Origin of the sequence: Streptomyces sp. NBC_00236 (genome assembly GCF_036195045.1) — a bacterium.
Classification (GTDB): Bacteria; Actinomycetota; Actinomycetes; order Streptomycetales; family Streptomycetaceae; genus Streptomyces.
Genome location: NZ_CP108100.1, coordinates 7,824,493 through 7,880,639, shown reverse-complemented (window position 1 = coordinate 7,880,639; position 56,147 = coordinate 7,824,493). Strand labels below are relative to the sequence as shown.

The 56,147-nt window shown below is 70.8% G+C and carries 53 protein-coding genes, 1 pseudogene and 1 riboswitch (2 of these 55 only partly in view); of the genes and pseudogenes, 27 read left to right on the top strand and 27 right to left on the bottom strand.

The annotated features are described in order from the left end of the window. Positions 1-717, bottom strand: partial view of a MocR-like pyridoxine biosynthesis transcription factor PdxR gene (gene pdxR / locus OG446_RS35135; protein ID WP_328897829.1) — the start only. It extends 792 nt beyond the left edge of the window; 717 of the gene's 1,509 nt are visible here — the first part of the coding sequence; its start codon is at positions 715-717; the stop codon falls past the left edge of the window. Positions 718-745: 28 nt separating this feature from the next. Here pdxR and OG446_RS35130 point away from each other — a divergent pair, with 28 nt between their 5' ends. Next, entirely contained in the window at positions 746-1,606 is an 861-nt protein-coding gene (locus tag OG446_RS35130) for a methyltransferase domain-containing protein (protein WP_328897828.1), read from the top strand. Positions 1,607-1,634: 28 nt separating this feature from the next. Here OG446_RS35130 and OG446_RS35125 read toward each other — a convergent pair whose 3' ends face one another. Further along, positions 1,635-2,501, bottom strand: coding sequence for an AraC family transcriptional regulator (locus OG446_RS35125; protein ID WP_328897827.1), 867 nt, complete (start codon positions 2,499-2,501; stop codon positions 1,635-1,637). A gap of 66 nt (positions 2,502-2,567) precedes the next feature. Continuing rightward, positions 2,568-3,953 carry a cellulase family glycosylhydrolase gene (locus OG446_RS35120; protein WP_328897826.1) on the bottom strand — a complete coding sequence of 462 codons (1,386 nt, stop codon included), beginning with the start codon at positions 3,951-3,953 and terminating at the stop codon, positions 2,568-2,570. A gap of 505 nt (positions 3,954-4,458) precedes the next feature. On the opposite strand from OG446_RS35120, the gene OG446_RS35115 reads away from it, so the two are divergent. After that, on the top strand, positions 4,459-5,481 hold the full coding sequence (locus tag OG446_RS35115; protein ID WP_328897825.1) for a LacI family DNA-binding transcriptional regulator: 1,023 nt from the start codon (positions 4,459-4,461) through the stop codon (positions 5,479-5,481). 337 nt (positions 5,482-5,818) lie between these two features. After that, positions 5,819-6,910: a lytic polysaccharide monooxygenase auxiliary activity family 9 protein gene (locus OG446_RS35110; protein ID WP_328897824.1), complete on the top strand. Its 1,092-nt coding sequence runs from the start codon at positions 5,819-5,821 to the stop codon at positions 6,908-6,910. Positions 6,911-7,015: 105 nt separating this feature from the next. On the opposite strand, the gene OG446_RS35105 is transcribed toward OG446_RS35110, so the two are convergent. Further along, the gene (locus tag OG446_RS35105) at positions 7,016-7,945 is read right to left on the bottom strand and encodes a LysR family transcriptional regulator (protein WP_328897823.1); all 930 of its coding nucleotides are present in this window, start codon (positions 7,943-7,945) and stop codon (positions 7,016-7,018) included. 133 nt (positions 7,946-8,078) lie between these two features. On the opposite strand from OG446_RS35105, the gene OG446_RS35100 reads away from it, so the two are divergent. Beyond that, a complete protein-coding gene (locus OG446_RS35100) occupies positions 8,079-8,936 on the top strand; it encodes an SDR family NAD(P)-dependent oxidoreductase (RefSeq protein WP_328897822.1) in 858 nt (285 codons plus the stop codon). Here OG446_RS35100 and OG446_RS35095 read toward each other — a convergent pair. Beyond that, positions 8,829-9,359, bottom strand: a complete 531-nt coding sequence (locus OG446_RS35095; RefSeq protein WP_328897821.1) for a helix-turn-helix domain-containing protein — start codon at positions 9,357-9,359, stop codon at positions 8,829-8,831. The genes OG446_RS35100 and OG446_RS35095 overlap by 108 nt on opposite strands. A gap of 455 nt (positions 9,360-9,814) precedes the next feature. Between OG446_RS35095 and OG446_RS35090 the strand changes: the two genes are divergently transcribed. Together OG446_RS35090 and OG446_RS35085 are read left to right on the top strand one after the other, a co-directional pair. After that, complete coding sequence (locus tag OG446_RS35090; RefSeq protein ID WP_328897820.1) at positions 9,815-10,177, top strand: peptidoglycan-binding domain-containing protein; 363 nt, start codon at positions 9,815-9,817, stop codon at positions 10,175-10,177. Positions 10,178-10,423: 246 nt separating this feature from the next. Then, positions 10,424-11,425 (top strand): MarR family transcriptional regulator, encoded by a 1,002-nt coding sequence (locus OG446_RS35085; RefSeq protein WP_328897819.1) that lies wholly within the window; start codon positions 10,424-10,426, stop codon positions 11,423-11,425. A gap of 178 nt (positions 11,426-11,603) precedes the next feature. Here the strand turns inward: OG446_RS35085 and OG446_RS35080 are convergent, their stop codons facing one another. Together OG446_RS35080 and OG446_RS35075 are read right to left on the bottom strand one after the other, a co-directional pair. Then, the gene (locus tag OG446_RS35080) at positions 11,604-12,755 is read right to left on the bottom strand and encodes an alpha/beta hydrolase (RefSeq protein WP_328897818.1); all 1,152 of its coding nucleotides are present in this window, start codon (positions 12,753-12,755) and stop codon (positions 11,604-11,606) included. A gap of 330 nt (positions 12,756-13,085) precedes the next feature. After that, complete coding sequence (locus OG446_RS35075; protein WP_328897817.1) at positions 13,086-13,988, bottom strand: SAM-dependent methyltransferase; 903 nt, start codon at positions 13,986-13,988, stop codon at positions 13,086-13,088. Between the two features lie 358 nt (positions 13,989-14,346). Between OG446_RS35075 and OG446_RS35070 the strand changes: the two genes are divergently transcribed. Beyond that, positions 14,347-15,243 (top strand): aminoglycoside phosphotransferase family protein, encoded by an 897-nt coding sequence (locus tag OG446_RS35070; RefSeq protein WP_328897816.1) that lies wholly within the window; start codon positions 14,347-14,349, stop codon positions 15,241-15,243. A 112-nt stretch (positions 15,244-15,355) separates the two neighbouring features. Continuing rightward, positions 15,356-15,925, top strand: coding sequence for a GNAT family N-acetyltransferase (locus tag OG446_RS35065; RefSeq protein WP_328897815.1), 570 nt, complete (start codon positions 15,356-15,358; stop codon positions 15,923-15,925). A 409-nt stretch (positions 15,926-16,334) separates the two neighbouring features. Here OG446_RS35065 and OG446_RS37265 read toward each other — a convergent pair whose 3' ends face one another. Continuing rightward, the gene (locus OG446_RS37265; protein WP_443050297.1) at positions 16,335-16,553 is read right to left on the bottom strand and encodes a fibronectin type III-like domain-contianing protein; all 219 of its coding nucleotides are present in this window, start codon (positions 16,551-16,553) and stop codon (positions 16,335-16,337) included. Positions 16,554-16,574: 21 nt separating this feature from the next. Here OG446_RS37265 and OG446_RS35060 point away from each other — a divergent pair, with 21 nt between their 5' ends. After that, complete coding sequence (locus tag OG446_RS35060) at positions 16,575-17,261, top strand: MFS transporter (protein ID WP_328897814.1); 687 nt, start codon at positions 16,575-16,577, stop codon at positions 17,259-17,261. Between the two features lie 274 nt (positions 17,262-17,535). Here the strand turns inward: OG446_RS35060 and OG446_RS35055 are convergent, their stop codons facing one another. The 4 genes from OG446_RS35055 to OG446_RS35040 form a co-directional block, all read right to left on the bottom strand. After that, entirely contained in the window at positions 17,536-18,561 is a 1,026-nt protein-coding gene (locus OG446_RS35055) for an NADP-dependent oxidoreductase (RefSeq protein ID WP_328897813.1), read from the bottom strand. Between the two features lie 156 nt (positions 18,562-18,717). Next, complete coding sequence (locus tag OG446_RS35050) at positions 18,718-18,981, bottom strand: hypothetical protein (RefSeq protein WP_328897812.1); 264 nt, start codon at positions 18,979-18,981, stop codon at positions 18,718-18,720. 119 nt (positions 18,982-19,100) lie between these two features. Next, the gene (locus OG446_RS35045) at positions 19,101-19,472 is read right to left on the bottom strand and encodes an aldo/keto reductase (RefSeq protein ID WP_328897811.1); all 372 of its coding nucleotides are present in this window, start codon (positions 19,470-19,472) and stop codon (positions 19,101-19,103) included. Between the two features lie 57 nt (positions 19,473-19,529). Further along, positions 19,530-20,222 carry an SDR family oxidoreductase gene (locus tag OG446_RS35040; RefSeq protein ID WP_328897810.1) on the bottom strand — a complete coding sequence of 231 codons (693 nt, stop codon included), beginning with the start codon at positions 20,220-20,222 and terminating at the stop codon, positions 19,530-19,532. 115 nt (positions 20,223-20,337) lie between these two features. On the opposite strand from OG446_RS35040, the gene OG446_RS35035 reads away from it, so the two are divergent. The 4 genes and pseudogenes from OG446_RS35035 to OG446_RS35015 all read left to right on the top strand — a co-directional run. Then, on the top strand, positions 20,338-20,898 hold the full coding sequence (locus OG446_RS35035; RefSeq protein ID WP_328897809.1) for a TetR/AcrR family transcriptional regulator: 561 nt from the start codon (positions 20,338-20,340) through the stop codon (positions 20,896-20,898). Between the two features lie 6 nt (positions 20,899-20,904). Continuing rightward, positions 20,905-21,120 carry an oxidoreductase gene (locus OG446_RS37260; RefSeq protein WP_443050250.1) on the top strand — a complete coding sequence of 72 codons (216 nt, stop codon included), beginning with the start codon at positions 20,905-20,907 and terminating at the stop codon, positions 21,118-21,120. A 133-nt stretch (positions 21,121-21,253) separates the two neighbouring features. Further along, positions 21,254-22,657 (top strand): dihydrolipoyl dehydrogenase, encoded by a 1,404-nt coding sequence (gene lpdA, locus OG446_RS35020; protein WP_328897808.1) that lies wholly within the window; start codon positions 21,254-21,256, stop codon positions 22,655-22,657. A gap of 178 nt (positions 22,658-22,835) precedes the next feature. Then, positions 22,836-23,018 (top strand): annotated as a pseudogene (locus tag OG446_RS35015) (alpha/beta hydrolase fold domain-containing protein); the annotation flags it as partial. A gap of 337 nt (positions 23,019-23,355) precedes the next feature. Here the strand turns inward: OG446_RS35015 and OG446_RS35010 are convergent. Then, positions 23,356-24,321: a pirin family protein gene (locus OG446_RS35010; RefSeq protein ID WP_328897807.1), complete on the bottom strand. Its 966-nt coding sequence runs from the start codon at positions 24,319-24,321 to the stop codon at positions 23,356-23,358. Positions 24,322-24,463: 142 nt separating this feature from the next. Between OG446_RS35010 and OG446_RS35005 the strand changes: the two genes are divergently transcribed. Both OG446_RS35005 and OG446_RS35000 read left to right on the top strand, forming a co-directional pair. Then, the gene (locus OG446_RS35005; RefSeq protein WP_328897806.1) at positions 24,464-24,820 is read left to right on the top strand and encodes a tetratricopeptide repeat protein; all 357 of its coding nucleotides are present in this window, start codon (positions 24,464-24,466) and stop codon (positions 24,818-24,820) included. 72 nt (positions 24,821-24,892) lie between these two features. Next, entirely contained in the window at positions 24,893-25,402 is a 510-nt protein-coding gene (locus tag OG446_RS35000; protein WP_328897805.1) for a GNAT family N-acetyltransferase, read from the top strand. Positions 25,403-25,469: 67 nt separating this feature from the next. Here OG446_RS35000 and OG446_RS34995 read toward each other — a convergent pair whose 3' ends face one another. Together OG446_RS34995 and OG446_RS34990 are read right to left on the bottom strand one after the other, a co-directional pair. Then, positions 25,470-26,255, bottom strand: a complete 786-nt coding sequence (locus tag OG446_RS34995) for a CbtA family protein (RefSeq protein WP_328897804.1) — start codon at positions 26,253-26,255, stop codon at positions 25,470-25,472. A 29-nt stretch (positions 26,256-26,284) separates the two neighbouring features. Next, a complete protein-coding gene (locus OG446_RS34990) occupies positions 26,285-26,500 on the bottom strand; it encodes a CbtB domain-containing protein (RefSeq protein WP_219570050.1) in 216 nt (71 codons plus the stop codon). A 45-nt stretch (positions 26,501-26,545) separates the two neighbouring features. Beyond that, positions 26,546-26,639: riboswitch (adenosylcobalamin (AdoCbl) riboswitch) on the bottom strand. Between the two features lie 124 nt (positions 26,640-26,763). On the opposite strand from OG446_RS34990, the gene OG446_RS34985 reads away from it, so the two are divergent. After that, positions 26,764-27,357: a histidine phosphatase family protein gene (locus OG446_RS34985; protein ID WP_328897803.1), complete on the top strand. Its 594-nt coding sequence runs from the start codon at positions 26,764-26,766 to the stop codon at positions 27,355-27,357. Positions 27,358-27,477: 120 nt separating this feature from the next. On the opposite strand, the gene OG446_RS34980 is transcribed toward OG446_RS34985, so the two are convergent. Beyond that, the gene (locus OG446_RS34980) at positions 27,478-29,331 is read right to left on the bottom strand and encodes a glycoside hydrolase family 15 protein (protein WP_328897802.1); all 1,854 of its coding nucleotides are present in this window, start codon (positions 29,329-29,331) and stop codon (positions 27,478-27,480) included. 738 nt (positions 29,332-30,069) lie between these two features. Here OG446_RS34980 and OG446_RS34975 point away from each other — a divergent pair. After that, positions 30,070-33,804: a S8 family peptidase gene (locus OG446_RS34975; RefSeq protein WP_328897801.1), complete on the top strand. Its 3,735-nt coding sequence runs from the start codon at positions 30,070-30,072 to the stop codon at positions 33,802-33,804. A 137-nt stretch (positions 33,805-33,941) separates the two neighbouring features. Continuing rightward, a complete protein-coding gene (locus OG446_RS34970) occupies positions 33,942-34,934 on the top strand; it encodes a winged helix-turn-helix transcriptional regulator (RefSeq protein ID WP_328897800.1) in 993 nt (330 codons plus the stop codon). Positions 34,935-34,980: 46 nt separating this feature from the next. Here the strand turns inward: OG446_RS34970 and OG446_RS34965 are convergent, their stop codons facing one another. The 3 genes from OG446_RS34965 to OG446_RS34955 all read right to left on the bottom strand — a co-directional run bounded on the left by OG446_RS34965 (position 34,981) and on the right by OG446_RS34955 (position 39,093). After that, positions 34,981-36,273: a DUF2254 domain-containing protein gene (locus OG446_RS34965; protein ID WP_328897799.1), complete on the bottom strand. Its 1,293-nt coding sequence runs from the start codon at positions 36,271-36,273 to the stop codon at positions 34,981-34,983. Between the two features lie 214 nt (positions 36,274-36,487). Then, positions 36,488-37,330, bottom strand: coding sequence for an SDR family oxidoreductase (locus OG446_RS34960; RefSeq protein WP_328897798.1), 843 nt, complete (start codon positions 37,328-37,330; stop codon positions 36,488-36,490). A 317-nt stretch (positions 37,331-37,647) separates the two neighbouring features. After that, complete coding sequence (locus tag OG446_RS34955; protein WP_328897797.1) at positions 37,648-39,093, bottom strand: dihydrolipoyl dehydrogenase family protein; 1,446 nt, start codon at positions 39,091-39,093, stop codon at positions 37,648-37,650. A gap of 115 nt (positions 39,094-39,208) precedes the next feature. Here OG446_RS34955 and trxA point away from each other — a divergent pair, with 115 nt between their 5' ends. Next, positions 39,209-39,580 (top strand): thioredoxin, encoded by a 372-nt coding sequence (gene trxA, locus OG446_RS34950; protein ID WP_148017196.1) that lies wholly within the window; start codon positions 39,209-39,211, stop codon positions 39,578-39,580. 85 nt (positions 39,581-39,665) lie between these two features. Here trxA and OG446_RS34945 read toward each other — a convergent pair whose 3' ends face one another. Beyond that, a complete protein-coding gene (locus tag OG446_RS34945) occupies positions 39,666-39,908 on the bottom strand; it encodes a hypothetical protein (protein WP_328898514.1) in 243 nt (80 codons plus the stop codon). Positions 39,909-40,208: 300 nt separating this feature from the next. Continuing rightward, positions 40,209-41,231 carry a LacI family DNA-binding transcriptional regulator gene (locus tag OG446_RS34940; protein ID WP_328897796.1) on the bottom strand — a complete coding sequence of 341 codons (1,023 nt, stop codon included), beginning with the start codon at positions 41,229-41,231 and terminating at the stop codon, positions 40,209-40,211. Positions 41,232-41,409: 178 nt separating this feature from the next. On the opposite strand from OG446_RS34940, the gene OG446_RS34935 reads away from it, so the two are divergent. Beyond that, a complete protein-coding gene (locus tag OG446_RS34935; RefSeq protein ID WP_328897795.1) occupies positions 41,410-41,877 on the top strand; it encodes a type II toxin-antitoxin system PemK/MazF family toxin in 468 nt (155 codons plus the stop codon). Between the two features lie 112 nt (positions 41,878-41,989). Here OG446_RS34935 and OG446_RS34930 read toward each other — a convergent pair whose 3' ends face one another. Beyond that, positions 41,990-42,832, bottom strand: coding sequence for a TIGR02452 family protein (locus tag OG446_RS34930; protein ID WP_328897794.1), 843 nt, complete (start codon positions 42,830-42,832; stop codon positions 41,990-41,992). 147 nt (positions 42,833-42,979) lie between these two features. Here OG446_RS34930 and egtA point away from each other — a divergent pair, with 147 nt between their 5' ends. Genes egtA through egtD form a run of 4 tightly spaced genes read left to right on the top strand, consistent with a single transcriptional unit; the run spans position 42,980 to position 47,356 of the window. Beyond that, positions 42,980-44,296 (top strand): ergothioneine biosynthesis glutamate--cysteine ligase EgtA, encoded by a 1,317-nt coding sequence (gene egtA, locus OG446_RS34925; protein ID WP_328897793.1) that lies wholly within the window; start codon positions 42,980-42,982, stop codon positions 44,294-44,296. Next, positions 44,293-45,642, top strand: coding sequence for an ergothioneine biosynthesis protein EgtB (gene egtB, locus OG446_RS34920; RefSeq protein WP_328897792.1), 1,350 nt, complete (start codon positions 44,293-44,295; stop codon positions 45,640-45,642). The genes egtA and egtB overlap by 4 nt, the downstream gene beginning before the upstream one ends. Continuing rightward, entirely contained in the window at positions 45,642-46,397 is a 756-nt protein-coding gene (gene egtC / locus OG446_RS34915) for an ergothioneine biosynthesis protein EgtC (RefSeq protein WP_328897791.1), read from the top strand. Before egtB ends, egtC begins: the two co-directional genes overlap by 1 nt. Further along, complete coding sequence (gene egtD, locus OG446_RS34910; RefSeq protein ID WP_328897790.1) at positions 46,394-47,356, top strand: L-histidine N(alpha)-methyltransferase; 963 nt, start codon at positions 46,394-46,396, stop codon at positions 47,354-47,356. The genes egtC and egtD overlap by 4 nt, the downstream gene beginning before the upstream one ends. Here the strand turns inward: egtD and OG446_RS34905 are convergent. The 3 genes from OG446_RS34905 to OG446_RS34895 form a co-directional block, all read right to left on the bottom strand. Continuing rightward, positions 47,299-48,144 carry a lysophospholipid acyltransferase family protein gene (locus OG446_RS34905; RefSeq protein WP_328897789.1) on the bottom strand — a complete coding sequence of 282 codons (846 nt, stop codon included), beginning with the start codon at positions 48,142-48,144 and terminating at the stop codon, positions 47,299-47,301. The genes egtD and OG446_RS34905 overlap by 58 nt on opposite strands. Next, positions 48,141-48,947, bottom strand: a complete 807-nt coding sequence (locus OG446_RS34900) for a GNAT family N-acetyltransferase (RefSeq protein ID WP_328897788.1) — start codon at positions 48,945-48,947, stop codon at positions 48,141-48,143. The genes OG446_RS34905 and OG446_RS34900 overlap by 4 nt, the downstream gene beginning before the upstream one ends. A 245-nt stretch (positions 48,948-49,192) precedes the next feature. Continuing rightward, positions 49,193-50,449, bottom strand: a complete 1,257-nt coding sequence (locus OG446_RS34895) for an extracellular solute-binding protein (RefSeq protein WP_328897787.1) — start codon at positions 50,447-50,449, stop codon at positions 49,193-49,195. Between the two features lie 202 nt (positions 50,450-50,651). Here OG446_RS34895 and OG446_RS34890 point away from each other — a divergent pair, with 202 nt between their 5' ends. Continuing rightward, positions 50,652-50,867 (top strand): dodecin, encoded by a 216-nt coding sequence (locus tag OG446_RS34890; RefSeq protein ID WP_219570073.1) that lies wholly within the window; start codon positions 50,652-50,654, stop codon positions 50,865-50,867. Between the two features lie 15 nt (positions 50,868-50,882). On the opposite strand, the gene OG446_RS34885 is transcribed toward OG446_RS34890, so the two are convergent. Further along, entirely contained in the window at positions 50,883-51,371 is a 489-nt protein-coding gene (locus OG446_RS34885) for a phosphatase domain-containing protein (RefSeq protein WP_328897786.1), read from the bottom strand. 119 nt (positions 51,372-51,490) lie between these two features. Between OG446_RS34885 and OG446_RS34880 the strand changes: the two genes are divergently transcribed. Together OG446_RS34880 and OG446_RS34875 are read left to right on the top strand one after the other, a co-directional pair. Then, positions 51,491-53,917: an excinuclease ABC subunit UvrA gene (locus OG446_RS34880; protein WP_328897785.1), complete on the top strand. Its 2,427-nt coding sequence runs from the start codon at positions 51,491-51,493 to the stop codon at positions 53,915-53,917. Positions 53,918-54,081: 164 nt separating this feature from the next. Next, entirely contained in the window at positions 54,082-55,848 is a 1,767-nt protein-coding gene (locus OG446_RS34875; RefSeq protein ID WP_328897784.1) for a glycosyl hydrolase family 18 protein, read from the top strand. Positions 55,849-55,921: 73 nt separating this feature from the next. Here OG446_RS34875 and OG446_RS34870 read toward each other — a convergent pair whose 3' ends face one another. Beyond that, positions 55,922-56,147, bottom strand: the end of a protein-coding gene (locus OG446_RS34870; protein WP_328897783.1) for a succinate dehydrogenase/fumarate reductase iron-sulfur subunit. It continues 521 nt past the right edge of the window; the window shows 226 of its 747 coding nt (coding positions 522-747); the start codon falls outside the window, past its right edge — the gene reads right to left on this strand; it ends in the stop codon at positions 55,922-55,924.

Genomic DNA, 56,147 nt, shown 5'->3' with positions numbered 1-56,147 from the left:
TCCGAGGGAGCCGGGGTCCTCGACGGCTGTCGCGGAGATGCCGTCGTCGCGCAGCACCCGTCCGAGCAGGGAGAGTGTCTGGGCGGTGCCCGCGACGATGAGGACCTCTTCGGGGTCCGCCCTGATGCCGCGGTTCCGGGCGATCCAGTGCGCGATGGCGAGCCGAAGTGCCGGTGTACCGCGTGGGTCTCCGTATCCGAGGTCGGATGCCGCGAGGTGGTCGAGGACACGGCGTTCGGTACGCAGCCACGCCGCTCGCGGGAACGCGGCGAGGTCGGGGAGCCCCGGGGAGAGGTCGATGCGCGCCCGGGCCCTGCGCATCGTGTCGAAGATCTCCGTGCCGGGCGCCGCGGTGAACACGGAACGTGGTGCTGGCGGGCCGGCCGGGGTGGTGGAGACGGTCGCCCTGGCCACCGGAGCGGGGGCACCGACGACGATCGTTCCGTTCCGTCCTCGTCCGGCCAAGTGGCCGTCCTCGACCAGGCGTTGGTATGCCTCGGTGACCACGCCGCGCGATACGCCCAGTTCGCCGGCCAGGACCCGGGTGGCCGGCAGTCTGCTGCCCACCGGCAGGCGGCCGTCCGCCAGCGCGCTCCGGATCTGCCGGGCCAGCCAGTCGGACTTCCCGCCCCCCGGAGCCTCGTCGATGGCCAGATGGAGGAAGTCGGCCCCAGGCGCTATGGACCCGCCCGGAGCACCCTCATTGGATCTGTTCATCGGACCATTGTGGCCACAGAGTGGGGTCATGAACACAGCCACGACCCCTTCCGCACCTGTCCCGGCGGGCGACTACGTGCATGGCTACTCGCCGCGTGAGGGACGGCGGTTGGGCGACCAGGCGGACATACTGGCCCAGTTGCTGCACGCCGGCACGGCCTACCCCGCGGGCAGCAGGGTCCTGGAGCTCGGATGCGGGATCGGCGCCCAGACCGTCCATCTGCTCAGGTCGAGCCCCCGGGCGCACATCGTCGCGGTGGACCGGTCCGAGGAGTCCCTCGCGCAGGCCCGCTCCCGCGTCGCCGGGTTCGCCTCCCACGCCCAGGTGGAGTGGCACCGCGCCGATGTGTACGACCTGCCCTTCGCCGACGGGGAGTTCGACCACGTCTTCGTGTGCTTCGTGCTGGAACACCTGCCGGATCCCCGGCGGGCGCTGACCGGACTGCGGCGTGTGCTGCGGCCCGGGGGCACCGTCACCGTGATCGAGGGGGACCACGGGTCGGCGTTCTTCCACCCCGACAGCGCGTCCGCCCGGTCCGCGATCGACTGCCAGGTCCGGCTCCAGGCGGCGGCCGGGGGCGACGCGCAGCTCGGCCGGCGGGTCCAGCCGCTGCTGGCCGGTGCCGGATACGACGAGGTCACGGTCCGTCCGCTCACGGTCTATGCCGACGGAACCCGGCCCGCCCTGGTCGAAGGCTTCACCCGCAACACCTTCATCGCCATGGTCGCGTCCGTTCGTGACAAGGCTCTGGCTGCTTCCCTCACCACCACGGCCGAGTGGGAGCAGGGGATCGCCGACCTGCGCCGCACCGCCGAGGTCGACGGAACGTTCCACTACACGTTCTTCAAGGGCGTCGCCGTGAATCCGCCGTCCCGGGCCAGGAACTGACCGGGCCGGGGATACCCCGGTTCACGGTTCACGGGCGGGCGTTCGCTCGTTCCGTGCCCGGCCATGCGGTGTCGTCGATGGTCAGGAACGGCTCACCGGCCACCGTCGTCGGCGTGAGTCCGGTGAACGCCATGACATCCCGATGCAGATGGGACTGGTCGAAGTAACCGCCCTCCGCCGCGACTTGGGACACGTCTTCGCCCGCGACCAACCGGTGGGCGGCATGGTCGAATCGGACCAGCTGGGCGGCGCGTTTGGGCGGCATGCCGATCTGCGCGTGGAACCGCGACCACAGTCGCTTGCGGCTCCAGCCCAGCTCGTCCGCCAGCGGGCCGATCCGGACGCGACCCCGGCCGGCGACGATCCGCTCCCAGGCCCGGGCCACCTCGGGATCCACGGGCGACCGCGCGTCGCATCGCCGGGCGAGCAACGCGTCCGTCAACGCGAAGCGCTCCTCCCACGAGGAGGCTTCGCCCAACTGCTCGCGAGCCCTTGCCGCGTCCCGGCCCCACAGGTCGTCGAGGACCGCCATCGCACCGGCCACGTCAACCGGGGACACGCCCAGAACCGCGCGTGCGACCACCGGAGACAGGCGCACCTGCACGCACTCCACCTGCGAGCCCCATGCCCGTACCGCACCGCCGTCGCCGAACCCCGGCCCGGCGAGGACGCTCCCCCGATGCCGCCGTCCCGCGCCGTCGTCCACGACGGCCCGGCACGCACCGACCTCGATGACCAGCATCACGGCCGGATGCGGGACCACCCGCAGGCCGCCCGCCAACCGGCCGGGGACACCGAAGCCGGCCATGTCCGCACCGGCGACCCGACCCGGCCGCCGGGGGCGTGCCACCTCCCAGGCGTCCGGGTCGGGCCCCTCACCCACGGTCGGCCTCATGGGTCGATGTTACGGGGACCGGGACAGCCACGGCGGGGCTCCGGCACGGCCGGAGCCCCGCCGGAGTCAGCTGGTGGGGAAGTTGTCGGCGGTGCTGATCCTGCTCTTGAGCAGCGTCCCCGATTCGGTCAGCACACCACTGCTGCTGTAATCACTGCCGTCGCAGGTGCCGGGCCGGAGCGCAGCGCTGCTCTCGGGAGCGTCCGAGTAGGTCCAGTTCGCGTAGCCGATCTTGAGCTGGTCGAGCAGATCCAGCCAGGCCGTGGTGCTCGACCGGTCCAGCGCCCCGCCACCGGTGGCGCTCACCGTCCCGAACTCGGTGACGAAGAGCGGCAGTTGGGAGGACGCCCGACTGACCGCGGCACGGTAGGAGTCCTTGTGGCTCGCCGCGTAGAAGTGGAACGCGTACATGATGTTGGTGGCGTTGACGGGGTTGTTGACGACCTCGCTCTCGCTGGAGCCGTCCGACACCCCCAGCGACGACCAGCCGCGGGTCCCGACAATGACCACGGCGTCCGGGTCGGCGGCACGGATCACCGGGATGACCTGTTCGGCATAGTTCTTGATGGCCGTCCAGCTCACGCCGTTGGGCTCGTTGGCGATCTCGTAGATCACGTTCTTCTTGCCGGCGTTGCGGGCCGCGACGGAGGCGAAGAACGTCTTGGCGCGGTCGAGGTTGTAGTTCGGGTCACCCGGCGTCAGGGTGTGGAAGTCGATCAGGGCGTACATGCCCCGCGCTTCGGCCATGTCGACGAGGTTGTTCACACGGCTGGTGAATCCCGCGGGGTCGGTCTCGTAACCGTCCTCCTGCACATACATGGCGACGCGCAGCAGGTCCGCCTTCCAGTCGTTCGCCAGCGCGTCCACGGACGCGTTGTTGTAGCACTGGCTGAACCACTGGATGCCGTGCGTGCTCATCCCCCGCAGCTGCACGGGACGGTCGTACTGATTGCACAGGTGGACGCCGCAGACGTGGAGCTGCCCGTTGATGCCCACGGGGGTGCCCTCGCCCCCCGGCTCGGGGTCGGGGTCGGGCGTCGTCCCGTCGACGGAGCCGGTGCAGGTGACGCCGTTGAGCTTGAACGCCGTCGGCTTCGGGTTGGCGCCCGTGAAGGAACCCACCATCCCCAGGTCGGCCGCCGCACCCGTGTTCAGCGTACGGTTCCAGTCGAGACCGGCGGCCGTGACCGTGGAACCGGACTGCGACCAGGTGGCGTTCCACCCCTGGACGAGCTTCTGCCCGCCGTCCGGCATGGCGATGTCGAGCTTCCAGCCGGAGACCGGTGCACCCAGGTTGGTGACCTTCACACCGGCCTGGAAGCCGCCCTGCCACTGGCTGGTGACCGTGTAGTCGACCTTGCATCCGGCGGCAGCCACCGCCTGGGGGCCGTACAGGGCCGTGAGGCCCAGGATCGTCGCACAGGTTGCCAGTAGAGCCAGAAGGCGTTTCACAGCAGTCCTCCTCGTACGAAGTGGAATCGGCGGAACGGGAGCGCTCCCGAAGGGCGTCGGCCGTAGAACGCCGGTCCCGCTGGTGGATGGATACGGCCTCGACGTGGGCCGGGTCGGCCAGTCGTCGTCGCGCGGTCGTCCCGCAGGCCCGATCACTCCATGACGCCGAGTCCGGTGGGACGCAACGGAATTGGGAGCGCTCCCAATCTCGGGGGCCGCGCGACGCGCCGTCAAGCCGTTGGACAGGATTGGCCACCGTTGCCGCGTTCGGGGGCGCCGGACCTCGCCCCGCGGTCACCGGCCCGGCCGGGAAGGCGAGCCGCGCGCATGCGATGCGACGGCGGAGTCACGCGGCTGCGACCGCACCGGCGATCACGGACTCCAGCAGCACATACTCTCAACTCCCCGTCCGCTCACTCTTGTTGTGCCGAGTCCCTCTTCCTCCGCCGTTTTCCGGGCCGGACACCCTCCGGGCCGTAAGATCGGATCTCTTGGGGGTGGGAGCATGCTGAAGCGAAGTTCCGGCACACCGACGCTGGAGGAAGTGGCCGCGCTCGCCGGAGTGGGGCGGGGCACGGTCTCCCGGGTGATCAACAACGCGTCGGGCGTCAAGGCGTCCACACGCCGTGCCGTGCAGCGCGCCATCGAGGAACTGGACTACGTCCCCAACCTGGCCGCGCGCTCACTGGCCGGCCGGCGCGCGGACGCCGTCGCACTGGTGATGACGAAGACGGACTGGCGGCTGTTCGGGGAGCCGTTCTTCTCAGAGGTCGCACGGGCGGTCGGGGACGCCCTGACCGAGGCGGACGTGCAGTTGCTGCTCACGCTCGTCCGCACGGACGCCGAGCGGCAGCGGCTCGTGAAGTACGTGCGCGGTGGCCGGATCGACGGGGCGCTGCTCATGTCCGTGCGGGCCGAGGACCGGTTGCCGGACATGCTCGCCGACGCCGGACTGCCCACGGTGCTGCTCGGCAGGCGCTCGGACGAGGAACGGGTGACCTATGTGGACGCGGACAACGTGGGTGGCGCGCGGGCCGCGGTCGCCCATCTGGCGCGCGGCGGGCGGAAGTCCATCGCCGCGATCACGGGCCCGCCCGAGATGTACGCCTCCCGGTGCAGGCTGCGCGGCTACCGGGAGGCGCTGCGCGACGCCGGGATCGACGAGGTGCAGTCCCTGGTCGTACAGGGGGACTTCAGCGAGGTCAGCGGGCGGCGGGCGATGACCGGGCTCATCGAACGGCACCCGGAGGTGGACGGCGTCTTCGCCTCGTCGGACAGCATGGCCGCCGGGGCGGTGACCGCCCTGCACACGGCGGGACGCCGGGTCCCGCAGGATGTGGCGGTGATCGGCTTCGACGACTTCGAGCTGGCCGAGCAGACCGAACCGCGGCTGACGACCGTCCGCCAGCCGATGGAGGAGATCGGCCGGACCATGGTGCGGCTGCTGCTGGAGGAGATGGACCAGCCACAGGTCGCGTGGCGCCATGTGATCCTGCGGACGCAGCTGGTGGTGCGCGAGTCGGCCTGAGGCCCCTTCGCTCACGTCGTCGGCGGTCCTGTCGACCGGGCCGCCGTCGGCACGCCTCGACCGGCGGTCACCGGGACCGCCCGGCGGCCGTCCACGGGAGCGCTCCCCCCGGCAACTGGCGGTCAGGCATGCACCGTTGCTTCGGAACGCCCTCCAACACCAGGCCCTGACCAGCCCTTGCGGAATCCGTTGCGCGCATTCCGTCCGATGGGTTGTCAGGGACACGGCGGCACTCTTACAGTCCCCTACTAACCACAATATGGGAGCGCTCCCATACACGCCCCGCAGGAGACAGGCCCCACCGGAAGACAATCCCCGCACAGGCACAGGAGACACCATGACCCGAAGCAGGAAACAACTTGCCTCCCTGGCGACGGTGCTCGCGACGCTGTTCGGCGCCATAGCCCTGGCGTTATTCGGCCAGGGCAGCGCGCAGGCGCACGGCGTGACGATGACGCCGGGGTCGCGCACCTACCTCTGCTGGCTGGACGCCAAGACCAGCAACGGCTCCCTGGACCCGACCAACCCGGCGTGCAAGGCCGCACTCAGCGAGAGCGGCCCGAACTCGCTGTACAACTGGTTCGCCGTACTCGACTCCAACGCCGGTGGGCGGGGGGCCGGCTACGTCCCCGACGGGAAGCTGTGCAGCGCCGGTGACCGGTCGCCGTACAACTTCACCGGATACAACGCCGCGCGCTCCGACTGGCCCCGCACGCATCTGACGTCCGGGAAGACGATCCAGGTCCAGCACAGCAACTGGGCGGCGCATCCGGGCTCCTTCCGGGTCTACCTGTCCAAGCCCGGCTACTCACCGAGCACCGAACTTGGCTGGGACGACCTGGAGTTGATCGACACCGTCACCAACCCGCCCGCGACGGGCTCGCCCGGTACCGACGGCGGTCACTACTACTGGGACACGGCGTTGCCCTCGGGCCGCTCGGGTGACGCGGTGATGTTCATCCAGTGGGTGCGCTCGGACAGCCAGGAGAACTTCTTCTCCTGCTCCGACGTCGTCTTCGACGGCGGCAACGGTGAGGTGACCGGCATCCGCGGCTCGGGCAGCACGCCCACTCCGGACCCGACCGACCCGACTCCGACGCCCACTCCGACCGACCCGCACACCGGGTGCATGGCCGTCTACAGCGTCACCAGCTCCTGGGGCGGCGGCTTCCAGGGATCCGTCGAGGTCATGAACCACGGCACGACGGCGCTCGAGGGCTGGGCCGTGAAGTGGACTCCCGGCGCGGGCACCACCATCAGCAGTGCGTGGAACGGTGCGCTGACCACGGGGTCCGACGGCGCGCTCACGGTCAGGAACGCCGAGTACAACCGGACCGTCCCACCGGACGGCAGCGTCACCTTCGGGTTCACGGCGACATCGACCGGCAACAATTTCCCGGTCGGCTCGATCGGCTGCGTCACCCCGTAGCGGACGATGCACGCGGTGCCGGTTCCCGTGGCGTGCGGGAGCCGGCACCGTCGTACGGCCGGGGACCGGGCGCCCCTCCCCCGACGCGGCAGGGCGGGCTCGTCGTCAGAAGCCCGGGTGGGCCGCGGGTGCGTCCGCCATGCCGCGGCCCACCCGGGCGGTCGTCTCACGGAGCCAGATGTGGGCGGCGTCGTGCGTGTGCACGGGGTGCCACCAGAGCGCCTCCCGCAGCGGAACCGCCTCGTACGGCGGCTCGACCACGTGGACCGCGGCGAGCGGCGCGAGCAGCCGGGCGAGGCGCGCCTGGATCAGGGTGATGCGCTGCGTGCGCTCCACCAGCATGGGCAGCAACTGGAAGTTGACGACGGAGACCTCGACGCGCGGCTCGATCCCCAGCATGCCGAGCTGGCGAACCGCAGGGGCGTCGTAGGTCCGCTGGTAGGTCACCCATGGCAGCCGCCCCAGGTCCTCGTGGGTGAGCCGGTCACCGACGGTGGGGTGATCGTCGGCGACGAGGAAGACCCAGCGGTCCTCGTAGAGGTCTGTGGCGGGAAAGTCGCTGATGACGCCGTGCGGCATGAGCAGTCCGTCGGTGGTGCTCAGCAGGGTGGCCGTCTCGTCGACCACACTGGTCGGGGTCTGGGTGAAGCGCAGCCGGATCCCCGGAGCCTCTTCGTGCACGACCCGGGCGAGTTCCGCACCGAACACGGCGACCGCGTAGTCGGACGCCACGATCTTGAACTCACGCGTCTCGCTCACCGGGTCGAACGCGGCCTGGCTCGCGAAGAGCCGTTCCATCACCTCGTAGGCGGTGGCGGTGCGGGCCAGCAGGACCTGGCCGAGCGCCGTGAGCTCGTAGTGGCCGCCCACGCGGGCGAGCAGGTCGTCGTCGAAGTGGCGGCGCAGCCGGGCCAGGGAGGCGCTCATCGCGGGCTGGCTCAGCCCGACGCGCTGACCGGCGCGGGTGACGTTGCGCTCCTCGAGCAGAGCGCGCAGGGCGACGACAAGGTTCAGGTCGAGACGGGCCAGATTCACGGGTCTTCCCTCTGCGGTAGGGCACCGACCCGCAGGTATACACATCCTGGATGCAAGTCATCCATGGAATCGATTTCCCTGATCATCGGTGCAGGGTCCAGATTAGTCACATCGCAGCCAGGAGGACATGTTCGTGAGACCCGTACCGCACCCCAAGGCGCTGGACGGCAAGGTCGTCGTCGTCACCGGCGCTGCCCGCGGCCAGGGTGCGGCCGAGGCCGCCGCCCTGGCCCGTGAAGGGGCCCAGGTCATCGCGACCGACCGGGAACCCGTGGACGGCTGCCGCGGCCTGGACGTCACCAGCGAGAAGGACTGGGCCGGACTCGCCGCCGAGCTGCGGGAGACGTACGGGCACGTACACGGCCTGGTCAACAACGCCGGCATCACGTGGCGCGCCCGCGTCGGTGACGTGCGCCCCGAGGACATGGCGCGCGTCCACGCGGTCAACGTCACCGGGCCGCTTCTCGGCATCCAATACCTCATGCCCTTGATGCCGCCGGGTTCCTCCATCGTGAACGTGGGCTCCTCGGCAGCCCTCACCGCCCACTACCCGGTCGCCTACACGACCAGCAAGTGGGCGCTACGAGGCCTGTCGAAGACGGCCGCACTGGAACTGGGACCCCGTGGAATCCGCGTCAACACGATCCACCCCGGCTACATCGAGACCGAGATGACCGCCTCCGCCTCCCCCGCCTTCCGGGAGACGAACATCCGCGAGACCCCACTGGGGCGGACCGGAACCGTCGAGGAGGTCGCTCCACTGGTGGTCTTCCTGCTGTCCGACCGGTCGTCGTTCATCACCGGCGCGGAGATCCCCGTCGACGGCGGCCTCACGGCGCACGGCGGCGTCAAGTCCGTGTCCGACGCCCTGCGCCCCGCGGGTTCACCATCCGCCCGGCCGGACGCCGCAGCTCGGGCAACCTCCTCTGGACCAACTCATGATCCAGGCGGAACCGCCCAGCAGGGCGGCCATCACGAGCAGCCGGCGTGACCGTATCCGCGTGCGCCCCACCGCCTGCACCACGGTCGTCGGCTCCGCGCCCGTCCCCGGCGCCCCGTCCGGTACCTGACCGGGAGCGGCCCCATCCGTAGGTTCCGTCACGCACGCGCCGGCCGGTGCGCTCCCCGCCCCTGCCCCGGCCTCCCGGTCGCGCTGCGCCGTGCCCGCCTCCGCGGTGGCCAGTGCCCACAGCGTGTGGATCTCGCGCAGCTCCTCCTGCGTCGCGCCACACGCTCTGCCGAAGGCGAGGACATGCCCGAACGAAGCAGGCAAACTGCCCGTGCCGTAGCGGTGGAGGGTGGACCTGCTGACTCCGGTGCTCCTCGCCAGCACTTCGTAACTGACACCCGCACGGCACTTGAGTGCCCTGAGCCTGGCCGCTAACCGCTCGGCTTCCTTCGTGTGTCTCCCCATGACTCCCCCGTTTCGCACCGCTTGGCCTGACGCGCTTGCGGCTCGGCTCGGCACCTTCTGACGGCCGATGGCTGAGCCACTCCACGGTTTCAGTCCGTCACCGGCGGCGACAACACCCTTTCCTCTGAGCGCAAACGCCCAGATCAGCGCTTCCGCGTCGGCACGGATGAGGCGCAGACCCCCTCATATCCACCCGCCCGACCGCCGAGAACGCCGCGCGGTCGAGTGCGCACTCGTCTTCGACTCGCTTCGACACGGGGCCTGCGCCCGGCCGTCGCGAGGCGGGGCCCGTCCCGGCCCCGTCCCAGCGCGCCACAGGAACGCGTCGTCATCGCTGCCGCCCGCGTCCCACCGTCCCACGCGTCCCAAAAACCTTGTTCGGCCGCCGAGTTCGCTGCCAGCTTTGGTGCTGCCCGGACGTCACCCGACGTCCTCGAAACGAGGGGAAAACCCACATGCGCCGGACTCGTTCGGTCTTCGCGACGCTCGCCGTCGCCGCAGCCGCAGCCGCCACGCTCGCCCTGCCCGGATCCGCGACGGCCGCCGCGCCGGCTCCTGCGGCCGTCACCGCCGGAGGGGTCTCCGTGCTGGGCGTGTGCAACTACTCGGGCTCCCACCCCGAGATCAGTTCAGGAGCCTCCGGAGCGGTCGTGGCACACGCCCAGTGCCTGCTGCGGAACGTCTGGGGCTACAAGGACGTGGCAGTCGACGGGCAGTTCGGCCCCACGACCCGGAAGTACGTGATCAAGGCGCAGGGCGTCTGCCGCATCACCCAGGACGGCATCATCGGGCCGAAGACGTGGGACTGCCTGCACTGACCGGCCCTCTCAGGAGCGTCCCGGGGTGAGCCGGGGGACCGTTCGACAGCTCACCGGCGTCGCATACGTCGAGGCGCAGGATCCTCCCGAGCACGTGCCCCGGACCAACAGCCGTTGGTCCGGGGCACCGCTGTGTCCGCGGGCCGATCCGCCCGTCGATCTCCTGTTTATCGACGTTTCCTACGCTCGCGTGTGGCGGGCCCGCACCGAGGAAGGGCGCGCGTCGCGGAACAACGGGGGACCGACATGCTGCGTGTTCATTTCACCGACGCGGATCTGGCCAGGACCAGAATCGCGCCCGCGCCGGATCCGCTGTTCGAGATCGCCGCCACTCTCCACCGGCTGCAGTCCCGCAGAGGACGGTGGGCGTATGCCGGGTGGTACCGGGCGGCGCGCCTGCAACTGCGGGAGGCAGGGCTGGAGCGGGCGTTGCAGAGCGTGCTGTTGCCCCTGTACCCGAGGGCCACCTACTTCCCGGACTTCCTCACACCGGTCACCGCCGTCGAGGGTCTGGAGGCAGGCCTGGAGTCGGTCCTCGCCACGCCGCCGCGCCGGGTGACGGCGGAGCTGGCCCTGCTCGACCGGGTCGCGGGAGCGCCCCGGTGGGCCGGGCAGCTGGCCGGGCGCCAGGGACGCCTGGAGTTCGTGGGCATGCTGCGGGCGTACTTCGACGCCGTCGTCGTCCCCCACCAGGAGCAGGTGCGGGCCGGAACAGAGGCGGAACGCGCGCTCCGGTCCCGGGGATTCCTGAACGGCGGGGTGGAAGGCATGCTCGCCGGGCTCGGGCCGATGCTGCGCTGGCGTCCGCCCGTTCTGGAGGTCGCCTATCCACGGCAGATGGCGGACCGGGATCTGTATCTCAACGGCCGCGGGCTCACGCTCGTCCCGTCGCACTTCAACTGGGGCGAGCCGGTCGCCTTCGCCGACCCGGGGCTGCCGCCGGTGATCTGGTACTCGCTGCTGCACGAACCCGCGCCCCGGGCCCCCGATGAGAGCGACCCGGAGCGTCCGCTGGCCAACCTACTCGGGCGCGCCCGCGCCGTCGCGCTGCGGGCCGCGGCCGGGGGCGCGACGACGGGTGAGATCGCGCGGGCCGCCGGCATCTCGGCCTCCGCCGCGAGCCGGCATGCCACGGTGCTCCGCGACGCGGGGCTGATCACGACTGTCCGCAACGGGCCGGCCGTGCTGCACACACTGACCCCGGCGGGGGCATCCGTGCTGCGGGCGCCCCGTGGCACTCGCCGCTGAAGGCAGAGGCCGCCGCAGGAGTCCGTACAAGTCCGTATACGTCTGCGGGAGTCCACAGTCCGGCCTGCCCGTCCCCGCCCGTCCCTGCCCGTGCCTGCCCGTCCCCGCCGGCGGTGGCGGGACGCCGGATCCTGCCGCCTTCCGGCCCCCGGGTAGGCGCGGCGGCGGGCCAGGATTTCTACCGGCCGACGCGGTCTTGGCTCGGCTTCTTCCGGGCCGTCACCCACGCGGCGAAGTCCTCGATGCCGTCGATGAGCGCCTCGAACCGGAATGAGTGGAAGAGGTCGAAAGCATGGTGGGCGCCGGGAAGTTCGACGTACACGACTGGCGAGGTGGAGTCGGAACGCAGAGCGGTGACCAGGGCTCTGGGATTCTCGGTGTCCACCAGTTCGTCCAGGTCCCCGTGTGCGATGAGGAACGGCGGTGCATCCGCCCGGACGAGGTTCACCGGCGAGGTCGCCGGGTCTCCGTCGAAGTACTCCGCGAGAAAGCCGTTGAGAACGACTGCCGCGGTCACAGAGGTGTCCGCCCCCTCGAACCCGGGCTGGTAGGCGGGCTCATTGGGGGTGAGTGCGGCCTGAGCCGCCATGTGCCCGCCCGCAGAGCTCCCCGCCACGAACACCTCCGCGCCGGGCGCCGCACCGTACTCCGCTGCGTGCTCGCGCGCCCAGGCGATGACCTTCTTGGCGTCGATCAGATGGGCGGGATGCGGGAAGTCGGGCCGCAGCCGGTAGTTGGCGCTGATGCAGACCCAGCCCTGGCCGGCGAGCCGGTAGAGCAGAGGCAGCGACTGGGTGTCCTTCCGGCCCTGGTCGTAGTGGCCGCCATGGAAGTGGATCATTACGGAGCCACCCTCGGGACGCGACCGGTGGTGGTAGACGTCGAGGAGATTGCGGCGCCCTCCGTCCCCGTAGCTGACGTTACCCACCCGCTGGACGTCACGGCGGCGGCGAAAGACGGGCCTGAGCAGGATGCGTGCCAGCGGCGGCCGGCGGTGCGTTCCCGTGCCGGCGCCGAGCGCTTCGTCCAGGGCGACCCGCACCACGGACGCCGCCCGCACCCCGCGCAGGCCGACCACCACAAGCCCGCCGGCCGCGACCACTGCCACGCCGACGTTCACCCGGTCCGCGGTCGTGGCGATGTCGCCCTCCAAGCAGGCCAGCGCCGTCGATGCCACCAGCGCGTAGAGGACGACGTGCGGGATCTCGTTGAAGACCAGACCGAGCCGGTAGCTGACGTAGAAGACCGGCTTCGGCCCGCGTATGCGAACCAGGCAGAACACCACGATCAGTACGGCCAACACCACGGTCACCAGATAGCCCACAGCCACGACGACACCCCCGTTCGGCACCCGAACCGACAACCCCCGTCTGTGATATCACGGTGGGGATCACCCGAACTAGGTGAAGTGCGCCCGACAGCCATGTACTTGAGCCATTCCGTCCAAGCGGCAGGCGCGGGAGCCGCGGCAACGGAACGGCAACGGCAACGGCAACGGCAACGAATCGTTCAGCACTTGGAGCCCATCGTCCGCGATCCGGGTCACCCCGGCCCTTCGGAGACGGGATCGACGCGAGAGGGTCACGGCGCCACCCTCAGCAGAGCCTCCAGGCCGGCCGCGAGCTCCACCGGGCCGCCACGCTCAGCATCCCGACGGCCGTCAGCCCTTGACGCCCAGCCCTCCGTACACGTTGATATCGGCGTCCGTGACGTCGTTGATGTCCTTGTACCGGACCTTCTCGATGTCTTCGAGGCCCGCCAGGTAGGACTCCTCGGGCTGCTCGGGCACCGGGGCCGCATGGTCCGCGCGCCAGTGGTGCACCGGGACGACGCCGGGGCTGGCGAGCTCCAGCCCGGCCTCCGTGAAGAAGCGCCCGATGTCCGTGCGGTTACGGAGCACGAACGTGAAACCGCGTTCCGTGTACGTGCGTTGGACCGCCCGGATGTTCTCCGGGTTGAGGTCGTCGGTGAGGTGGCTGAGTACGAGTCGACTGCCGGCGGGCAGCGCGTCCATCAGCTCGCGGACGATCGGATACGCCGCCTCGTCCTCGACGAAGTGCAGAACCGCGACGAGGCAAAGCGCGACGGGGCGGCTGAAGTCCAGTGTCCGCTCAGCCTGTTCGAGGATCTGCCCCGGGCTCTTCAGGTCGGCGTCAATGTAGTCCGTACGCCCTTCGGGACCGCTGGTGAGGAGGGCGCGGGCGTGAGCGAGGACGACCGGATCGTTGTCGACGTAGACCACCCGCGTCTCGGGGGCGGTGCGCTGGGCGATCTGGTGCACGTTCTCCGCGGTCGGCAGGCCGGTGCCGATGTCGAGGAACTGGCGTATGCCGTCGTCCTTGGTCAGCGTGGTGACGGCGCGCCGCAGGAAGTCACGGTTGTGCCGTACGTCGAGGTAACCGCGCGGGTTGGCGGCGAGACCGGCGGCTGCCGCGTCGCGATCCGCGGGATAGTGATCCTTGCCGCCGAGGAAGACGTCGTAGACGCGGGCCGGGTGCGCCCTGCTGCTGTCCGTCCTCCTTCTCAGCTCTGCGGGATCCTGACTCAGTGTGTCGCCGGACACGGGCGCCTCCTGACAGTGCGAACCGGAGTGGTGGTCAACAACCTAACGTCCAGGCCGACATGGCGGCGCCCGCACCTGCCGGTCGCCAGTACCCGCCCTGCCGGCTTTCCCGGCGGCGGCGCCCCACCTGCTGGGGCCCCGACAGGCCGCCGCAGTCTGGCAGGGAGCCCCTTGCCCGGGGCTCATCCCGGCGCAGTGCGGCTCAGGCGTCTCGCCGGTTCACCCCTGCACGGGCGTGCCGGATGCGCGATTCCCGCCGCCGGGAGCACCCTTCACCGGTCCAGCCGGCCACCGCCGAGCTCGGCGCGGACGGAGCGGGTCAAGTGCTCCGTCTGCCGCCTCGGTACTGTGACTTCGCATGACCGACACCGAGATCGAGATCACCGCAGGGCTGGTCCGCGGCCTGCTGCAGGAGCAACACCCAGACCTTGCGGGGCTGGCCGTCCGGGAGGTGGCGGGCGGCTGGGGCAACCAGATGTGGCGCCTCGGGGACGAGCTGGCCGTGCGCATGCAGCGCATGGACCCCACTCCCGAGCTCCAGCTGAAGGAGCGGCGGTGGCTACCGGTGCTGGCCCCGCGCTTGCCGCTCCCGGTGCCGGTCCCGGTGCGGTTCGGTGAACCGTCGGAGCGCTTTCCCCGGCACTGGACCGTGATGACGTGGGTTCCCGGCGAGCCGCTGGACCTCGGCTCGATCAGCCGCGGCGACCACGCGGCCGACACGCTGGCGGGATTCCTCCGGGCGCTCCATGTGGAGGCTCCCGCAGATGCGCCGGTCTCCACGGACGTCGGTGCCCATCCCAGGATCTCCACTGACGGCTTCGACCACTTCCTCCAGGCTGCCTGCCCCGACCACCTCGCTGCCGACGTCCGGGCGGTCTGGGACGACGCCGTTGCGGCGCCCGCGTGGGAGGGCCCGCCGGTCTGGGTACATGGCGACCTGCATCCCGCGAACGTCGTGGTCTCGGACGGAACGCTCTCGGGCATCGTCGACTTCGGTGCCCTGGCCGCGGGCGATCCCGCGTGGGACCTCGCCGCCGCATGGGTGCTGCTGCCCGCGGGCAGGGCCGCGCGGTTCTTCGACATGTACGCGCGTGCGGACGAGGCGGCCATCCGGCGCGCCCGGGGTCTGGCTGCCGTGAAGAGCCTGTTCCTGATGCTCATGGGGCAGAACGGGGATCGGGGCCTGCCGGGCGGGAAGGCGCACTGGGGACCTGCGGGCCGGGCGGCACTTGACCGTGTTCTGAAGGGCGTTTGATACCCGACCGCCCCAAAAGGACCTGTTCAGGATCTGACGGTCGGCGGTGAGGGTCGGGCCGGGTCCGGATATTCGGTTTCTGCCCGCTCCGTGAGAACACAAGATGGTGCGCATGACTTTGACCACCCCCGTGCTGCACACCTCTCGCCTGCGACTGCGCCCCTGCACCGACGCCGACGCGGATTCCTTGTTCGCGCTGCACAGCAACGCCTACGTGATGCGCTACTGGGACTCCCCGCCGTGGAACGAGACGGCCCGCGCCCAGCGCTTCATCACGATGTGCCGGAAGATGGCGGACGAGGGCACCGGAGCACGAGTGGCCATCGACCGTGCTTCCGACGGTGCCTTCGTCGGCTGGTGCGGGCTGACCGGATGGAACCCGGAGTACCGAAGCGCGTCGCTGGGCTACGTCCTCGACGAGGCGATGTGGGGCCACGGATACGCGACGGAAGCCGCACACGCGTTGCTGCGGTGGGCATTCGACACACTCGACCTGAACCGGGTTCAGGCCGAGACGGATACGCGCAACGTGGCTTCCGCCCGGGTCCTGGAGAAGATCGGGTTCCTGCGTGAAGGGACGTTGCGGGAGGACTGCGTGGTGAACGGCGAGGTATCCGACTCGTGGGTGTTCGGACTGATCAGGCGAGAGTGGCAGCCTGCTGAGCCGGTTCCGGCCGACTGAGCCGGCTCCGGTCGTGAACCGCGGAGGCTGCGACGTGCGCCTGCCACGGCGGTGGACAACTGTCTTTTGATCTCTCTGTCACATGCACACATGCACACATGACGACGACGCCTGGCCTCCCTTACCTCGTGCTGCACGGCAGCAGTGCCGCGGCCGGCTTCGGGGACGAATCTGACCACGTGCAGTGGGAGCGGGACGGGCGCCTGACACGGATCCGCTGGAGGCCATCGAAGCGGTCCGCGGCCTCGACCGCTCCTTCGAGGCTGCCCACGTCGGCCCGACACCGGCCGCGGCCCGGCGACCGCTCCGGCCACAGCGCACGGCTTCGGTCTGCTGTCACCCGCAACCGACAGCAGACCGAAGCCATGCGGAGAACGGCTTACGTGCAACTTCTCGAACTCAGAGGAAATCAGCTGATGGTGACAATCCGCTGTACAGCCAGGTTCCGCGAGGACCGGCCCGCGTGGATGGTGCAGGAGCCGGGAGTGAGCTTCCACGCGTCGGCATTCCATACCGAGAAGTCGCGGGCACTGACACTGAAGTTGAGGCGCGCACTTGCACGTGGGTCGAGGGTGATCTTGCGGAAGCCGATCAGACGCCGGGGCTCGGCCTGTGCGCCGGAGGGCAGGTCAACACCCTCGCTCGACGTATGCGGCAGCCCGAACTTGTCTCACTCCCCGAGACGGACGGAACAGGATCCTCCACCGGTGGAATTCGTAGTCTGCTGACACGAGACCTGCGTCGCCCCACCCTGGTGCTCTGGGGAGCCTTCTTCCTGGTCATGGCCGCGTTCTACTTCGTCACCAGCTGGACACCCACACTGCTGGTTGAAGCCGGCATGTCATCGACACAGAGTCTGACCGGCGGCACCCTGCTCAACCTGGGCGGCATCTTCGGCACCGCCCTCCTGGGCGCACTCGCCGCGCGCTACGCCCTCATCAGCGTGCTGCGCACTTACCTCTTCGTGGCCGCTGCACTCGTCATGGCCTTCGCCAACTCGACCGACGTCCTCACTCTCGCCTTCTGTGTCGGCGCGGTCATCGGCGTCGCCGTGAACGGGTGCATCGCAGGCCTCTACGCACTCACACCAGGCATCTACCCGGCCCGGTTGCGCGCCACCGGGGTCGGAGCAGCGATCAGCGTCGGCCGCGTGGGCGCCATCATCGCCCCCTCCGCCGCGGGCTGGTTGCTCGACGCCGACTGGACACCCCTGGCCCTCTACGTGGCTACGGGCGCGGTCTTCGCCGCGGCCGGCCTTCTCCTGCTCGCCATGCGTACCGGGCAACGGCCGAAGAAGGCTTCCCCCGTGCTGGAGCCGGCGTCATCGGCTCCGTAGGCACGACACACGGGCTTGGCGTGAGTGGAGGCGGGTCGGGACGGTGGTGCTTCCGCATCCCGTGAGGGCCGGGCGCCTTCCCGGCCCTCGTGATCATGGCCGACCTGCCGACCGGAGGCGTCGATGCCGTTGGTGTGGGCGTGCGGAGGTTCTTCGTCATCGCCAGCCTCCTCCCGGCGGTCGCTGGTCGCGGTGGACGAGCGTGTTCGAACCTACGACGATGCGTCGGTTGGGCGTCGTGGCCCATGTGGTCGGTCGGGGGCGGACGTTGGACTCAGCCACGGTTGGTCACCGCCTTCGAGTCGGTGGTGACCAGGACCTTGCCGCGTGTGCCGCCGGCGAGCGTCTCGGCGAGAGCCCGCGGGGTCTGGCCGAACGGGAGCACCCGGTCGACGACCGGGCGCAGTACCCCGGAGTCGACCAGTTCGGTGACCTGGCGCAGCGCGGCGCTGTCGGGTGTGATGAACAGGAACCGGTAGGTGACCCCGAGCGCGCGTGCCCGGCGGCGGGTACGGGCACTCAGGGCCCGGATGGCGAGCCTGACGACGGGGTTGACGCCGACGCGCCGCGCGAAGGCCGGGTCGGGCGGGCCCGTGATGCCGATGACCGTGCCGCCGGGGCGCAGCACACTGAGGGAAGCCCGCAGGGTGGCTCCGCCCTGAGTGTCGAGGACGAGGTCGACGGGCGTGCCGGCGAGGCTCTGCACGAGGTCGTCGTGGCGGTAGTCGATGACGATGTCGGCACCGAGCTCTCGTGCGGCTGCGATGTTCGCCGTCGAGACGGTGGTGGCGACGGTGCAGCCCAGGTGCTTGGCGAACTGGATCGCGACCGATCCCACGCCACCGGTCCCGCCATGGATGAGAACGGTCCGCCCCTTTGTCACCTTGCCCATCTCGACGAGGGCCTGCCAGGCCGTGAGGGCGACGACTGGAAGCCCCGCGGCCTCGACCAGGCTCACCGACCGGGGAACGGGTGCCATCGTGGCGGCATCGACCGCGACGAACTCGGAGAAGGTGCCGGTGGTCGCCAGGTCGACATAGCCGTACACGTGGTCGCCCACGGCGATGTCGCGTACCGCGGAGCCGGCCTCTACGACCTCGCCGGAGAGCTCACCGCCCATGACCTTGGGTAGCCTGAACGGGAAGATCACCTTGAACTCGCCGGAGCGGATCCGCTCGTCGGCGTGGTTGACGCCCGACGCGACCATGCGCACGAGCACCTCATGGGGGGCGGGGACCGGCACGGGCATCTCGGCCTCCCGCAAGGGGGAACCGTACTTCTCGAGGACGAAGGCTTTCAAGGAGGACTCCTGTCAAAGCGTTTCTGGGGGTCGGGTATCTGGGCGTCGGATATCTGGGGGTCGGATATCTCCGCGTCGCGCACCCCGGCTTGGACGCCGTACGTCTTGAAATGGTTTGTGTTGTTCTTCTCGCTGCGGCGCGGGCGCACCGCGTAATCAGCCGCGTTCACCCATCAGGCCACCGGCACGGCCGGGGCGGTGACGTGGTCGGCGGCGCCGCCTTGGAGGCGGGTCCAGGGAGGCGGCGATCCCTTCGTGGGGTGCGCCGAGCGGAACGGCGCTGACATCGGTGAGGCGGGTGTACTGCTCGTCGGTCAGCTGGACGTCGAGGGCGCCGAGGTAGCTGTCGAGCTGGGAGAGGTTGCGCGGGCCGACGATCGGGACGAGCGTGGCCGCGGAACGGGCGGCGCGTTCGCGCACTCAGGCCACGGCAACCTGGGCGGGTGTCACGCCGGTCTCCTCGGCGGTGGCCAGGACGGTGTCGACGACGGCGGTCTTCTGGCCGGTGCTCTCGGTGTGGATGACCCTGCCCAGGTCGCTCAGGCGCCCCTCGGCGGAGCTGCGTCCAGGCGCTTGAGGCTGGCTTCCACCGAGGCGACCATGTTCTTGCGGCTGCTGCCGGTCTTGGAGATGTCCGGCTGCGGGGCGGCGCCGAGGGCGAACTTGGTGGCCAGCACGAAGTGGTCGCGGTCGGTGGAGATCAGCTTTCCGGTCAGTTCCTCCGATTCGCCGAACTGGTAGCCGTCCGCGCTGTCGAGAAAGGTGCCGCCGGCCTCGGCGAACCGGTCGAAGATCCGCCGTGCTTCGTCGGGTTCGGCACCTGCGCCCCAGCCGGTGCCGAAGTTCGCGGTGCCGAGCGCGTACTCGGAGACGCGCAGTCCGGTCCGGTGCCCGAAGGTCGTGTAGCGCATGAGGCGTCCTTGTGCGAGGGGTGGGAAGGGGGGCGCGCCGGTGTGGAGGGGTGAGCGTCAGCCTGCGTTCGGCTGGGGTGCCGTGGAAAGGCTCTGCTTGACGTACCGGCTGGTCTCGTCGGCGAGGATCTCGGTCAGGCCGGTCTCGATGCCGTGCAGGGCCTGGGCCGCGACGTCGACGGCGGCGACCTTCTGGTCGGCGGGCACGTCGGCGGCCATGTCGGTGTCCATGTAGCCGACATGCAGGGCCGAGACGGTGATCCCGCGAGGTGCCAGCTCCTCGCGCGTCGCGTCGCTCAGCGCCCAGGCGGCGGCCTTGGACGCGGCGTAGGAGCCGAGGCCGGCCGGGTGGAACCAGGACAGGGCGGACAGGACGTTGAGTACGGCGCCGCCGCCGTTGCCCTCGATGACGGGGGCGAAGGCCCGGGTGGCGGCGAGAGGGCCGAAGAAGTTGGTCTCCATCTCCCGGCGGACCTCGTCCAGGCTGCCTCCGACCAGCGTCGCACCGGTGGAGATGCCTGCGTTGTTGATCAGCAGCGTCGCGTCGGAAGCGATGCGGGCGGCCTCCTGTACCGACTCCGCGTCCGTGACGTCCAGCCGCAGCGGGATGACGCCCGGCACGTCGACCGCCTCTGGGCGTCGGGCCGCGCCGTACACCTTCGCGCCGCGCTCGACGAGCTGGGCTGCCAGATGCCGCCCGAGGCCCCGGTTGGCGCCGGTGACGACTGCGACCGCGTTCTTGAGTTCCATGCCTGCTCCTGGTCCCGGCGGGTGCCGTCGGCCACCCGCACCGATTTAGATTATGCATCCAATCTAAACACGAGCCTATGATAGATGCCAGTCGACATCCAAACGGGAGGTGGTCATGGGCCGCGTATCGCAGGCACAGGCGGAGGAAAATCGCAGGCGGGTGGTGGACACCGCATCCCGCCTGCTCCGGGAACAGGGCACGCAGGTCAGCGTCGCCGACCTGATGAAGGCGGCCGGCCTGACCCACGGCGCGTTCTACAAACAGTTCACTTCCAAGGAGGCGCTCGTCGACGAGGCCACCGCCCACGCCTTCGCCGAACTCGCCCGACACCACGGCGCCGGGCTCGAGCGGTACGAGGGACAGCGCGAAGCCGCCCAGCAGGCCCTGATCGACACCTACCTCTCCACCGAGCACCGCGACGACCCGGGGCACGGCTGCCCGGTCGCCGCGCTCGCCACCGACATCGCGCGCGAGGGCGGGGAGCGCGAGGCCCGTCGCGTCTACACCGAGGGAGTGGCCGACTTCGCCGGCTTCCTCGCCACCGACGACCAGGACGGCATCGCCCGCCTCTGCACCCTGCTCGGCGCGCTGGTCCTGTCGCGGGCCACCAAGGGCTCCCCGCTCTCCGAGGAGATCCTTGCCGCCGCGCATGCGGCCTTGACGAAGGCAGACTGATCAAGGGTGCGGTGCGGACGCACATCGACCGCGAGCGCCGCCGGCGCGGACGGTGCGGAGATCCACGGAGCGAACGGCTGCCTGCTGCACCAGTTCCTCTCCCCGAACACCAACCACCGGACATCGTCGAGCGCCTGCGCACCGATGCCCCGCTCAACGAGATCGACCCGGCCACCCTGTACGGCGGCGGCAAGGCCGGATACACCGACCACCCGACCCTGACCCACGCCTGACACCAGCGTCTACGAGCCGCCCATCCACCGGACCGGGGCGGCTGGGCGGTCGTAGTCCCGCCGTGCGACAGCCTGTCGCCGGCATGACGATGACCAGAGCGGAAACGAGAAGGAGAACCGCAATGAGCAGCACACACTTCGATGTCGTCGTCCTCGGCGCCGGGCCCGGCGGCTACGTCGCCGCGATCCGCGCCGCCCAGCTGGGCAAGAGTGTCGCCGTCATCGAGAAGCAGTACTGGGGAGGCGTCTGCCTGAACGTCGGCTGCATCCCCTCCAAGGCCCTGTTGCGCAACGCCGAACTCGCCCACACCTTCCACTACCAGGCCAAGCAGTTCGGCATCTCGGGCGACGTGAGCTTCGACTACGGCGCCGCCTACGACCGCAGCCGGCAGGTCGCCGACGGCCGGGTCAAGGGCGTGCACTTCCTCATGAAGAAGAACGCCATCACCGAGATCGACGGCCACGGCACCTTCACCGACGCCCGCACCCTCGACGTCGCCCTCACCGACGGCGGCACGCAGAGCGTCACCTTCGACGACGCCATCATCGCCACCGGCTCCACCGTGAAACTGCTGCCCGGCGTCGAGCTCAGCGAGAACGTCGTCACCTACGAGACGCAGATTCTTCAGCGCGAGCTGCCCGCCTCCATCGTCATCGTCGGCGCCGGGGCGATCGGCATGGAGTTCGCCTACGTACTGCGCAACTACGGCGTCGAGGTCACGATTCTCGAATTCCTCGACCGCGCGCTGCCCAACGAGGACGCCGAGGTGTCCAAGGAGATCGCCCGCCAGTACAAGAAACTCGGCATCAACCTCCTGACCTCCACCAAGGTCGAGGCCGTCACGGACGAGGGAACCTCCGTCACGGTCACCTACACCGCCGCCGACGGCACGCACTCGGAAATTCGTACCGACAAGGTCCTCATGTCCGTCGGCTTCGCACCGCGCACCACCGGCTACGGCCTGGAGAACACCGGTGTCACCCTCACCGACCGGGGCGCCATCGCCATCGACGAGCACATGCGGACCTCGGCACCGCACCTGTACGCGATCGGCGACGTCACCGCCAAGCTCCAGCTCGCCCACGTAGCCGAGGCGCAGGGCGTTGTCGCCGCCGAGACCATCGCCGGGGCGGAGACGATGCCGCTGGGCGACTACCGGATGATGCCGCGCGCGACCTTCAGCCAGCCCCAGGTCGCCTCGTTCGGGCTTACCGAGCAGCAGGCCCGCGACGAGGGGCACGAGGTGCTTGTCTCGAAGTTCCCCTTCACCGCGAACGGCAAGGCCCACGGTCTCGGCGAACCGACCGGCTTCGTGAAGCTCGTAGCCGACGCCGCGCACGGCGAGCTCCTCGGCGGACACATGGTCGGCGCGGACGTCGCGGAACTTCTCCCCGAGCTCACCCTCGCGCAGAAGTGGGACCTGACGGCCACCGAACTGGCCCGCAACGTCCACACCCACCCCACCCTCGGCGAAGCACTCCAGGAAGCGTTCCACGGCCTCACCGGCCACATGATCAACCTCTGACTCCGGGGGGCCGGCCGATCAGCCGGCCCCCACCCGATCCGGGCACCCTCGCGGTGATGCTGCCGCTGCGCCTGCTCGCAAAGGGTGCGGCGGCCCCGGGCGCGATCGTCAGCCTCTCACCGTGGACCGACCTCACGATGCGGCTCCCGGCGGTGGACGCGAACAGAGCAGCGACCGAATGCTCAGCAGGGCCACGCTCGAACTCTTCCGGTCAGCCTGGATCCAGGACCCCGCCGTGGACTTCGCCGACCCGCAGATCAGTCTCGTGAACGCCGACCTGACCGGCCTGCCGCCCCCCACTGTCCACTTCGGCGAGTACGAGACCCTCGCCGACGACGGCACCGCGCTCGGCCGACGCCTCGCCGAGTTCAAGATCACCTCCGAGGTCCACCCACTGCCCGACGGCCAGCACTCCTTCGTCCTCAGCGCCGGACGCGTACCCGAGACCCCAGGAGAGCGCTGGTCGGGCAGGGCAGCATCGGCAGTCCCCCAACCCCGGCAATCTGATGACGCATCAGTAAGGTCAACAACGGGTCAGCCGGTGTTTGATCAGACCTGGTCACGGGTGCCAACACGTGCGAGTGCCGACCGCCCCAGGAATCGACCTCCGGAGACACAGCTGCACCCCTCCGCCGTGCTGGCGGGGGGACGCAGCGAGCGCACACGACAGGGCGCACCGGAGAACACATCACTCCAGTTCAGCGCACCCGTCCCCGCGGTTTCAGCGCCACCGGCGGCAGTGCGGGAGCAGGCAGCCGGTCGCCGTCGTAGCCGTGCACCTCACCGAAGCGGGAGCCCTCCGCCCACGCCTGGCGGGCCTCCTCGATTTCCTCGTGGGAACGCCCGATGAAGTTCCACCACATGACGATCTCCTCCTCGAAGGGCTCGCCGCCCAGGAGCATCAGCCCCGCGTCCGACTCCGCACGCAGGGGAAGCTCGGAACGGCCGCAGCCGAGGTAGAGCATCGACCCGGGCAGGACGGGCACGCCGTCGACCTCCGCCTCGCCGGACATCGACAGCACGGCGTACTCGAAGTCGGGGTCCAGCGGGAGGCGGGCCTCGGCTCCGCCGCTCAGGGCGAGGTCGGCGCCGACGATCGGGGTGTACGCGGTGCCGGGCGAGGTGGCGCCGTCGAGGGTGCCGAGGATCACCGTGGCCGTGAGGCCGGGGGCGGTGACGGTCGGCAGGTCCTTGTGGTGCTGGAAGTGCGGTTCGACGGTGCGGTGGGCATCGGGCAGGGCGACCCAGAGCTGGGCGCCGTGCAGCAGCGCGGCGTGCGGCCTGGGGCTCTCCTCGGAGTGGCTGATCGCGCGGCCCGACGTCATCAGGCCGAGCTCGCGCGGGCGGATCGTCTCCAGACTGCCCAGGCTGTCGCGGTGCAGGACCTCGCCCTCGTGCAGCCAGCTGACCGTCTGCAGGCCCATGTGGGGGTGCGGCGGAACCTGCATCCCGGGTTCGTCCGCGATGTCATCGGGGCCGTAGTGGTCGACGAAGGCCCAGGCCCCGACCATGCGGCGGCCCAGGTTGGGCAGCAGTCTGCGGACCTCGGTGGACTCGCCGAGCCGGACGTGGCGCGGAGTGAGGAGTTCACGTACGGGTTCGGCGACGACGAAACCCCGCCCTCCACAGACGGAGAGTGCGGCCTGGCGATCGAGATTGCTCATGGCGGTCAACCTATTCCCGTGCGGCTCCGGGCGGGTGGCGCCCACGCCGAATTTTTAGTGGAATGTTAAACCATCTGCCGGTGTTGTGGCGGGTGGACACGTACGGGAGCGGCCCGGCGGCGCCTTCGACCGAGGAGGTCACATGAGCGACACCTACTACGAGTTCGGAACCGCCGCCGAGCGCTGGGACCGCGCACAGCTGTTCTTCGGGTCGAAGGAGTACACGACGGCGGCCAGGATCCTGGGCGGACTCGTCGAGGAGGTGCCGGACCAGGTCGCGCCCCGGCTGCTGCTGGCGCGGGCCTACTACCACTCGGCACGGCTCGTCCGGGCCGAGACGGAGCTGCGCACGGTGCTGGAACTCGACCCGGTGGAGCAGTACGCACGGCTCATGCTCGGCCGCACGCTGGAGCGCCAGGGCCGGCAGTCCGAGGCGGACACGCAGCTGCGGATGGCCGCCGCCCTGTCCGGGGACTTCACCCCGGCCGGTGATGCCTGACCGCCGCGCACACCGGGCCGCACCCGGATATCCGGGTGCGGCCCGGCCTCGGCGCGTGATACCTCACAGGGCATGACCTCACTCGACACACCACGGCTGATCCTGTCCCCGATGACCCTTGCCGAGGCCGAGCAGGTGGCGGCGGGCAGGCCGGCCGAGGGTGCTCGCTGGGCTCCCGGCTTTCCCCTCCCGGGTGAGATGCGGGCGGCCCAGCGGTTCCTGGAGACCTGTGCCGAGACCCGTGACCCGACTCCCTACGGTTCGTACCACGTAAGGCGCCGCGAGGACGGGCTGCTGATCGGCGGAGCCGGGTTCCACGGCGCGCCCGACGAGAACGGGCACGTCACGATCGGCTACGGACTCGTGCCGTCGGCGCGCGGCATGGGCTACGCCTCCGAGGCGCTCCGTGCGCTTCTTCGGTTCACCCGTGACCAGGGCATCGTCTGCGTGCACGGGGACGCCGACCTCGACAACATCGCCTCCCAGCACGTCATGGCCGCGGCGGGCATGCGCCTCGTGAAGGAGGACGCGCTGCTGAGGTACTACCGGATCGACTGGGACGGTTCCGCCGGACAGGCGTGAGCCGGCTTCCGTACGCGTCAGGGCCCGCCGCGGATCCTGGTCTCCCCCGGCGGGCCCTGACAGAACCTCAGCCCGCCACGGGGGCCGACCGTTTCGTTCTGGCGTCCGTGGCAGTGGCCGCGTCCCGCCCCGGCTCCAGCAGCCGTTCGGTGAGATAGCCGAAGACCAGCCCGAAGGCCGTCCAGAGCGTGACCTGCACCGCGAGCGTGGCCAGCCTGAACTCCCAGAGCAGAGAAGCCGGGAAGTCCTTTCCGACCTCGTTGAAGGAGGGCAGGAAGGCATAGGCGAGGCCGATGACCAGCACGTAGCCGGCAGCGGCGGCGATGGTGGCGTTCCAGTTGCCCAGGCGCGGAGCCAGCCGCCTGCCGAGGATGACGGCGGCGACGGCCAGCAGCACGCTGAGGGCGACCATGAGGAAGAACAGCGCGGTGCGTCTGCCGATGGTGTCGGGGTTGCCGACAGCCGGCGGATTCGCCGGGTACTTCAGGAACGGGACGATGTACACGGTCAGCAGGGCGGCTCCCGCGATCAGCGCGGCCGTCGCCCTGGGGCCGAACCGGCCCAACCGGCCGAGTGCGTAACAGAAGACGAGTGCGGCGATGCCGCCGACGGCGACGCCGAAGACGAGTACACCGGTGGCGAGTCCGCCGGTGGCCTGCATGCCCCGGCTGACGAGTTCCTCGCCGCCGCCGTGGTCGTGGCTGTGACTGTGGCGGTGCGCCTCTTCGAGGGCGATGGCCGCATCGACGCGTGACTCGCCGAGAAAGTACGCCACCGCAAGCGCGAGCGCACCCGCGACAAGGCCGGCCAGCATGCCGCGGACGAGCAGGGCTCTGACAGATATGGAGTTCATGAGGGATTCCCCTGGATCAGCCGGATGGATCAGTGGCAGGGGAATCCGAGGAGGTGACGGCCGTCGTGGACCCACTCGTGCACGCCTTCGCCCGAAATGAGCGCGGTGGCGCCCTGCTCGGCACCGACGAAGTACAGCAGGATCAGCATGACGACGCCGAAGAAGACCGCCCAAGGGGCAATGGCCTTCAGCGAGATGGGAGTGATGGCGGGTGTGACCGTGGCGGGGGCAGCAGTCTGTGCCATGGCAGAACCTCCTGAGGGAACACGCGTCCCGATCGTGGTGCCTGAGACGAAGGTGCTGGGTCTGACTTCCCGTACGGGTACGGGTTCACAGTGGCGCGACCGTGCCGGATTCTCACCGGACTTCCGTCACACCCTCGTCGTGTCGTCGCGACCATACCGCTTGGGCGTGACGGCCGCCATGGTGCCCGTGGGCGGGCCGGCGCGCCCTGGATGCCATGGTGTGCTTGGCCACGGGGTCACAGTTCAGGGAGTTGAGGGCGGGCATGACGGTACGGGTGATGTTGATCTCACCGGCAATGAACTCCGCGCTGCGCGAGGCCCGGTTCGCCGGTGACGCTCCGCTGGACGAATCCGGGCTCCGGCCTGCCCGGGCAGCCGCTGCCTCCGGTTCGGTCCCGGTCGCGGACCAGTGGCTGCGGGGGCCGTCCCGCCGCTGCCGCGACACCGCGGAAGCGCTGGGGCTCCGGACAGGCGCCGAACACGCCTTGCGGGACTGGGAGATGGGCCGCTGGTCCGGTGCGCGGCTGTCCGAGGTGAGCGCGGACGAGCCGGACGGGGTGGCGGCCTGGCTGGCGGATCCGGCGGCGGCTCCGCACGGGGGCGAGTCTCTGCTGGAGCTCTGCGCCAGGGTGGGCCGGTGGCTCGACTCGCTGCACGGGGACGGTCCGGGCCGGGTCGTGGGGGTGGTCGAGCCTGCCGTGATCCGGGCCGCCGTCGTCCATGCGCTGGCCCTTCCTCCACTGGCGTTCTGGCGACTGGACGTGGCACCCCTCACGGTCACGGAGCTCAGCGGCAGGTCGGGGCGGTGGAACCTGCGCTGTGGTCGGCCGCTCGTAGCGGAGGAGCCTGTCCGGTGACCGCGGTCCCGCGAGCGACGGTCACCGTACGGGGCGGAGAGGGTGCGGCGGCCACCGTACGGGCCGGACGGTGTACTCCGCGCGGGAGCTCGGGCCGATATGCACTCCGCGCGGGAGCCCTCAGGCCGTGCCCGTGCCCCCGCGTGCCGCGTTGATCCTGGCATCCAGCGTGATGGCGGCGTCGATCAGCGCCAGGTGAGTGAACGCCTGTGGGAAGTTACCCAGTTGACGGCCCGTCACGGCGATCTCCTCCGAGTACAGGCCGAGATGGTTGGCGTAGGTGAGCATCTTCTCCAGGACCAGCCGGGCCTGGTCGATGCGTCCGGCCCGCGCCAGGGCGTCGACGTACATGAACGTACAGAGGGAGAAGGTCCCCTCCGAGCCGCTCAGCCCGTCGGGTGAGGCCTCGGGGTTGTAGCGGTAGACGAGGCTGTCACTGACCAGCTCATGCTCCATCGCGTCCAGCGTGGACTTCCACATGGGATCGTCCGGCGTGATGAAACCGACCGTCGGCATGCGCAGCAGGGACGAGTCGAGGACGTCGTCGCCGTAGTGCTGGACGAAGGCCTTCTTCGTCGGGTCCCAGCCACGGTTGAGCACCTGCTGGTAGATCGTGTCCCGGGCGTCCACCCAGCGGCCGCGGGCAGCCGGACGGCCGTCGTCGGTGGCGATGCGGACGGCGCGGTCGAAGGCAACCCAGGACATCACGCGGCCGTAGGTGAAGTCCTTCCTGCCGCCTCGGGTCTCCCACAACCCCTCACCGGGCTGGTCCCAGTGATCGACCAGCCAGTCGAGAAGGGTGTGCAGCGCGGTCCAGCCCCGCGTATCCAGGTGCATGCCGTGCTGGTGCGCGAAGTAGATGCTGTCGAGCGCCTCACCGTAGATGTCCAGTTGCAGCTGGCTCGCCGCTCCGTTTCCGATGCGGACCGGGGCGGAGCCGCCGTAGCCCTCCCAGTGGTCCAGGGTCTCCTCGACCAGGTCCGAGGAGCCGTCGACGCGGTACATGATGTTCAGTGGCCCGGTGCCGCCTTCGTGACCGGCCTCTTCCTTCACGCGGTCGTGCAGCCAGCCGATGAACGCCCTTGCCTCCTCCCTGAACCCCAGGCCCAGCAACGCGTACACCGAGAACGACGCGTCACGGATCCAGGTGAAGCGGTAGTCCCAGTTGCGTTCTCCGCCCAACTGCTCGGGCAGGCCCGCCGTGGGGGCCGCCACCAGGGCGCCGGTGGGCGCGTACGTCATGAGCTTCAGCGTCACGGCCGACCGTTCCACCGCTTCCCGCCACCGGCCGGCATAGGTGGACTGTCCCAGCCAGGAGCGCCAGAACTGGACGGTCTCGTCGAAGAGTTGCTCGAACTCCGCCACGGATACCTCCTGCGGCGGCCCGTCGGGGGACGACTCCATGACCAGGCCACGCTGCTGGCCCGCCTGCAGGGTCAGGGTGAACCGCAGGTCGTTTTCGCCCGAGAGGATGTTCAGCAGCCGCTCGTCCTGTGGCTCGCGGACGGCGTGGACGGCGAGGTTCATGTCCGGTGAAGTGAACAGGGCCCCGCGCTCCGTGATGTGCAGCTCGTGCGGTGTGCGGCCGTAGTCGAAGCGGGGAGCGATCTCCCCTTCGAACGTCATGCTGCCCCGGACGCACCGCAGCATGCGGACCAGACGGTGCCGGTCCGTCGCTGTCGTTCCGGTCACCGGCATGAAGTCCACCACCTCACCGGTGCCGGCCTCGGTCATGAAACGTGTCACGAGGACGGCCGTGTCGGGGTGGTAGAGCTGCTTGCTCGTGTACGTGTCGGCGACCGGCCGGACGGTGAAGTGACCGCCCTTTCGGTGGTCGAGCAGGGCACCGAACACGCTGGGCGAATCGAAGCGGGGACAGCAGAACCAGTCGATCGTCGCGTCCGTGGTCACGAGAGCCGCGGTCTGCAGGTCTCCGATCAGACCGTGGTTCTCGATCAGGGGATATTCGTCCATTTTGCGCCCCTTTCGGCACCGGCGACCCATCGTATGCCGACGACGGCACGCCGTCCTGATGAGGGAATGCGGTGAGCTGACGGCCGCAGGCTCTGCACATGACGGAGAGGCCGGCCGGGCCGTACGCAGCCCGGGGCGACCGCGCGGGACACGGTCTCCGGAGCCGTGCTCGACGTGGAGGTGGGCCTGGTCGCCGGGCAGGGGACCCGGGCGCGGTCACGACGGATGCCGTCGCGGCCAGGGCCGGGGTGAGCAAGCCGCCCGTCCACCGGCGGTGGTCCACCGAACAGGATCTGATCATCGTTGCCGCGGAGACCCGCATCGGCGTCCTGTCGGTGCCCGTCCGGGCGGCTTCCGCGCCGGGGGCTCCGCTTCGTGCTGCCACGGACTCGGCTGGAGGCCTTCCTGCTGCCCGGCTCGGACCGGCTGCTCGCTGGCCTCGTCAGGCGTCGGCCGATCCGGGCGCGGCGCGCAGCCACTACGCGATGCATATCGGGGCGCGGGAGCGAGCGCGAGCTCAGGGACGTCGACGGTCACCCGCCCGGGTCCGGGCGGCGAGGCGGTCGGCCGGCAGGTCTGCCCTGACAGCGGCATCCGCGACCGGCGCCCGCGCAACTCGGTCACCGAGGGCGACTTGACCGCATTCCAGCCGTTCCCCGGCGGCAAGTCGCTGCCATGGCAAGGACTTGCCGCCACCGGCTCTTCACGCCGTGCGCCACTCGCGGATAGACCCATGCCATGTTCTCCCCCATTCAGTCACCCGCCTTCCGGCGCAGACGCCGGCAGTTGCTCTCGGCCGCCGTCGCCGTGCCGCTTCTGGCGTCGGGCCTCATAGCCCTGCAAGCGCCCGCACAGGCCGCTCCGAGCAGGCCCGCCGTTCCCGCCAAGCCCTCGGCGACCCACAAGGTCACCCTGGTCACCGGCGACGTCGTCACGGTCACCACGATGGCCGACGGCAAACAGTCCGCTGACGTTCACCGGCCCGACAGCGCCGTCGGTGGCGTGAAGATCCAGGAGGTCAAGGGCGACCTGCTCGTCGTCCCGGACGAGGCGGCACCGCTGCTGGGCGCCGGCAAGCTCGACCGCCGACTGTTCAACGTCACCGACCTGATCGAGATGGGTTACGACGACGCGAAGTCGGCCGCGGTGCCGCTGATCGCGACGTACACCCCGTCGAAGTCCCGCTCCGCCGTCGAGCCGACGGCCCCGCGCGGCAGCAAGCTGACCCGCAGCCTCAAGGGCATCCACGGTGCCGCGCTCAGCACCGGGAAGCGGCAGGCCCACGCCTTCTGGACCGCCGTCGCGCCGCAGGGGGCCGCGAAGCTCGGAGCCGGTATGGAGAAGCTCTGGCTCGACGGCCGGGTGAAGGCCACCCTGAAGGACAGCGTGCCCCTGATCGGCGCGCCCGAGGCCTGGGCGGCCGGGTACACCGGCAAGGGGGCCAAGGTCGCGGTCCTCGACACCGGTATCGACGTCAACCACCCCGACTTCGCCGGCCTGATCGACGGCACGGTCAGCTTCGTACCGGGCGAGACCGTCACCGACGTCAACGGCCACGGTACCCACGTGGCCGGCACGATCGTCGGCTCGGGTTCCGCCTCCGGCGGCGACAACAAAGGTGTCGCCCCCGGCGCCGACCTGTTCGTCGGCAAGGTGCTCGGCGGCGCGGAGGGCTACGGCCAGGACTCCTGGGTCATGGCGGGCATGCAGTGGGCCGCCGAGTCCGGAGCCGACGTCGTCAACATGAGCCTCGGTGACTCCTACCCGACGGACGGCAGCGACCCGATGTCGCAGACGGTCGACGCGCTGTCCGCGCAGTACGGCACGCTGTTCGTCATCGCAGCAGGCAACGCGGGCCCGGAGACCGTCTCCGCCCCGGGCGCCGCCGCCTCCGCGCTGACGGTGGCCGCCACGGACAAGGAGGACCGGCTCGCTTCCTTCTCCAGCACCGGCCCCCTGGCGTACTCAGGCGGGATGAAGCCGGACATCGCGGCGCCCGGCGTGGACATCACCGCGCCCCGCTCGCAGGAGATGACCGATGGGGGCGAGGGCCTCTACCGCACGATCAGCGGCACGTCGATGGCCACCCCGCACGTCGTCGGCGCGGCGGCGATCCTGTCCCAGCAGCATCCTGACTGGAACGGCGCGCAGCTCAAGGAACACCTGATGAGCACGGCGAAGGGCCTGGACGAGGGGTACTCGCCGTACGAGGTGGGCACCGGCCGTGTCGACGTGGCCGCCGCCGTGCGCACGACGGTCCGTGGCACCGGATCGCTCTTCTTCGGCAACTACACCTGGCCGCACGAACCGGGCGATGTCGCCGTCACGAAGGACCTGACCTTCACCAACACGGGTTCCGCCGACGTCACGCTGGACCTGGCGCTGACCGACGCGGGCGGCCCGTTCACGCTGGGAGCCACCGCGGTGACCGTCCCGGCGGGCGGCACCGCCGCGATCCCCGTGACCGGTGACCCGCGGGCCGCCTCGGCAGGCCGCCACGTCGGCTACGTGACGGGGACCGACGCCGCCACCGGAAAGCAGGTGACCCGGACCTCCGTGGCTCTGCTCAAGGAGGAGGAGCGCTACGACCTGAACATCAAGCTGGTCGGCCGGGACGGCAAGCCGGCCGCAGGCTGGGTCACGGTCAACCTGGCCGGCGACTCCTGGCCGTGGAACGTCTACGTCGAGGGCTCGACCACGATGCGCATGGCGCCGGGCCTGTACTCCGTCGGGGCGTACGTCGACGTGGCCGGCCAGAAGCCGGACCGCTCGGGTCTGGCCGTGCTGGTCGACCCGGAGACCGTGCTCAAGGACGGCCCGGCCGACGTGGTGCTCGACGCGAGCCGGGCACACCTGCTGGAGACGGAGGCTCCGCAGCGTTCCGAGGACCGCCAGCGCAAGGTCGACTTCAACATCCACTACAAGGGCTTCGACCCGTTCATGGACTACCGCGGTGCGTACGTGCTGCCGCCGACGTACGACGACGTCTACGTGGCACCGACGGAGGCGATGACGCAGGGCGAGTTCATGCTGATCACCCGCTGGCGCAAGGGCGAGCCGCCGCTCAGCCTGAGCACGCCGGGCGGCCGGCTCCGCTTCGAGGCACTGGTGCAGGCGGGCAGCGCCCTGGGTACGGCCACGGACCGGCTGGACGCCGTCTACGCGGGCGACGGCTCTGCCGCCGCCTACGAGAAGACGCGCGCCAAGGGCAAGCTCGTCGTCATCGGGCGCAGCGACGAGGTCTCGCCGCAGGAGCGGACCGACGCCGCGGTCGCGGCCGGCGCGAAGGCGCTGATCGTGGTCAACGACGGGGCAGGCGCCCTGATGGAGTACGTCGGCGAGTCGGCCATTCCGGTCGCCACCGTGCATCGCGACGCGGGCAAGGCCCTCGTCGCGATGGCCAGGGCCGGCATCCTGAAGCTGACCATGAAGCAGACGGAGTTCACACCGTTCGTCTACGACCTGACCCGGGACTACCCCGGCCGGGTGCCGGACCGGGCGCTGGTCTACAAGCCGACCGAGCACGACCTCGCCCGGATCGACGCCCGCTACTACTCGGCCGCGGACGGCGGAAGTGCCGAAGGCTACCGGTCCGACTTCACCCTCAGCCCGTCGTTCAACTTCCCCGAGCGCGAGTGGCACCCGGGCACGCGCACCGAGTGGGTGACGCCGGGTCAGGTCTGGAGGGAGTTCCACACGCAGGGAGTCGAAACGGCGCTGCCGTGGTCGATGGTGTCGGGCGACAACACGTACGCCAGGGGCAGCACCAGCCGGCTGGACTGGTTCGCTCCGGCGACCCGCCCCGGCCAGGGTGAGTCGTTCGGTGTGTACAACTCCCGTTGGCAGAACTACATGACGTGGAACGTGCAGGCCTGGGCCTCCGCGAGCGACAACATGCGGCTGGGCGGCTATCTGCCGTGGGGTGAGACGCCGTCCCACCTCCAGGTGTTCCAGGGCGACGAACTGATCCACGACAACCCGGTCAGCGGCGACATGCAGTGGGTGGAGGTGCCTGCGGGCAAGCTGCCCTACCGCACCGTCCTCGATGTGGAGCGGCCCGGTGACGCCTTCCGGCTGTCGACGCGCACCCACACCGAATGGACCTTCGTGTCCGACACCGTCGAGTCCGAGTTCTTCGAGCGGTTCTCGGTGCTGAACCTGGACTACGCGCTGGAGTCCGACCTGCACGGCGACGTCAGGGCCGACGCCACCCAGCGGATCACGCTCAAGCCGGTGTCGATGGACTCCGGCACCGTGCCGGGCAAGGTCGTCACGGTGAAGCTGGACGTGTCGTACGACGACGGCGCCACCTGGCAGAAGGTGACCCTCGCCCAGCGTGCCGGTGGTTCCTGGACCGGGTCGTTCCGGACCGCGAAGAAGCCCGGCGGCTTCGTGTCGGTCCGCGCGAGCGCCGCGACGGACAGCGGCTACAGCGTCAAGAACGAGATCATCCGGGCGTACGGCCTGCGATGACCCACACCGACGGGCCCCGGGGAGGCGACTCCCCGGGGCCCTTCCCGTCATACCTGCTCCCACCAGCGACTATTCAGAGTCTGCCGCCATGGCGCATACTCTCTCCGCTGCGGCAAGCGGAAGAGAGTCGGTCGCCGATGCTGGATGTCCTGGGCCTGGAGCCCGATGATGAGCGTGTCTATCGCGAGCTGCTCGGCCGGCCGGACTCCACCGCGACCCTGCTGTCGGATCAGCTCGGCGTGCCGCGGGCCCACACCGGCACGGCCCTGGACCGTCTGGTCGAATGGGGGCTGGTGATCAGGTCGGCGGACGGGCGGTTCACCGCCGCCCCGCCCGCCATGGCGCTCGGCGCTCTCATCAGCCAGCGCCGGGACGGGCTGCGCATGGCCGAACAGGCGTTGGTCACGTTCGCCGAGGAACACCGGGCGGCGATGACCGGGAGCAGCATCAGCGATCTGATCGAGGTCATCACAGGCGTCGACGCGATCCGGCATCGCTTCCTCCAGGTGCAGCAGGCCGCCCGGACGCAGGTCCGCTCCTTCATCACCGCGCCCTTCGTCGCCGTGCCGCCCGGCGAGAACTCCGCGGAACCCATGGCCATCAACCGCGGCGTCCACTTCCGGGCGGTACTGGACCGGGCCGTACTGGCCGAGCCGGGGATCATCGCCGATGCCGTCGAATCGATGCGCAACGGCGTGCAGCTGCGGGTCGCCGACGAGCTGCCGATGAAACTCGTGCTGGCCGATGCCGACCTCGGCCTGGTCCCGCTCGCGGTCACACCGGCCGGGGATCCCGGAGCCGTGCTGCTGCACCGAAGCGGCCTGCTGGATGCCCTGGACGCGCTGTTCGAATCGGTGTGGCGCGCCGCCCATCCACTCGAACTGTCGGGCATCGGCGCGGGCACCGAGCCCACCGTCGCCATCGGTGCGGAGGGTCCGACCGACCTGGACCGGAAGATCCTCGCTCTGCTGCTGGCCGGTCTGACCGATCCGACGGCCGCGGCTCAGCTCGGTCTTTCACCGCGCACACTGCACCGGCGGCTGCGACGCCTCATGGACCTCGCCGGAGTCCGGACCCGGATGCAGCTCGGCGGTCATGCCGTCCGGCACGGCTGGGTCGAGGCACACTGAGCGGTCGTGCGGCATGCGGTGCGTCCGGGCTCCCGGAGGACTCCGTCTAACGGCCCGGCCCGGACCGGCCGCCCACCCCCTGGCTGTCGGCCACCTGCGCGACCGAGCGGCGGGCGGGGTCGGGAAAGGCCCGTTCCACCGCAGCGTCCAGGAGCTCCAGCTGGGCCCTGACTGCCGGATGCTGGACGGGCGGAAGGTTGTCGAGCAGCCCGTGCAGGAGGGCGCGCAGCCGGCGGCAGATCTGCAGCGACGTCGACCCGTAGTCACGGATCTCCGAAACGGCGAGCTGCAGGTAGTCCTCCCATGCCCTCCCCCGCAGGACGAGCCGCGTCCGGCCGTCCTGGCCGGCCAGCGCATAGCGGCCCGGAAGCGGCGACTGGCCGACCACCGTGAGGAACGAATCGATGTGGTTGAGGACCTGCACTCCGGTGGTGGGGTCGTTGACTGCGGGCGACAGGGCGCGGATGGCGATGTCGACGAGCACCCGGAGGGCGAAGGCCGGGTCCTGTTCGATCGTCCGCTCGGGACCGAGCGCGATGAGCCCGGTCACCTGCCGGTGGTCGGGGACGGCTGTGCCGCCGTGGATCTCGACGAGGACGGCGCCTCGGGGAACGTAGTCACCGATCACGTGAGGCACGGTGAAGACGCAGTCGTGGCGCGCGGCGACGGCCGAGAGACCGGCGGTGTGAAGGGCCTGGAGGGCTCCGCCCGCCGCCGCCCGGATGACGGTCGTCCGTCCGCGCGGCACGGAAGGCTCGCCGGGATGCGGGGCCGAGGCCTTGGCCTTCCCGGCCGCCTGCTCGAACACGTCCTCGCCCATGCGTCCGACGAGGTCGGCGATGGCGACGGGCCTGAGGTTGTGTGTGAAGCGGTTGAGATAGACGAGCAGCAGCAACAGGCTGACCGCCACGGCGCCACCGGCGAGCGTGACCCCGAGGTCAGGGACCGAACGCGTCTCGATGCTGCGCAGCAGGGAGAAGGCGAACGCGAACGTGCCGGTGAAGGTGGCCAGCACGGTCTTCTGGAGCCGGTCCCGGTACCAGAGCCGCATGTACCTGGGGGACAGTGTGCCGGTGGCCTGCTGAATGACGAGAACACCGATGGTGACGACGAATCCCAGCAGCGCGATCATCGCTCCGACGATGGCGCTCAGCACTCCGCTCGCCGTGGTCGCCGAATAGCGCCAGCCGCTCGGTGGCCAGTGGGAACTGTCCGCGGTGACGGCCCATTGGGCCAGCAGGACTCCCACCACGAGGCCGAACAACGGCATGATCCACAGGCTTGCCTTCACATACTGCCGCAGCCTGAACACGGCGGCCCAGGACATTCTGATCCGCACGGGGCATACCTCCCTCGCGACACCGGTCGTCCGGCTGCGCGATGTGTCAGATTCCGCTGGAGCCGGGGAAGATCAGGCCGGGGGTCCGGACCACGCTCAGGACGTCGTCAGCGGCACCACGCTGTCGCCTTCTCCGGGCGTCACCCGGCGCCTTTCGGTGACGGGCTCCAGCCGCATGTCCGCATGGGCCTGCGCGGTCCTGGACCCGCGAAGCTCAGCCGCCGGTGGCGAACCCGGGGAAGAGCGTCATCCCGCCGTCGACGTAGAGCGTCGTCCCCACGACGTAGTCCATGAGGTCGGACGCGAGCAGGACGACGGCTTGGGCGATGTCCTCGGGGTCCCCAATCCGGTCGTAGGGGATCAGGCGCAGGAGGTCCTCCCGGGCGGCCGGCGTCTCCCAGGCACTGCGGTTGATGGGGGTCCTGATCGCCCCGGGGGCGACCGCGTTGACCCGGATCTTCTCGGGTGCGAGCTCCTGTGCCAGGGTCTGCATCATCATTTCCACGCCTCCCTTGGAAGAGGCGTAGTTCACGTGTCCCGCCCAGGGGATGACCTGGTGCACCGAGCTCATGCAAATGATCTTCCCGGCCGCCCGGGACACCTCGGGGACCACTCCGCGCCGGCGGAACTCCTTGGTCGCCTCACGAGCGCACAGGAACTGGCCCGTGAGGTTGACGTCGAGCACCTTCTGCCACTGGGCGAGCGTCATCTCGGTGAACCTGGCATCGCGTTGCATACCGGCATTGGCGACGAGGATGTCGAGGGTCCCGAAGTCCTGGACCGTGCGATCCACCATCGCGGCCACCTGGGTCTCCTGCGACACATCGGCCTCGTGGGCCACCGCGCGGACACCGAACGAGGAGATTTCCCGGACCACGTCCTCGGCGGCCTCACGGCCACTCACGTAGTTGACCACCACATCGGCCCCGGCCCGGCCGAGTCCGATGGCGGTGGCCCTGCCGATGCCTGAGTTGGCGCCCGTCACCAGTGCGGTCTGGCGCTTCAGCAGGCCGGCCGGCAGAGCACCCGCCTGCGCTGCCTCGACGTGGGAATCCATGGCGTCTCTGTCTCCTCGCTGGCCCGCTCCGGTACGGCCGGTTTCCGGCCGGCGGGCCGGCGGGGTTCAGGCAACCACCGGCCGAACCCGGCGGCGCCTCCGCCGGGCCACTGTTGGACCGTTCGGCGCAGCGGCATCCTCCGGCCGGCTCAACCGCGGCGCCACGCGAACGGCTTACGCATTCAGGTGGTCCGCCATGCCGTGCGTCCCCGCCGGAGGATCTTCCGGGCCGGTCCACGATCGCGGGCCTGCCGACGGATGCGCCGGTCCCGACGGGCACCCGGGCGCGAACCGCGTACGGGGCGGCCGTACGTGGTTCATCCCCCGTCCCGGTACGTCTCCAGCAGGCGGAGCCAGATCTCGCTGATCGTCGGGTATGCGGGCACCGCGTGCCAGAGGCGGTCGAGGGGGACCTCTCCCGCGACCGCGACCGTCGCCGAGTGCAGCAGTTCACCGATGCCCGGGCCGACGAAGGTGACCCCCAGCAGGACCTCCCGGTCCAGGTCGACGATCATGCGCGCCCGGCCGCGGTAGCCGTCCGCGTACAGACCGGAGCCTGCGACCGAGGCGAGGTCGTAGTCGACGGCCCGGACCCGGTGGCCGGCCTGTTCCGCCTCGGCGAGGGTGAGGCCCACCGAGGCGGCCTCCGGGTCGGTGAAGACGACCTGGGGCACGGCCGCGTGATCGGCGGTGGCCGCGTGGGCGCCCCAGCGGTCCGTCTCCAGGATCGGGACGCCCTGGGCGCGCGCGGCGATGGCCGCTCCGGCGATGCGGGCCTGGTACTTGCCCTGGTGGGTCAGGAGCGCGCGGTGGTTGACGTCGCCGACGGCGTAGAGCCAGGGGGTGCCCTCGACCTGGCAACTGTCGTCGACGGTGAGCCAGGAGCCCGGCTCCAGGCCGACCGTCTCCAGGCCCAGGTCGTCGGTGCGCGGGGCGCGACCGGTGGCGAAGAGGATTTCGTCCGCCTCGATCTCTTCGCCGTTGTCCAGTGCGACGGTGACCGGTCCGTCCGGTGCGGAGCGCCGTACGGACGTGGCCGAGACGCCCGTACGGATGTCGGCTTCCGCCTCGGTCAGCGCTTCGGCGACGAGCTCGCCGGCGAACGGCTCCATGCGGGGCAGCAGCCCCTTGCCGCGGACCAGCAGGGTGATGTCGGCTCCCAGGGCGCCCCAGACGGTGGCCATCTCCACGCCGACCACTCCCCCGCCCACGACGACGAGGCGACGGGGTACCTCCTTGGCGCTCGTCGCCTCCCGGCTGGTCCAGGGGCGGGCGCCGTCGATGCCCGGCAGGTCGGGAACGACGGCCCTGCTGCCCGTGCACACGGCCACCGCGTGCCGGGCCGTGAGCCGGCGCTCCGTTCCGTCGGGCGCCGTGACGGAGACCGCCTTCGGCCCCGTCAGCCGGCCGTGGCCCCGGTGGATGTCGACTCCGATCCCCTCGAGCCAGGCGGCCTGGCCGTCGTCCTTCCAGTGCGAGGCGTACGTGTCGCGGTGCGCGAGCACGGCGGCGGTGTCGAGCGGGCCCTGGACGGCTGCGGCGAGGCCCGGGACGCGGCGGGCGTCCGCGCGGGCGACGACGGGGCGCAGCAGGGCCTTGCTCGGCATACAGGCCCAGTACGAGCACTCGCCGCCGATGAGCTCGGATTCCACGATCGCGGCGCTCAGCCCGGCGGCCCGGGCGCGGTCGGCCACGTTCTCACCCACCGGACCCGCGCCGATGACCACGACGTCGTACGCGACAGGCTCCACAGCTTGTGTCATGGGCCCATTCTGGTCATGGGTGTGCGCGGCGGCCACATGGGCAGGCGGAATAGCGCAAGCACAGGCACCGTTGTCCCGGACACGTCGATACGGGCACAGGAAGAGGTAGCAGAACATGAGCACCGTAGAGCTCACCAAGGAAAACTTCGATCAGGTCGTCAGTGAGAACGAGTTCGTCCTGATCGACTTCTGGGCTTCCTGGTGCGGCCCGTGCCGGCAGTTCGCGCCGGTCTACGACTCGGCGTCCGAGCGTCACGCGGACCTGGTCTTCGCCAAGGTCGACACCGAGGCGCAGCAGGAGCTGGCGGCGGCCTTCGAGATCCGGTCCATCCCGACGCTGATGATCGTCCGGGACAACGTGGCCGTCTTCTCGCAGCCGGGCGCGCTGCCGGAGGCGGCCCTGGAGGACGTGATCGGTCAGGCCAGGAAGCTGGACATGGACGAGGTCCGCAAGTCCATCGAGGACCAGCAGAAGGAGCAGAAGTAGGCTGCTCCTCCCGCACGCGCAGGCGTCAGGGCCCGGCCGGTGACGGCCGGGCCCTGAGCGTCGTCGCGCCGGGAGCCCGGCGGCTTCAGCCGTCCGTGTCGCGCTCCGAGACGCGGACCGACAGCCCGTAGTCCAGCTCCGATCCGTCGATCAGCAGGGCCTGGACGGTGTGCGTCGCGGGGTCGATGTCCGCCACCATCCCCTCGCCGGCATACCGCGGGTAACCCGACTCGCCCGTCTCCCCCGTGGCGGTCACGACCGCCGAGCGGATGGCCGCGCCGGGGCGGGGGCTCCCGGCAGCGTGGCTGCCGGAGTACTCCGCCGCCACGACCTCGGGTTCGCGGTCCTCCGCGGCCGCGTCGTGCGCGTCCGCCGCCTCCCTCGTGTCCGTCGCCTGCTTCTTGTCCTTCGCGTCCCTGGTGTCCCCCGTGTCCTGATCCTCGGCGGCCGCGTCGCCGGTACCGGAATCGCCGGCGATTGAGGCCTTCGTCCCGGCTCCCTTGTCCGCCGTGCCCTTGACGTCGGTGAACGCGGGAACCAGCAGGATCTCGTAACTCTGCGGATGACTCATGGTCATGACGCTAGGCAAGGGGCGTCCGCCGCGCATGTTGCCGCGCTGACGGCCGGTTCAGCTGGATTCACGGTGGACGGTCCGGGCCCGCAGCAGGTCGTGCCGTTCGGGTTCCGGGCCGGGGTGCTGCACCAGCCGGTCGACGAGGTCGGCCAGCGGCTGCACCGTCGCCAGTTCCATCCGTACGCTGCTGAGCCTGGGCCTCAGCAGCCTTCCCAGCATCAAGTCGTCCGCGCCGACCACCGCGGTGTCCTCGGGCACCTGGATCCCGGCGTCCTGGAGGGCCCGCATCAGCAGCATCGCGTAGGCGTCGTCGTACGCGAACACGGCGTCCAGACCGAGAGGGCTCCAGCGGGCGGCCAGGGCTGCCGCCGACTCCTCCGTGTAGTGCAGCGGGAGCTCCTCGACCCGGACGCGGCCGGCCGCGGCGGCCCGCCGGGCACCGGCCAGTCTGGGGCCGGCGAACAGGGCGGGACCGGGTTCCGCGGGCATCACCACGCCGATCCGCCGCCGGCCGCGCTCCAGCAGATGCCGGACGGCGCTGGCGCCCACCTCCCGCTGATCCGTGATCAGCGCGTGGGCGCCGGGAACCGGTTGCGGTCCGAGGGTGATCACCGCTTTCGCGCCGGAGCGACGGAGTACGGCGATGCCCTGCGGAGTGAGGGGGACCGAACCGGGCGCGATGACGGCCACGGGCCGCAGCTCGGCCCAGGCGCGGGCGGCGTCGTCCGGGTCGAGGCCGATGGAGCCGTACTGGACGACGGTGTAGTCGAGGCGTCGCAGGCCCGATTCCAGCCCGTGCAGGAAGCGGTGGTGCAGCGGCGTGGAGGAGAGGTGCGCGGTCGGCAGGAGCACCATGCGCGAGTGTCCGGCGCGCAGGCTCCGGGCTGCCGCGTGCGGTACATAGCCGAGTTCGGTGGCGGCCTCCCGCACCCGGCGGCGGGTCGGATCGCTGATCCTCACGGCCGTGTTGTTGTTCAGCACGTACGACACGGTGGCCCGCGAGACGCCCGCCAGCCGCGCCACGTCGGCGCTGGTCGGGACGGGGCCTTCGGCGGGCTGCTCGGTTAACTGACTCATGGCGTCGGGCAGTCTTCCAGACCCGTTCGGCACGGGAACGCGCCGGGGCCCTGACCGGGTCTCAGCCTCAGGCCGAGGTCCGGACCGCGCCGGAACCAAGGGGGTACGGGTGATGGTCCGCGGCCCGTACGGCGGACCCGCTCCACGCGAGGGGCCGTACAGGTCCTACGGTGTTGCGATGACCATCCAGCACCGCAGCGACAGCAATGACAGCACGGCCTCCTTCCCCGGCCGGGCCGGCCCCACCGCCACCTCCCAGGCCGACCCGCATGACGTGGGTCCGGTCCGCACCTCGTACGCCCCCGACCGCGACGGCGACCCCGATCCCGGCGAGATCGTCTGGACCTGGGTGCCGTTCGAGGAGAACGACGGGCGCGGCAAGGACCGTCCGGTTCTCGTGGTCGCCCGTGAGGCGGCGGGGACACTGCTCGCTGTACAGCTGTCCAGCAAGCAGCACGACCAGGACCGGGAATGGGTGGGACTGGGAGCGGGCCCCTGGGACAGCTCGGGCCGTCCGTCGTGGGTCGACCTGGACCGGGTGCTGCGGGTGCACGAGGACGGCATGCGGCGTGAGGCGTGCGCGCTGGACCGGGACAGGTTCGACCTGGTCGTCGAGCGGATGCGGGAACGCTACGGCTGGCGCTGAGCACGTCCGCGTCCGTCACGGCCGTGGCCGGTCCGCGCGGCCGCGGCGGGCGCGCCGACCCGAACGGTCCAGCCGCGACGAGCGCGCTGGCGTCGAACCCTATGGCTCAACGTCAGCCTGAGGGTTGCCCCTCGGCGGCGAACGCACGGTCGAAGGCGGCCCTGGTGGGCGAATCGGCGCTGCGTTCCAGGATGCCGAAGACGATCTGCTCGAAGTGGCCCGCGAAGCGGCCGTCGCCGGTGAGCAGGGCGCCGAAGGCCCCCGCCACCTCTGCGGGGTCGTTCTGGAAGACACCGCATCCCCAGGCGCCCAGCACCAGCCTGCGGTAGCCCCGTACCGCCGCGACCTCCAGCACCCTCTCGGCGCGCGAGGCGAGAGCGGCGGGGATGCGGTGCGCGGACTCGGGGGCCGTGCGGCGGATCACGCCGGCGTTGGGCGCGGGAGAGGTGAGGAATCCCGCCGTGTACGGGGTGTCGAGCAGCCGGCCGCGGTCGTCCCGGAAGACGGGCACGCCCGGTGAGTGGATGACCCGGTCGGTGTAGAAGGCGCTGCGTTCGGCCCGGTGGCGGGCGTAGTACTCGGGAGCCCGCAGCAGCGTCGCGTACAGGGCGGAGCCGCGGCACAGGGCCTCCTCCTGCGCCTGCGCCCCGTTGAGGTAGCCGCCGCCCGGATTGCGCGCGGAGGCGTAGTTCAGGACGGCGACCTTGCCCGGTTGCTCGCCGGTCAGCCGGGCGGCCGCCTGGAGGCTGCTCTCCGCCGTGACCTCGATGCGCGGGGTGCGGTCCCCGTCCAGGGCCGCGACGTGCACCGGCTCGGGGCCGTACAGCCTGGTACCCGACAGGGCGGCCGTCAGCGCACGCTCGATGCTGACCTCGCGGCCCTGCGGTGTGCGGTAGTGGCCCGCCTCGACGATGGTCTCGGTCTCTCGCGCGATGCCGCGCAGCCGGGCGCTCACCGGCCCTCCCCCTTATGGTGCATACGGGGCATCGTCAACGACCCCACGGCACGGACGCAAGTGAATTTCCGACGCACAGGGGCACCCTTGTGCGATCTCCCGGCAGGGGTTTGGGTAGGACGGTCGCACCGGAACAGGAGGCCCGGCATGTCAACCGACACACCTGGCGAACACGGTCCGCCCGGACAGCCCACGCCCATCGGCGAGGGCGAGGCGGAGGATTTACTGCGCTGCATCTGCTTCAAGACAGGCCCGCCCCGCATCGTGGGGGTCGAGCTCGAATGGCTCCTCCACGATCGTGACCGGCCCCACGTGCCTGTCGCGCACCACCGTCTCGACGCGGCCGCGAAGGCCGTCGGGGAGCTGCCCCTGAACGCGGCGCTCACCTTCGAACCCGGCGGCCAGCTGGAGCTCAGCTCGCGCCCCGCCGACTCGCTCATGGCCTGCATCAACGACACGGCCGCCGATCTCGTCGCCGTACGCGACACCCTCGACCGGCTGGGCCTCGCTCCGGCCGGGTTCGGCGTCGACCCCTGGCATCCGCCGCGCCGGCTGCTGCACCAGCCCCGCTACGACGCCATGGAGATCGCGCTCGACCGGTCGGGCCCCGCGGGCCGCGCCATGATGTGCACGACCGCTTCCGTCCAGGTCTGTCTGGACGCCGGAGAGGAGGAGCCGGGACCGCTCGGATACGGGCGGCGCTGGCAGCTGTCCCATCTGCTGGGCGCGGTCCTGGTGGCCGCGTTCGCCAACTCGCCGTTCCGGCTGGGGAAGCCGGCACCGTGGCGGTCGACGCGCCAGTCGCTGTGGGCCGACCTCGATCCGCTGCGCACCCTGGCCCCGGCCGGGCAGCTACCGCCCCGGGACGCCTGGGCCGCCCATGTGCTCGACACGCCCGTGCTGTGCATCAGGGGCGACGAGGGTCCCTGGGCCGTGCCCGAGGGGCTCACCTTCCGTGACTGGATCCGCCGCGGGGAACCGCGTCGCCCGGTCCGGGCCGACCTCGACTACCACATCACCACGCTGTTCCCGCCGGTACGACCGCGCGGGCATCTGGAGCTGCGCATGATCGACGCGCAGCACGGCGACGACGGCTGGCTCGTCCCGCTCGCCGTCACCACTGCCCTGTTCGACGACCCGGAGGCCGCCGAGACCGTGTACCGCACCGTCAAACCCCTGGCCGAGACGGCGGGCCCACTGGCCGCGCCGCGCAATCCGCTCTGGGCCGGGGCCGCCCGCGACGGGCTGACCGATCCGGAACTGCGGGCCGCTGCGGTCACCTGCTTCGACCTCGCACTGGAGGCGCTGCCGCGCAGGGGAGCGACGGAGACGGTACTGGAGGCAGTGGCCGACTTCCGGGACCGCTATGTCGCACGGGGCCGATGTCCGGCCGACGACCTGCGGGATCTGCTCACCACGGACCGGCACCTCGGTTCGGTCCACCCGAAGGGGACCCTCTCATGACCGACTCCCCCGCACCTTCGCCGCACACCCCGCAGAAACCGGTCGTCCACGACCCAGAGTTGCTCAGGGAGCGCGCGCTCGACGCGCTGCTCACCGCCCGCGAGCGGACCGGGATCCTGACCGACAGCGTGGACGACCGCGAACTCACCGCGCAGCACTCCCCCTTGATGTCCCCCCTCGTCTGGGACCTCGCGCACATCGGCAACCAGGAAGAGCTGTGGCTGCTGCGCGGCGTCGCCGGCCGTGAGGCCATGCGCCCGGAGATCGACGGCCTCTACGACGCGTTTGAGCACCCCCGGGCCACCCGGCCCTCCCTGCCGTTGCTGGCGCCCGCCGAGGCCCGCGCGTACGCCTCGGAGGTACGCGGCCGTGCCCTGGACGTACTGGAGTCGACGCCCCTGGGCGACCGGCCGCTGGTGCGGTCCGGTTTCGTCTTCGGGATGATCGCCCAGCACGAACAGCAGCACGACGAGACCATGCTGATCACCCATCAGCTGCGCTCGGGCCCAGCCGCGCTGACCGCCCCGGAACCGCCGCGGGCAGCCGGTGCGGCCGCCCTGGCACCGGAAGTCCTGGTCCCCGGCGGCCCGTTCACCATGGGCACGTCGAACGAGCCGTGGGCGCTCGACAACGAACGGCCCGCGCACGTGCGCGAGGTGCCCGGCTTCTTCATCGACACCGCGCCGGTGACCTGCGGCGCCTACCGGGCCTTCATCGAGGACGGCGGCTACACGGAGCGGCGATGGTGGCAGCCCGCGGGATGGGAGCTGGTGCGCGAACACGAGCTCACGGCGCCGCTGTTCTGGCACCGGGACGCCGGGCAGTGGCTGCGCCGGCGCTTCGGGGTGACCGAACCGGTCCCGGCGGATGAGCCGGTACTGCACGTCAGCTGGTACGAAGCGGACGCGTACGCCCGCTGGGCCGGCCGCAGACTGCCCTCCGAGGCGGAGTGGGAGAAGGCGGCCCGGCACGACCCCGCCTCCGGGCGCTCCCGGCGCTATCCGTGGGGCGACGAGGACCCGACACCGGAGCGCGCCAACCTCGGGCAGCGCCATCTGCGTCCCGCACCGGCGGGGGCGTACCCGGCCGGGCGCGCGCCCTCGGGCGCCGGTCAGCTGATCGGCGACGTGTGGGAGTGGACGTCCAGCGACTTCCTGCCCTACCCGGGCTTCGCACCGTTCCCGTACCGCGAGTACTCGGAGGTGTTCTTCGGCCCGGAGCACAAGGTGCTGCGCGGCGGCTCGTTCGCCGTGGACGCGGTGGCGTGCCGGGGGACGTTCCGCAACTGGGACCTTCCGGTGCGGCGTCAGATCTTCTCCGGCTTCCGTACGGCCAGGGATGTGTGATGTGCCGTCATATCGCCTATGTGGGGCCGCCGATCCCCTTGGGCGTCGTGCTGACCCAGCCGGCGCACTCGCTGGTGCGGCAGTCCTGGGAACCGCGCCGGCAGCGGTACGGGACCGTCAACGCGGACGGTTTCGGTGTCGGCTGGTACGCGGACGGGGACCCGGAGCCGGGACGGTACCGCCGCCAGGGGCCCGTCTGGGGGGACCAGACGTTCGCCGATCTGGCCCGGGTGGTGCGCAGCGGCGCCCTGCTCGCCGCGGTCCGGGACGCCACCGAGGCGGACCCGGACGGTGAGGCGGCGGCTGCGCCGTTCCGCAGCGGCGGAGTGCTCTTCAGCCACAACGGCGCGGTGAAGGGCTGGCCCGGATCCGTGGCACCGGTGGCCGCTGCACTGCCCCCGGCCGAGTTGCTCCGCCTCACCGCCCGCTGTGACTCCGCGCTGGTGTGGGCCCTGATCCAGCACCGTCTGGCATCGGGCGACGCGCTACCGGAGGCGGTTGCCTGCACGGTGCGGGACGTGGCCGGGGCGGCGCCCGGGTCCCGGCTCAACCTGCTGCTCACCGACGGCCGCAGCATCGTGGCGACGGCGTGGGGCGACACCCTCTGGTACCTGGCCGAGCCCGGCAGGCACGCGGTCGTCGCCTCGGAGCCGTACGACGACGATCCGCGCTGGCAAGAGGCCCCCGACCGCACACTGCTGACCGCGACCCGCGCCGAAGTCCTGCTGACCACGCTCAAGGAGCCCACCCAGTGAGTCCCTTTCTGCTGACCCGTACCCTGCCGGTGGACGCGACGGACGCGGCGCTGCGCGCCGATGTGCTGCACGGTCTGACCCGGCAGCCGAAGACGCTGCCTCCCAAGTGGTTCTACGACGCCCGCGGCAGTGAACTGTTCGAGGAGATCACCCGGCTGCCCGAGTACTACCCGACGCGCGCGGAGCGGGAGATCCTGATCGACCGGGCGGCCGAGATCGCGGCCGCGTCCCGTGCCCGGACGCTCGTGGAGCTGGGTTCGGGTTCCTCGGAGAAGACCCGGCACCTGCTGGACGCGCTCGCGGACCTGCACAGTTACGTTCCGGTCGACGTGAGCGAGAGCGCGCTGCGCGGTGCGGCGGACGCACTGCTCAAGGAGCGGCCGGAGCTGTCGGTGCACGCGCTGATCGCCGACTTCACCGCGGAGCTGTCGCTGCCGGACACTCCGGGCCCGCGGCTGGTGGCCTTCCTCGGCGGCACCATCGGCAATCTGCTGCCCGCCGAGCGGGCGGCGTTCCTGTCGTCGGTGCGGTCGATGCTGTCCCCCGGCGACACGCTGCTGCTGGGGACGGATCTGGTGAAGGACGAGAAGGTGCTGGTCGCGGCGTACGACGACGCGGCCGGAGTGACGGCCGCGTTCAACCGGAACGTCCTGTCGGTCGTCGACCGGGAGCTGGGTGCGGACTTCGCGCCGGACGACTTCGAGCATGTGGCCCGGTGGGACCCGCAACAGGAGTGGATCGAGATGCGGTTGCGGGCCCGCCGGGCACTCACGGTGAAGATCCCGGAGCTGGATCTGCTGGTGCCGTTCGAGGACGGTGAGGAGGTGCGGACGGAGGTGTCGGCGAAGTTCCGCAAGGACGGTGTGCGCGATGAACTCGCCGCCGCGGGCCTTCGGCTGAGTCAGTGGTGGACCGATTCGGCAGGCAGGTTCGCGCTGTCGCTGGCCACCGTGGACTGAGCCAGCCCGGCCAGTGCGCGGCGGCCGTTGACGCTGCCCGCCGGGATCGACGGCAGGACGTGGATCTCGGCGGTCAGCCCGGCCGCCCGCACCACCCGCCACAGGGAGGCGGCCAGCGGATCGTCCCCCACGAATGCGGCGGCTCCCGCCGGGGTCCGGCGCCCCGCGGGGGTGCCGAGGTAGCGGATGCGGACCGGCTGGACGGCGGCTCCGGCGTCGATCGCCGCCTGGAAGGCGGCGGGCCGGAACCGGCCGCCGGGCCCGCGGCCGCACCAGGTGCTGCCCTCCGGGAAGACCACGACGCGCGCCCCGCCCCGCAGCGCCGACGCCAGGGCGTGCACGGTCGCGGGCAGGGCCCGCAGCCGTTCGCGCTCGACGAAGAGAGTACCGCCGAGCGCGGCCAGCGGCCCGAGCAGCGGCCAGTGCCTGATGTCGCTCTTGGCCAGCATGCGGCCGGGGCAGACGGCCGCGACCAGGGGGATGTCCAGCCAGGACACGTGGTTGGCGACGACCAGGACCCCCGGCCCGCCCCGGTGCCCGTCCACCCGGCCGACGACACGCACGCGCACCCCGAAGGCGCGGACCACCCCGTACGCCCAGCCCCGGGTCAGCCGCTCCCGGGCGGCGCGGCCGAGGAGCAGGACGAGCGGGGTACACAGCGCGCCGATGAGGGTGAGCGCGCAGCCGGCGACGAGCAGGGCCGTCGCCGTGAGCGGATGCCGGGCTGAGCCGTCGTGGGCGGCGCAGCCGGGCGGGGTGCAGGGCGAGACGGGCAGCCAGGCGCTCACTGCTGGGGGGCGAGCGAGAGGAAATGGCGCAGGTAGCGGGGGTCGGTGGCGCGGAGCGAGAGCAGGACGTACAGGTCGGCGACGTTGAACTCGGGGTCGTGTGCGGGTGCCCCGCAGACCCGGGCGCCCAGGCGCAGATAGCCGCGCAGCAGGGGCGGGAGCGAGGAGAGCCCTCCGGGGCCGTCCGGGAGCCCGGCCGGGGGCTGCCACAGGCGGTGTGGCGTGACCCAGTAGTCCTCGGGCGCCAGGTGCTTCGTCCGTACGGTGTCCCAGGCCCGGGCGGCCACGGCCCCGCCGTCGGAGAGCGGGATCGAGCAGCAGCCGGCCAGCCAGTTGTGCCCGCTGCGCTCCATGTAGCGGGCCAGGCCGGCCCAGATGAGGGCGATGACGGCGCCGTCGCGGTGGGCCGGGTGGACGCAGGAGCGGCCGACCTCGACCAGGTCGTCCCGGACCGGTTCGAGCCGGGCGAGGTCGAACTCACTCTCGGCGTAGAGGCGTCCGGCGATACGGGCGCGTTCGGGCGGAAGGAGCCGGTACGTGGCGACGATCTCGCCGGTCTCCGTCTCCCGGACCAGGAGGTGGTCGCAGTACGCGTCGAAGGCATCGCTGTCCAGACCTGGTTCGGGTCCGTCCAGCCGGGCGCCGAACTCGGCGGAGAAGACCTGGTGGCGCAGGCGCTGGGCGGCGCGTATCTCCGCCTGGTCCACGGCGAGGGACACCCGGTAGCGCGGCGGGGCGGCGGGGTCGGGTCGCTGTACCGGGACGGACGGGGCGAGGGGGGAGGCGGTGGGCAGCACATGCATGACGGACTCCGGGGACGGGTCGGCAGGAGCGGCTGCCGGGCCTTCGCGTGGCCGCGATGACCCGGACCCTCCTACTTCTTCCGTGACCGGCTGGATTCGACGTGTCCGCCATGGGGAGCGGGGATGTGCGACGGCTGAATCCCGTGGTGCGCGACGGCCCGCCCTCCTCGCGAAGCCCCCGTGCCGCGCGCGGGTCCCACCCTCCCCCGCGAGGCCGGGCGACGGCTGCCGGGTCAGCTGCCGGGTCAGCTGCCGGCGAGCAGCGCGGTGATCTTCTCGGACGCGGTCTTCGCCTCGGTCGCCGGGTCCTTGCCCTGGAGGACCGCCGTCATGTACGGCTTGATCGGGTTGGCGGCCTCGACGGCGGCCCACTGCGGCGAGTTGGGGGTCGCGTGGCCCCGCGCGGCGCCTTCGGCCATCGCGGCGGTGCTCTCCTCGCCCTCGATGACGTGGGCCAGGGACGTCTTGTTGGGCACGTAGCTCATGGCCTTGGCGAGCTCCTCCTGCCATTTCGCGCCGGCCAGTGCCTTGATGACCTCGAATCCCGCGCTCCGCTGGTCCGCCTTCTGCGGAATGATCAGGTCGGAGCCGCCGGTGAAGACGGAACCCGGTGCCTTCGCGGTCTTGCCGGGTATCGGGAAGTAGCCCAGCTTTCCCTTGAGTTCCGGGTTCGCCTTCTCGATCAGGGTCGCGGTGCTGGGGGTGGAGATGATCTGCGCGACATCACCCTTGGCGAACACATCGCTCTGCGGGGGCTTTTCCTCGTCCGCGTTCTTGGGACCGTTGCCCAGGGCCTGGAGTTCGGAATAGAAATCCATCCCCCTCAGCGCCGCCGGAGTGCCCAGCCGCCCCTGCCAGTCCCCACCCTTGTCGTCGGCGAGTTCGCCGCCCTCGTCCCAGATGAATCCAGCGAGCACGTACCAGTTCTGGCCCGGCAGGTACATGCCCTGATTGCCGTTCCGGTTCAGCTTTTCGGTGTCCTCGATCCACTGTTCACGCGTCTTCGGCGGGCTTTTGATTCCCGCCTCCTCGAACAGGTCCTTGTTGTAGATCACCACCCGGTTGGCCGCGTACCACGGGATTCCGTACTGGACGCCGCGGATGCTGCCCGGCTGGGCCAGGCCGGGGAGCCAGTCCTCGCTGCCCAGGTCACGCATGGACTCCAGGGTGAGGTCGCGGAGATTGCCGCTCTCCGCGTACTGGGCGACCTGGGTGTTGCCGACCTCGATGACGTCCGGGGTGTCCTTGCCGCCCAGCGCTTCGAGAACCTTCGGCCCGATTCCGCTCCAGCTCTGAATCTTGAACTCCAGTTCGACCGAGGAGTGCTCGTCCTCGTACGAGGCCTTGAAGCGGTCCAGGAAGTCGCCGGTGACACTGTCCTTCATCAGCCAGATCGTGACCTTCTTGTCGCCCGAACCGCCCGAGCCCGGGATCATTCCGCACCCGCCCAGCGCGGCAGTGGAAATCAGGGCAATGGCTCCGACGAGCATGCGGTTCTTCACGGGGGTCACCTTCTGCGAAACGGCAGGACAGACTTGCGGACCCGGTGTGGGGGACTGCGGGCTGCGCTCGCACGGGCGTGGCTGGATTTTGGTATGGACCAATCCTTTGGTCAAGGGCGGTTCCGGACAGACCGGCACTCAGCGATCTCTCGCGAACCTCACCGAGGTGGGGCACCTTGGTAAGGGCGAGAGGAGACACACCATGTCAAACCACACATATCGCGTCACCGAGATCGTAGGAACCTCCCATGACGGCGTGGACGCGGCAATCCGCAACGGCGTCGCAAGAGCTTCCGAAACGTTGCACAATCTCGACTGGTTCGAGATCACCCAGGTGCGCGGACAGATCAAGGATGGCCGAATCGAGCACTACCAGGTCGGCCTGAAAGTGGGCTTCCGGCTCGACGACCCGGAGTGACGGCTCCGGCCCCGGTCAGGTGCGCCCCTCGCGCTCCTGCGCGTCCTTCAGGGCAGGCGAGGCGATCGCCCAGCGGGCGCGTACCACCGTGAATCCGGCCAGTTCGGCGGCGTCGCAGACCAGCTCGTCGTCGTCCACCAGCATCCGCACGACGCGGCCCCGGCCGAGTCGTCGCAGGGTCTCCAGTTTGGTCCTGCGAGCCGGCCGCCGGTCGTCGTTGCGCCGCATGTGGAGCGGCCCCTCCGGCAGCCCCTGCCGGGCCAGCCAGGCCACGGTGTCCTTCCGGCAGCGCTCCGGCCGCCCGGTGAGGTAGACGACCTCGCACTCCCCGGCGCTGCGCACGGCGAGCCGTACGCCTTCGGGCAGCGGCGGATCGGCGGGGGCAGCCGCGAAGAATCCGGCCCAGTCGCGCCGGGGGCCCTCCAGGAAGTGCTGGCGGTGGGCGGTGTCCGCGAGGGTGCCGTCCAGGTCGAACACGGCCAGCGGCCTGTCGTCGTCTCTCATGTGCCCAGCAAACCAAGGGACGGCGCCGTTCCACCACACGGCGCGGCAGGGGCCCGGCGCCTAGAATCGAACCGTTTGCCCCGGTCAGCCTGCCCGAACCCCGTACGGAGCCCCACCCCATGCCCACCCCCCACGATCCGTACGTCAGGGTCCGCGGCGCACGCGAGCACAATCTGCAGGACGTCCGGGTCGACATCCCGCGCGACACGCTCACCGTGTTCACGGGCGTCTCCGGGTCCGGGAAGTCCTCACTGGCCTTCGGGACCATCTACGCGGAGGCTCAGCGCCGCTACTTCGAGTCCGTCGCGCCCTACGCCCGGCGGCTCATCCACCAGGTGGGCGCACCGAAGGTCGGCGAGATCACCGGGCTGCCGCCGGCCGTCTCGCTGGAGCAGCGCCGGTCCGCGCCGGGGACGCGGTCGTCCGTCGGTACGGTGACGACCCTGTCCAACTCCCTGCGGATGCTGTTCTCGCGGGCCGGGGAGTATCCGCCGGGGGCGGAACGCCTCGACTCGGACGCCTTCTCGCCGAACACCGCCGCCGGCGCCTGCCCCGAATGCCACGGTCTCGGGCGGATCCACCGCACGACCGAGGAGCTCCTCGTCCCCGACCCGGGGCTGTCGATCAGGGCCGGGGCGATCGCGGCCTGGCCGGGCGCGTGGCAGGGCAAGAACCTGCGCGATGTGCTGGACGCACTGGGCTACGACATCGACCGGCCCTGGCGCGAACTCGATCCGGCCGACCGTGAGTGGATCCTGTTCACCGACGAACAGCCGGTGGTCACCGTGCATCCCGTGCGCGACGCCGACCGCATCCAACGCCCGTACCAGGGCACGTACATGAGCGCGCGGCGCTATGTGATGCACACGTTCGCCGACTCCCGGAGCCGCACGCTGCGAGCCAAGGCCGAACGTTTCCTGACGAGTGCGCCCTGCCCGGTCTGCGGCGGCAGCCGGCTGCGGCCGGAGGCCCTGGCGGTGACGTTCGCGGGCCGTACGATCGCGGAACTGGCGGGCCTCCCGCTCACGGCGCTGGCCGAGGTGCTGTCGGCGGCGGGCGGGGACGACACCGCCCGGGTACTGACGGGGGATCTGCTGGCCCGGATCGGAACGGTCACCGAACTGGGGCTGGGCTATCTCAGCCTCGACCGTACGGCTCCGACGCTCTCGTCCGGCGAGCTGCAGCGGCTGCGGCTGGCCACCCAGCTGCGGTCGGGGCTCTTCGGGGTCGTCTACGTCCTGGACGAGCCGTCGGCCGGACTGCATCCGGCGGACACGGAGTCGCTGCTCGCGGTGCTCGGCCGGCTCAAGGAGGCCGGGAACACGGTCTTCGTCGTGGAGCATCAGATGGATGTGGTCCGGCAGGCGGACTGGCTCGTGGACGTGGGGCCGCTGGCCGGTGAGCACGGCGGCCGGGTCCTGCACAGCGGGCCGCCGGCCGCTCTGGCCGACGTGGCGGAGTCGGCGACGCGGCGCTTCCTCTTCGACGAAGCCCCCGCTCCCGTACGCGAGGTGCGCACGCCCTCGGGGTGGCTGCGGCTGCACGGGGTGGACCGGCACAACGTGCGTGGTGTGGACGCCGCATTCCCGCTCGGGGTGTTCACGGCCGTCACCGGGGTCTCGGGCTCGGGGAAGTCGACGCTGGTGGGGCAGGTGCTGGCGGGTGCGCTGGCGGACCGGCAGGCCGTGGACGACGCCTCGGAGGAGCAGATGGAGCGGCACGCGTCCGGCTGCGCCTCGGCGGAGGGGCTGGCCGCGGTGGACCGTCTGGTCCAGGTCGACCAGCGGCCCATCGGCCGTACCCCCCGTTCCAACCTGGCGACGTACACGGGACTCTTCGACGTCGTGCGCAAGCTGTTCGCAGCGACCGATGTGGCGCGAGAGCGGGGCTACCGGGCCGGCCGGTTCTCCTTCAACGTGGCGGGCGGGCGGTGCGAGACCTGCCAGGGCGAGGGGTTCGTCTCGGTGGAACTGCTCTTCCTGCCCAGTACGTACGCGCCCTGCCCGGACTGCCACGGCGCGCGGTACAACCCGGAGACGCTCGCGGTCACCCTGCGGGGGCTGAACATCGCTCAGGTGCTGGACCTCACGGTGGAGTCGGCGGCCGGCTTCTTCGCGGACACGCCCGGCGCCGGGCGCAGTCTGCGGACGCTGCTCGATGTGGGGCTCGGTTATCTGCGCCTCGGACAGCCGGCTACGGAGCTGTCCGGCGGCGAGGCTCAGCGGATCAAGCTGGCTGCCGAACTGCAGCGCGCCCGGCGTGGCCACACCCTGTATCTGCTCGACGAGCCGACGACGGGGCTGCACCCGGCCGATGTCGAGGTACTGATGCGGCAGTTGCACGGGCTGGTCGACGCGGGCAGCACCGTCGTGGTGGTGGAGCACGACATGGCCGTCGTGGCGGGATCCGACTGGGTGATCGACCTCGGCCCGGGCGGCGGCGACCGGGGCGGCCGGATCGTGGCGGCCGGACCGCCGGTGGAGGTGGCCCGGGCCGAGGACAGCCGCACGGCCGCGTACCTCCGAGCCGCGCTCCCCCGGGACTGACCGCACCACACCGCCCAACTTCCTTGTGCGCCGAGCGAGTTAAGCGGCAGGGCAGCGGCTGGACATGAAACAGTAAAGAACGTTGACAGTTATCTGGTCCAGACCAATCATGGGCATGCCTCACGGCAATCCGCCCGTTGTCCCACCCCGCTGGGAGCTGCCCCATGAGACGTCCAAGAACAGTCGGCGCCGTCCTCGGCGCCTTGGCCACCGTCGTCGCGTCCGCAGGCCTGGTCCTCGGATCAGGCGCCGGCGCCCAGGCTGCCGCAACCGCCGCCACTCCCCTGCCCGCGCACGTCTTCGCCCCGTACTTCGAGGCGTGGAACGGCGACAGCCCGGCCGCGCTCTCCCAGGCGTCCGGCGCGAAGTACCTGACCATGGCCTTCATCCAGACGGAGGCCCGCGGTTCCTGCACCCCCTACTGGAACGGCGACTCGGGTACGCCCATCGCCCAGTCCGAGTTCGGCGCCGACTTCACCACCATCCGGTCGCGCGGCGGTGATGTGATCCCGTCGTTCGGCGGCTACGCGGCCGACAACGGCGGAACCGAGATCGCCGACAGCTGTACGAGCGTCGACTCCATCGCGGCGGCGTACGAGAAGGTCATCACGACCTACGACGTGTCCCGCCTCGACATGGACATCGAGGACAACGCGCTGGAGAACAGCGCGGGGATCGACCGCCGCAACAAGGCGATCAAGAAGGTCCAGGACTGGGCGGCCGCCAACGGCCGCTCGGTGCAGATCTCGTACACCCTGCCCACCACCACCAGCGGGCTGGCCGACAGCGGTCTCGCGGTGCTGGAGAACGCGGTGTCCAACGGGGCGAAGGTCGACGTCGTGAACCTCATGACGTTCGACTACTACGACGGTGCCGCGCACAACATGGCGCAGGACACCCAGACGGCGATCACCGGCCTCAAGGGCCAGCTCGCCGATCTGTACCCGTCGAAGACCGACGCCCAGCTCTGGGGCATGACCGGCATCATCGAGATGCCGGGCATCGACGACTACGGTCCCGCCGAGACGTTCACCACGGCCGACGCCACCCAGGTCTACGACTGGGCCGTCTCCAAGGGCGTCAGCACGCTGTCGTTCTGGGCGCTCCAGCGCGACAACGGCGGCTGCCCCGGCACCGGCGGCAGCGACACCTGCTCCGGCATCGCGCAGGACACCTGGTACTTCAGCCACACGTTCGCCCCCTTCACGAGCGGCGGCAGCGGCCCGGTGACGGACGACTACTCGGTGGCCGTCACCCCCGCATCGGCGACGGTCGCACCGGGCGGTTCGGCGACGGCCACCGTGAAGACGGCGGTCACCTCGGGCAGCGCGAAGACCGTCGCGCTGACGACGAGCGGCGCACCGGCCGGAGTGGCTGCGTCCCTCAGCCCGGCGTCGGTCACCGCGGGAGGCACGTCGACGCTGACGGTCAGCGCCTCGGCGTCGGCCGCACCCGGCACGTACACCATCAACGTGACGGGCGCTTCGGGCACGCTGAGCCACTCGGCCCCGTACACCCTGACCGTCTCCGGTCCCGGCGGTGGCACCGGATCGCTGGTCAACGGTGACTTCGAGACCGGCTCGCTCGGTCCCTGGACCTGTGAGTCCGGCGGCGCGGTCGTCTCCACCCCGGTGCACGGCGGCACGCACGCGCTCGCCGCTGCGGCCACCTCCTCGCAGACCGGCGAGTGCACCCAGACGCTCACGCTGTCGCCCCACACGAAGTACACGCTTCAAGGATGGGTGCAGGGAAGTTACGGCTACCTCGGTGTCCGGGGCGGCGCGTCGGCGAGCACCTGGGGTTCGTCGAGCGGCTACGCCAAGCAGTCGGTGGCCTTCACCACCGGCGCGAGCGGCACGGTGACCGTCTATCTGCACGGCTGGTACGGGCAGGGCACGGTCCACGCGGACGATCTCTCCGTTACCTCCTGACCCCGCCGGAGACATACGGACTTCCAGGTCCCGGAGGCGGGCGGCCTCCGGGACCTGGAACCGGCACCAGCGCTCAGCGCCGGACCTTGCGGGTCGCCCGCAGCCACTCCTTGTTCATCGCGGAGATCGACGGCAGCGGGATGCCCTTCGGGCAGGCCGTGGCGCACTCACCGGTGAGCGTGCAGCCTCCGAAGCCCTCGCTGTCCATCTGGCCGACCATGTCCAGGACCCGGGTCTCGCGCTCCGGGGCGCCCTGCGGCAGGACGTTGAGATGGTTGACCTTCGCCGAGGTGAAGAGC

Coding starts and splice junctions, on each gene's coding strand:
- OG446_RS35130 (WP_328897828.1), top strand. CDS start 746: ATGAACACAGCCACGACCCCTTCCGCACCTGTCCCGGCGGGCGACTAC.
- OG446_RS35125 (WP_328897827.1), bottom strand. CDS start 2,501: ATGAGGCCGACCGTGGGTGAGGGGCCCGACCCGGACGCCTGGGAGGTG.
- OG446_RS35115 (WP_328897825.1), top strand. CDS start 4,459: ATGCTGAAGCGAAGTTCCGGCACACCGACGCTGGAGGAAGTGGCCGCG.
- OG446_RS35110 (WP_328897824.1), top strand. CDS start 5,819: ATGACCCGAAGCAGGAAACAACTTGCCTCCCTGGCGACGGTGCTCGCG.
- OG446_RS35095 (WP_328897821.1), bottom strand. CDS start 9,359: ATGGGGAGACACACGAAGGAAGCCGAGCGGTTAGCGGCCAGGCTCAGG.
- OG446_RS35090 (WP_328897820.1), top strand. CDS start 9,815: ATGCGCCGGACTCGTTCGGTCTTCGCGACGCTCGCCGTCGCCGCAGCC.
- OG446_RS35085 (WP_328897819.1), top strand. CDS start 10,424: ATGCTGCGTGTTCATTTCACCGACGCGGATCTGGCCAGGACCAGAATC.
- OG446_RS35070 (WP_328897816.1), top strand. CDS start 14,347: ATGACCGACACCGAGATCGAGATCACCGCAGGGCTGGTCCGCGGCCTG.
- OG446_RS35065 (WP_328897815.1), top strand. CDS start 15,356: ATGACTTTGACCACCCCCGTGCTGCACACCTCTCGCCTGCGACTGCGC.
- OG446_RS35060 (WP_328897814.1), top strand. CDS start 16,575: ATGCGGCAGCCCGAACTTGTCTCACTCCCCGAGACGGACGGAACAGGA.
- OG446_RS35045 (WP_328897811.1), bottom strand. CDS start 19,472: ATGCGCTACACGACCTTCGGGCACCGGACCGGACTGCGCGTCTCCGAG.
- OG446_RS35040 (WP_328897810.1), bottom strand. CDS start 20,222: ATGGAACTCAAGAACGCGGTCGCAGTCGTCACCGGCGCCAACCGGGGC.
- OG446_RS35035 (WP_328897809.1), top strand. CDS start 20,338: ATGGGCCGCGTATCGCAGGCACAGGCGGAGGAAAATCGCAGGCGGGTG.
- lpdA (WP_328897808.1), top strand. CDS start 21,254: ATGAGCAGCACACACTTCGATGTCGTCGTCCTCGGCGCCGGGCCCGGC.
- OG446_RS35010 (WP_328897807.1), bottom strand. CDS start 24,321: ATGAGCAATCTCGATCGCCAGGCCGCACTCTCCGTCTGTGGAGGGCGG.
- OG446_RS35005 (WP_328897806.1), top strand. CDS start 24,464: ATGAGCGACACCTACTACGAGTTCGGAACCGCCGCCGAGCGCTGGGAC.
- OG446_RS35000 (WP_328897805.1), top strand. CDS start 24,893: ATGACCTCACTCGACACACCACGGCTGATCCTGTCCCCGATGACCCTT.
- OG446_RS34995 (WP_328897804.1), bottom strand. CDS start 26,255: ATGAACTCCATATCTGTCAGAGCCCTGCTCGTCCGCGGCATGCTGGCC.
- OG446_RS34990 (WP_219570050.1), bottom strand. CDS start 26,500: ATGGCACAGACTGCTGCCCCCGCCACGGTCACACCCGCCATCACTCCC.
- OG446_RS34985 (WP_328897803.1), top strand. CDS start 26,764: ATGACGGTACGGGTGATGTTGATCTCACCGGCAATGAACTCCGCGCTG.
- OG446_RS34980 (WP_328897802.1), bottom strand. CDS start 29,331: ATGGACGAATATCCCCTGATCGAGAACCACGGTCTGATCGGAGACCTG.
- OG446_RS34975 (WP_328897801.1), top strand. CDS start 30,070: ATGTTCTCCCCCATTCAGTCACCCGCCTTCCGGCGCAGACGCCGGCAG.
- OG446_RS34970 (WP_328897800.1), top strand. CDS start 33,942: ATGCTGGATGTCCTGGGCCTGGAGCCCGATGATGAGCGTGTCTATCGC.
- OG446_RS34960 (WP_328897798.1), bottom strand. CDS start 37,330: ATGGATTCCCACGTCGAGGCAGCGCAGGCGGGTGCTCTGCCGGCCGGC.
- OG446_RS34955 (WP_328897797.1), bottom strand. CDS start 39,093: ATGACACAAGCTGTGGAGCCTGTCGCGTACGACGTCGTGGTCATCGGC.
- trxA (WP_148017196.1), top strand. CDS start 39,209: ATGAGCACCGTAGAGCTCACCAAGGAAAACTTCGATCAGGTCGTCAGT.
- OG446_RS34940 (WP_328897796.1), bottom strand. CDS start 41,231: ATGAGTCAGTTAACCGAGCAGCCCGCCGAAGGCCCCGTCCCGACCAGC.
- OG446_RS34935 (WP_328897795.1), top strand. CDS start 41,410: ATGACCATCCAGCACCGCAGCGACAGCAATGACAGCACGGCCTCCTTC.
- egtA (WP_328897793.1), top strand. CDS start 42,980: ATGTCAACCGACACACCTGGCGAACACGGTCCGCCCGGACAGCCCACG.
- egtB (WP_328897792.1), top strand. CDS start 44,293: ATGACCGACTCCCCCGCACCTTCGCCGCACACCCCGCAGAAACCGGTC.
- egtC (WP_328897791.1), top strand. CDS start 45,642: ATGTGCCGTCATATCGCCTATGTGGGGCCGCCGATCCCCTTGGGCGTC.
- OG446_RS34900 (WP_328897788.1), bottom strand. CDS start 48,947: ATGCATGTGCTGCCCACCGCCTCCCCCCTCGCCCCGTCCGTCCCGGTA.
- OG446_RS34890 (WP_219570073.1), top strand. CDS start 50,652: ATGTCAAACCACACATATCGCGTCACCGAGATCGTAGGAACCTCCCAT.
- OG446_RS34885 (WP_328897786.1), bottom strand. CDS start 51,371: ATGAGAGACGACGACAGGCCGCTGGCCGTGTTCGACCTGGACGGCACC.
- OG446_RS34880 (WP_328897785.1), top strand. CDS start 51,491: ATGCCCACCCCCCACGATCCGTACGTCAGGGTCCGCGGCGCACGCGAG.
- OG446_RS34875 (WP_328897784.1), top strand. CDS start 54,082: ATGAGACGTCCAAGAACAGTCGGCGCCGTCCTCGGCGCCTTGGCCACC.